Annotated in this window: 29 protein-coding genes and 1 pseudogene (1 of these 30 running past the window's edge); 13 read left to right on the top strand and 17 right to left on the bottom strand. The window is 71.6% G+C overall.

Annotated elements, in window-relative coordinates:
• Positions 1–407 precede the first annotated feature (407 nt).
• Positions 408–806 (bottom strand): hypothetical protein, encoded by a 399-nt coding sequence (locus tag ACWDSL_RS05790; protein ID WP_450482071.1) that lies wholly within the window; start codon positions 804–806, stop codon positions 408–410.
• A 78-nt stretch (positions 807–884) separates the two neighbouring features.
• Positions 885–1,610 carry a GntR family transcriptional regulator gene (locus ACWDSL_RS05785; RefSeq protein WP_450482069.1) on the bottom strand — a complete coding sequence of 242 codons (726 nt, stop codon included), beginning with the start codon at positions 1,608–1,610 and terminating at the stop codon, positions 885–887.
• Positions 1,611–1,694: 84 nt separating this feature from the next.
• On the opposite strand from ACWDSL_RS05785, the gene ACWDSL_RS05780 reads away from it, so the two are divergent.
• Positions 1,695–2,507, top strand: a complete 813-nt coding sequence (locus ACWDSL_RS05780) for a class I SAM-dependent methyltransferase (RefSeq protein WP_450482067.1) — start codon at positions 1,695–1,697, stop codon at positions 2,505–2,507.
• A gap of 172 nt (positions 2,508–2,679) precedes the next feature.
• Here the strand turns inward: ACWDSL_RS05780 and ACWDSL_RS05775 are convergent, their stop codons facing one another.
• The 5 genes from ACWDSL_RS05775 to ACWDSL_RS05755 form a co-directional block, all read right to left on the bottom strand.
• Positions 2,680–4,722, bottom strand: coding sequence for a glycoside hydrolase (locus tag ACWDSL_RS05775; RefSeq protein WP_450482065.1), 2,043 nt, complete (start codon positions 4,720–4,722; stop codon positions 2,680–2,682).
• Between the two features lie 75 nt (positions 4,723–4,797).
• The gene (locus ACWDSL_RS05770; RefSeq protein WP_450482063.1) at positions 4,798–6,870 is read right to left on the bottom strand and encodes a beta-galactosidase; all 2,073 of its coding nucleotides are present in this window, start codon (positions 6,868–6,870) and stop codon (positions 4,798–4,800) included.
• Positions 6,871–6,996: 126 nt separating this feature from the next.
• Complete coding sequence (locus tag ACWDSL_RS05765; RefSeq protein ID WP_450482061.1) at positions 6,997–8,343, bottom strand: ABC transporter substrate-binding protein; 1,347 nt, start codon at positions 8,341–8,343, stop codon at positions 6,997–6,999.
• A gap of 32 nt (positions 8,344–8,375) precedes the next feature.
• Complete coding sequence (locus ACWDSL_RS05760; protein ID WP_450482059.1) at positions 8,376–9,341, bottom strand: carbohydrate ABC transporter permease; 966 nt, start codon at positions 9,339–9,341, stop codon at positions 8,376–8,378.
• Positions 9,342–9,344: 3 nt separating this feature from the next.
• Positions 9,345–10,268, bottom strand: coding sequence for a carbohydrate ABC transporter permease (locus ACWDSL_RS05755; RefSeq protein WP_450482057.1), 924 nt, complete (start codon positions 10,266–10,268; stop codon positions 9,345–9,347).
• 320 nt (positions 10,269–10,588) lie between these two features.
• On the opposite strand from ACWDSL_RS05755, the gene ACWDSL_RS05750 reads away from it, so the two are divergent.
• Positions 10,589–11,602 (top strand): LacI family DNA-binding transcriptional regulator, encoded by a 1,014-nt coding sequence (locus ACWDSL_RS05750; RefSeq protein WP_450482055.1) that lies wholly within the window; start codon positions 10,589–10,591, stop codon positions 11,600–11,602.
• A 16-nt stretch (positions 11,603–11,618) separates the two neighbouring features.
• Here the strand turns inward: ACWDSL_RS05750 and ACWDSL_RS05745 are convergent, their stop codons facing one another.
• The 4 genes from ACWDSL_RS05745 to ACWDSL_RS05730 form a co-directional block, all read right to left on the bottom strand.
• The gene (locus tag ACWDSL_RS05745) at positions 11,619–13,883 is read right to left on the bottom strand and encodes a WD40 repeat domain-containing serine/threonine protein kinase (protein WP_450482053.1); all 2,265 of its coding nucleotides are present in this window, start codon (positions 13,881–13,883) and stop codon (positions 11,619–11,621) included.
• 99 nt (positions 13,884–13,982) lie between these two features.
• On the bottom strand, positions 13,983–18,926 hold the full coding sequence (locus ACWDSL_RS05740; RefSeq protein WP_450482051.1) for a beta-ketoacyl synthase N-terminal-like domain-containing protein: 4,944 nt from the start codon (positions 18,924–18,926) through the stop codon (positions 13,983–13,985).
• The gene (locus ACWDSL_RS05735) at positions 18,919–31,329 is read right to left on the bottom strand and encodes an amino acid adenylation domain-containing protein (RefSeq protein WP_450482049.1); all 12,411 of its coding nucleotides are present in this window, start codon (positions 31,327–31,329) and stop codon (positions 18,919–18,921) included. Before ACWDSL_RS05735 ends, ACWDSL_RS05740 begins: the two co-directional genes overlap by 8 nt.
• Before the next feature lie 89 nt (positions 31,330–31,418).
• On the bottom strand, positions 31,419–33,233 hold the full coding sequence (locus ACWDSL_RS05730) for an acyl-CoA dehydrogenase family protein (protein WP_450482047.1): 1,815 nt from the start codon (positions 33,231–33,233) through the stop codon (positions 31,419–31,421).
• Between the two features lie 375 nt (positions 33,234–33,608).
• Here ACWDSL_RS05730 and prcB point away from each other — a divergent pair, with 375 nt between their 5' ends.
• Positions 33,609–34,454 (top strand): proteasome subunit beta, encoded by an 846-nt coding sequence (gene prcB / locus ACWDSL_RS05725; protein WP_450482045.1) that lies wholly within the window; start codon positions 33,609–33,611, stop codon positions 34,452–34,454.
• A gap of 103 nt (positions 34,455–34,557) precedes the next feature.
• Complete coding sequence (locus tag ACWDSL_RS05720; RefSeq protein WP_450482043.1) at positions 34,558–36,174, top strand: FAD-binding protein; 1,617 nt, start codon at positions 34,558–34,560, stop codon at positions 36,172–36,174.
• A 137-nt stretch (positions 36,175–36,311) separates the two neighbouring features.
• On the opposite strand, the gene ACWDSL_RS05715 is transcribed toward ACWDSL_RS05720, so the two are convergent.
• Together ACWDSL_RS05715 and ACWDSL_RS05710 are read right to left on the bottom strand one after the other, a co-directional pair.
• A complete protein-coding gene (locus ACWDSL_RS05715; RefSeq protein WP_450482041.1) occupies positions 36,312–36,593 on the bottom strand; it encodes a DUF1876 domain-containing protein in 282 nt (93 codons plus the stop codon).
• Positions 36,594–36,706: 113 nt separating this feature from the next.
• Positions 36,707–37,021 (bottom strand): hypothetical protein, encoded by a 315-nt coding sequence (locus tag ACWDSL_RS05710; protein ID WP_450482039.1) that lies wholly within the window; start codon positions 37,019–37,021, stop codon positions 36,707–36,709.
• Between the two features lie 129 nt (positions 37,022–37,150).
• Here ACWDSL_RS05710 and ACWDSL_RS05705 point away from each other — a divergent pair, with 129 nt between their 5' ends.
• The 6 genes from ACWDSL_RS05705 (at position 37,151) to ACWDSL_RS05680 (ending at position 48,105) form a co-directional block, all read left to right on the top strand.
• Positions 37,151–37,687, top strand: coding sequence for a hypothetical protein (locus tag ACWDSL_RS05705; protein ID WP_450482037.1), 537 nt, complete (start codon positions 37,151–37,153; stop codon positions 37,685–37,687).
• A gap of 168 nt (positions 37,688–37,855) precedes the next feature.
• Positions 37,856–40,144 (top strand): MMPL family transporter, encoded by a 2,289-nt coding sequence (locus ACWDSL_RS05700; RefSeq protein WP_450482035.1) that lies wholly within the window; start codon positions 37,856–37,858, stop codon positions 40,142–40,144.
• A gap of 116 nt (positions 40,145–40,260) precedes the next feature.
• Positions 40,261–41,508 (top strand): sensor histidine kinase, encoded by a 1,248-nt coding sequence (locus ACWDSL_RS05695; protein WP_450482033.1) that lies wholly within the window; start codon positions 40,261–40,263, stop codon positions 41,506–41,508.
• Positions 41,509–41,663: 155 nt separating this feature from the next.
• Positions 41,664–45,917 carry an FtsK/SpoIIIE domain-containing protein gene (locus ACWDSL_RS05690; RefSeq protein WP_450482031.1) on the top strand — a complete coding sequence of 1,418 codons (4,254 nt, stop codon included), beginning with the start codon at positions 41,664–41,666 and terminating at the stop codon, positions 45,915–45,917.
• Positions 45,918–46,049: 132 nt separating this feature from the next.
• Positions 46,050–46,337, top strand: a complete 288-nt coding sequence (locus ACWDSL_RS05685) for a hypothetical protein (RefSeq protein WP_385612955.1) — start codon at positions 46,050–46,052, stop codon at positions 46,335–46,337.
• A 43-nt stretch (positions 46,338–46,380) separates the two neighbouring features.
• Positions 46,381–48,105 (top strand): protein kinase domain-containing protein, encoded by a 1,725-nt coding sequence (locus tag ACWDSL_RS05680; protein WP_450482029.1) that lies wholly within the window; start codon positions 46,381–46,383, stop codon positions 48,103–48,105.
• Positions 48,106–48,179: 74 nt separating this feature from the next.
• Here the strand turns inward: ACWDSL_RS05680 and ACWDSL_RS05675 are convergent, their stop codons facing one another.
• Together ACWDSL_RS05675 and ACWDSL_RS05670 are read right to left on the bottom strand one after the other, a co-directional pair.
• On the bottom strand, positions 48,180–49,244 hold the full coding sequence (locus tag ACWDSL_RS05675) for a helix-turn-helix domain-containing protein (RefSeq protein WP_450482027.1): 1,065 nt from the start codon (positions 49,242–49,244) through the stop codon (positions 48,180–48,182).
• A 98-nt stretch (positions 49,245–49,342) separates the two neighbouring features.
• Complete coding sequence (locus tag ACWDSL_RS05670; protein WP_450482025.1) at positions 49,343–50,311, bottom strand: AraC-like ligand-binding domain-containing protein; 969 nt, start codon at positions 50,309–50,311, stop codon at positions 49,343–49,345.
• A gap of 84 nt (positions 50,312–50,395) precedes the next feature.
• Here ACWDSL_RS05670 and ACWDSL_RS05665 point away from each other — a divergent pair.
• From ACWDSL_RS05665 to ACWDSL_RS05655, 3 genes and pseudogenes are all read left to right on the top strand, one after another.
• Positions 50,396–51,001 (top strand): annotated as a pseudogene (locus ACWDSL_RS05665) (putative T7SS-secreted protein); the annotation flags it as partial.
• A 134-nt stretch (positions 51,002–51,135) separates the two neighbouring features.
• Positions 51,136–51,471, top strand: a complete 336-nt coding sequence (locus ACWDSL_RS05660; protein WP_450482023.1) for a putative adhesin — start codon at positions 51,136–51,138, stop codon at positions 51,469–51,471.
• Positions 51,468–51,890, top strand: a complete 423-nt coding sequence (locus ACWDSL_RS05655) for a DUF7919 family protein (protein ID WP_450482021.1) — start codon at positions 51,468–51,470, stop codon at positions 51,888–51,890. The genes ACWDSL_RS05660 and ACWDSL_RS05655 overlap by 4 nt, the downstream gene beginning before the upstream one ends.
• Before the next feature lie 47 nt (positions 51,891–51,937).
• On the opposite strand, the gene dacB is transcribed toward ACWDSL_RS05655, so the two are convergent.
• Both dacB and ACWDSL_RS05645 read right to left on the bottom strand, forming a co-directional pair.
• Positions 51,938–53,524, bottom strand: a complete 1,587-nt coding sequence (gene dacB / locus ACWDSL_RS05650; protein WP_450482019.1) for a D-alanyl-D-alanine carboxypeptidase/D-alanyl-D-alanine endopeptidase — start codon at positions 53,522–53,524, stop codon at positions 51,938–51,940.
• 68 nt (positions 53,525–53,592) lie between these two features.
• Positions 53,593–54,236, bottom strand: partial view of a SagB family peptide dehydrogenase gene (locus ACWDSL_RS05645; protein ID WP_450482017.1) — the 3' portion only. The gene runs 820 nt beyond the window's last position; only the last 644 of its 1,464 coding nucleotides appear in the window; the start codon falls outside the window, past its right edge; it ends in the stop codon at positions 53,593–53,595.

Here is a 54,236-nt window from a genome sequence, read left to right as displayed (position 1 = left end):
TCGGCGTGTCGCCGTCTCAAACTCACCCCAAAATCATTGGCCGTCATTCACAGCGGACGGTCATGATGAGCGCGCCGCGAGTCGCGGGCGGTACCGGCTTCAGCCGGACCTCGTGCGGGCCGCGGCAAAGATCGTGGATCTCGTCGGGCGTGGCGTCGGGCTCGGACGTGTACAGCGCGCAGTACGGGGACATACGCCGGGCACCGACCGGGACACTCATACCCGGCCCCGCTCTCGGGCGCGGCGCAGGGCGGCAAGCTCAGCGAGCGGGTCCGGCTGCTTCGGAAAACTCGGCGCGCAGCCGGGGCACGCGTAGGCAGTGCGGCCGCCACAACTGGCGGAGTGCACGTGCCCCACGATGACCGGCTGTTTGGTCGGCTTGTCGCAGCGGGCGCAGATCTGGGAGGTCACCGGTCGGCCTCCTCAGCGAGGGCGGCCAGGGCGAGCGCCCGGCGCAACAGCGCGGCGTCGGTGAGGTAGCGGCCCGGGCCCACCGGAATGCGCCAATGGATGCCCGGTGGGCCCGTCCAGTGCGCCGGCGGTACGCCGACGTAGCTTGCCCCTGCGGTTGTCGCGCCGAGTACGTGCACCTGTCGGACGTCCCAGTCGCCGGCGGAGCCCGGCTCCACAAGCCAGTACAGAGGGCCGTGCTTGTCCTGGATCACGGCGCCGGACTCGTCCCCAAGCAGTTTCAGCGCATGCTCGCCGACGAGCCCCGAGGCTCTCACGGCGTCCCACCAGGTGCCCGCTGGTAAGACCTTGACGTCGTATCCGCTCGATGGTGTCCATGGCAGGGCTCTGTTCATGGTCGGCTCCAGTGCGTGAGGGAGCGTATGCAACCCTCTACACACTGGACCGGTTGACCGGTCCAGCCAAGCGGGTCGTCAACTCGAAGCCCCCATCGTGTAGCTGTCCGTCAACTCCCACAGATCGCCCGACGTCACACCCTCCTCGCAGACCAGGGCACGACCATCTCGGTCATAGGCTGCGTGCAGGGCAACGGCAACCGCCGCAGGCTGAGACAGCCTCAGCAACTCCGCTTCTTCCTTCGCCGCCAGCCGCACCGTGTGGGTGTCGACTCCCCTCGCCGGAGACCACCCAGTGCAGCGGGCAGCGTAGTTCGTCGTCCCCTCTGCGATCGGTCCCTTCATGCCGAGCCGCGGGCAATTATCCGCGATGTCCTGCGGGAACCACGCGATGACCAGCGTGAACGGATCTCCGTCGTCAAGGAGCACGAGCCGCGCCCGGCGTAGAGCTTGAGCGCCCTCCGGAAGTTGCATCGCGTCGGCGACCCGCTGGGGTGGAACCTCCTTGGTCGGTGTGCCCAACCGCTTGTAGGGGCGTCCTTCTGTCACCCGATCGTTGGAACTCCGGCGTCCGGCCGGACGGGCCACGGGAGTCTTGACGACCGTGAAACCCGCGCCTTGGCGAGCGACGACCACACCGTCGTTCCGCAGGATGTCCATCGCCTTGATCACGGTGGCTCGGGACACGCCGAACTGCCCGGTCAGCTCACGGCCGGAGGGGAGGAGGTCGCCCGGGCCGAACTCCCCTTCGGTGATACGTGCTCGGAGGTGATCGGCGATCTGCTCGTACTTCAGTTTCGGCATGACTGCTCCCACGCAGAGGACCGGTTGACCGGGCACGTTACCCGGACAGCAGCCCCAGGCACCCGGGGCCGTCACAATGCAGTCATGACGGCTCACCGGATATCTCCCGAGGTCATGACCTTCTACGCGTCCACCATCGACGAGGCCGCGCGGCTGTCGTCTTCGGCGGACGGCAGGCTGGAGATGGTGCGGACACAGGAACTCCTGCGCCGCCACCTGCCCTCTGCCCCGGCACGGATCCTCGACGTCGGCGGCGGCCCGGGCACGCACGCCCGCTGGCTGACCGAGGATGGCCACCGCGTCCACCTTGTCGACCCCATCCCCCGACACATTGAGCAGGCGACGCACATCAAGGGGTGCACGGTGGAATTGGGCGATGCCCGGGAACTCACAGCGGAGAACGAGTGCTATGACGTTGTCCTCCTGCTCGGCCCCCTCTACCACCTCCTGGAGCGCGACGAGCGCGCTCGGGCCATCGCTGAGGCGTACCGCGTCCTGCGCCCCGGGGGGCTGCTTGCCGCCGCCGGGATCAACCGCTACGCGAGCCTCTTTGAGCACACCGCCTTCGCCCACCTGTACAAGGAGCGGATGCAGGAGAGCATCGGAAGCATCCTTCGGACTCAGGTGCACGATGGGAAGAAGGGCTTTACGGCGGCCTACTTCCACTCCGGCGAGCAGCTGCTCGAAGAAGTGCAGGACGCGGGGTTCGATGCTCAGGTCTTCGGCATCGAGGGCCCTGCGTGGGCGATGCTGAAGGCGGCAGAGCAGTACACCGGTGAATCCGTGGTCGATACACCGCTGTTCGAGTCGGCCCTGACCGCCGCGCGCATGGCCGAGCCATACCCAGAACTGCTGGCTGCGAGCTCCCATCTCTTGGCAGTAGGGCGCCGCCGCTGACTTTGTGGTGAATCTTGCCCATGTAGCCAATCATCGTGTTGGGCCGTTATCAACGAGGCTTATGAGGCACTGCTGCTGTGGCGGCACTCACCACGGGCGCGTGGGTATGAGACAGGCCCCCTCGCCAGGCGCGCGGGCCAGCGAGGGGGCACAGGGCGGATCGGGCCGCCGGTCAGCTCACGTCGGTCACCTTCCAGCGCTGGTTGGCGCCGGAATTCGGCTGCCAGGCGGAGACGGTGGCCCCGTCCTGCGTGGACTGGCCGGAGACCTCCAGCAGCCTGCCGGTGGCGGCGTTGACGAGGGTCCAGGTGCCATCGCCGGTCGTCGACATGATCCATTGGGTGGCCTGGTCGCGGTCGCCCTGGTCGGGTTCCAGCACGGCCGCGCCGTTACGGACGGCGAGGCGCTTGCCGTCCGTCTGGTTGGTGAACACATACCGCTGCCGGTTGCCCTCGCCGCTGATCTGACGGAGCTGCCAGCGCTGGGTGGTGTCGGCCGCGTCGGCGCTCGCCGTCTTGATGACGAGGCCGGTGCCGCTCTCCGCGACGGTGAGCTGCTTGCCGCTCTGGGCGCCGGTCAGCTGGTAGGTGTGGCCCTCGCGCAGCAGCGCGGCGTCCTTCGCGGTGCCGGAGACCCCCTTGACGAGGAAGGAGGTCACCGATTGGGCCGGGACCGTGAAGGTGGCGCGCCGGTCGGTGACCCGGATCGGGCGGTGCCGCTCCAACTTGCCCTCGGCACTGGTCACGACGGGCGTGACGGTGGCGCCACGGGAGACATCGGCGAACTTGGACAGGTCGACGGTGACCGTGCGCTCGGCGGTGGTGCTGTTGACGTGGACGACGGTGGCACCGTTGCCCCGCTGGGAGACGGCGGCGGCGCTGGAGGTGTCGTCGACCTTCACCAGCCGGTCACCGGGCTTGATGTAGTGAGTGAAGTTCCGGGCGGTGTCGAACTTGGTGTTGGTGCGGATCGGGCAGGTCTTGAGGGTGTCCTTCGAGGTGCAGCTGAACGGGAGCTGGATGCTGCCCCAGTTGCCGCCCTTGGCGGACTCCCCGCCGGGCTTCATGTTGTCGTAGTCCTCGACCGGCTGCCAGAAGACCCAGGCCCGGGGCTCGAGTTCGCGCAGGTCGTCGACGATGTGCTGGGCCAGTCCGAGGCCGGGGCGCATGTCCTGGAAGTCCTGGCCGTCGCCCCAGTCGCCCTCGACCTCGCTCATCCACAGCGGCTTGTCTGCCGCCTTGGCCAGGTCGCGTACGGCGGTGCGGCCGCCGGTGCCGTAGGTGTGCACATTCATCTGGGCGACCAGGTCACGCACCTCCTTCGGGTACGTGTTCCAGTTCTGGGCGAAGATGTTCGGGTTCGTCTCGTCCATCGCCGAGATCTTCGCGCCGGTCCTGGCCTTCTTCAGGGCCTCCGCCAGGGCCGGGATGACCTTCTGCTGGAGCTCGGGGCCGATATGGGCCCCTTCCTGACGGCCTCCGACCGGCTGGCCGTCGGTGCCCAGGCGGGTGCTCCAGTAGCCGGTGTTGGGCTCGTTGAACGGGTCGACGGTGTCGACCTTGATGTCGTGTGCCTTCTCCAGCCGCTTGGTGGCACCGGCCAGATAGGCGGCGAAGTCGTCGACGGAGTCGGTCTTGAGCTGGTCGGCGGTGGCGTTGAAGCCGCCGGAGACATAGCCGCTGGTGGTCATGAACCACGGCGGTGAGTTGCTGAACGTCTCCCAGTGGTCGATGTCGCCCTTGATCCGGTCCACCCACCAGCGCTGCTTCGCGTCGGCGTCGGGGTTCCAGTCGGCGGGGTCATCGGCGCTCCACCAGTCGGTGTCCTCGCGAGTGGTGCCCTCGGGCGCCTTCCACCAGCCCGGGACCGCGCCTCCGGCACGGAGATAGTCCTTGACGTCCGGGGCGTTGCCACCGCCGATGTTGTAGCGGGCGATGTTCAGGGCCAGGCCGTCGTCGCCGAAGAGGAGCGCGGCCAGCTTCTGGCGTATCTCCTCGGGGTAGCCGCCGGTGACATTGGCGAACCACACCAAGCTGGTGCCCCAGCCCTCGAACTTCTGCTGCTGATAGGAGGGGTCGGGCCGGACGGTCACGGCCTCGGCCTGCGTCTGGGCCTCCGCCTGCGGGGACGGTGCGCTGATCAAGGCGGCGCCCGTGGCCAGGGCGGTGACGCCGACGGCCCCCAGGAGGCGTCTTGTGCGGGTACGGCGTTCCATCGTGTGCTCCCAACTCGTCGGTGGTCGCTTCGGTGGGACGGCATGCCCAGCGGACATGCCCGTGTGGGGGGTAGGTCAGGAGGCGGGCTGTCGCACCACGGCGACCTCCCGCGGCCGCAGGGTGAGCGCGCCGTCGGCCGCCGTGGCGCCGCCGGTCAGCGGCTCCCCGGTGAGGCCGGGCAGGCTCACCTGCTCGTCGGTGCGGTTGACGAGGAAGAGGTAACGGGCGTCGGCGGTGCGGCGCACCGTCAGCTCGACGCGCCCGCGCACCTCGGCGGGCAGCTCGCTGTGGACTCCGGCGCCTTCCAGCAGGCCCGGCAGCAGGCGGGTGAGCCCGTCGGGGCCCAGCCGGGTGGAGACATACGCGGCCGAGCCCTGGCCCGCCGCGCGGCGGGTGATGGCCGGGCGGCCGGCGTAGGTGCCGGTGCGGTAGTGGGCGAGGGTCCGTACGCCGTCGGGGTCGGTGACCGTGATCTGGTCGGTCCACAGGGTGCCGGTGGCCGGGGATTCCGTACCGTCCGGGCCGTCCAGTTCGACCGCCTCCTCGGCCAGCAGCGGGCCGAACTCCTCGATCCGGATGCCCAGCAGTTCACGCAGCGCCCCGGGGTAGCCGCCCAGCCAGACGTGGTCGTTCTCGTCGACGACACCGGAGAAGTACGTGGTGACCAGGTGGCCGCCCGTCTCGACGTACCGCGTGAGCTCCTTGGCCAGGGCCTGGGGCACCACATGCAGTACGGGAGCGATCAGCAGCCGGTACTCGTCGAGGTCGGCCCGGGTGGTGATGACATCGGCGCGGATGCCCAGCGCGAGAAGCGCGGAGTACCAGTCAAGGGCCTCCTGCCGGTAGTTGAGCCGGGAGCTGGGGTGGGAGTCCTGCTCGCTGGCCCACCACGAGTCCCAGTCGTATACGATCCCGACCCGCGCCCGCTCGCGCTCGGCCCCGGCGACCGGCGCCAGCGCCTGAAGGGTGGCGCCCAGCTCGGTCACCGCGCGGAAGACATCGCTGTCGGCCCCGGCGTGCGGCACCATCGCCGAGTGGTACTTCTCGGCCCCGGCCGCCGACTGCCGCCACTGGAAGAAGCAGACCGCGTCGGCGCCGTGCGCGACGTGCAGCAGGGAGTCGCGCGCGAGGTCGCCCGGGCGCTTGGCCACGTTGATGGGCTGCCAGTTGACCGCGCTGGTGGAGTGCTCCATGAGGAACCACGGGCGCCCGCCCGCGATACCGCTGGTGAGGTTGGCGGAGAAGGACAGCTCGTCGCGGTCCTGGGGGCCGGGGAGGACGTAGTGGTCGTTGGAGACGAAGTCGATCTCGTCGGCCCAGTCGGGGTAGTTCATCCCCTTGGTCTCGCCCATCACCATGAAGTTGGTGGTCACGGGCACGTCCGGGGTGATCTCGCGCAGGATGTCCCGCTCTGCGCGCAGATACTCCTTCAGCGCGTCGGAGGAGAAGCGCTTGAAGTCGAGCTGCTGGGTGGGGTTGGGGTGAGACGCGGCCAGCCGGGGCGGCAGGATCTGGTTCCAGTCGCTGTAGCGCTGGGACCAGAAGGCGGTGCCCCAGGCGTGGTTGAGCGCGTCCAGGGTTCCGTAGCGCGCGCGCAGCCAGTCGCGGAAGGCGCGGGCGGCGTCGTCGGAGTAGTCGTAGATGTTGTGGCAGCCCAGCTCGTTGGAGACATGCCAGGCCACCAGGGCGGGGTGGTCGGCGTAGCGCCGGGCCATCTCGGTCACCAGGCGCAGCGCGTGCTCACGGAAGACCGGTGAGGTGGGGCGCCAGTGCTGGCGCGCTCCCGGCCACACCGTCTCACCGGAGGCGGTGACCGGCAGGATCTCCGGGTGCGCGGTGGTCAGCCAGGGCGGCGGGGACGCGGTGGCGGTGGCCAGGTCGACCCCGATGCCGCCCGCGTGCAGAAGGTCCATGACCTCGTCGAGCCATCCGAAGTCCCACTGGTCCGGGGCCGGCTGGATGCGGGCCCAGGAGAAGATCGCCACGGAGACGGCATTGACGCCGGCCTGGCGCATCAGCCGTACGTCCTCCTCCCACACCTCGCGCGGCCACTGCTCGGGGTTGTAGTCGGCGCCGAAGACCAGGCGGGGGGAGGCGGGGTCACCGTCCGACCCGTACGGCAGCCGGGAGAGGAGGGTGGAGATCATGGTGGTCCTTCCGGTGTACCGCACGGGGCGGCGCGGCGTTGGTGCTGGTGGTGCCGTGGTGCTGGTGGTGCTCAGGGCGTGCGGCAGCAGGGCCCGCGGCCTCGCGGTCCCTGCTGCCGGACGGGCTTACTCCGAAACCGTGAAGCCCTGCTCCTTGCCGTACTTGACGGAGGCGTCCTGCCAGCCCTTCAGCCCCTTGGTCAGCGGGGTGTTCGAGACATAGGCCTTGCCGACGCTGTCGTTGAAGATCGAGTTGGCGTACACCTGGTAGGGCAGGTACGACCAGCCGCTGCCGACGTTCGCGGCCGACTCGGCGAAGATCTTGTTGGCCTTCTGCCCGCCGAAGTACGGGAACTCGGTGTTCTGGAACGCGTCGGACTGGAGGTCCGCCGTGGTCGCCGGGAAGGCTCCGCCCTTGAGCCGGGTCTGCACGCCCTTGCCGGCGTTCGCGTACTCGGTGAAGGCGTAGGCGAGCTCCTTGTTCTTGCCCGCCGAGGGCAGGGCCAGCGAGCTGCCGCCGTTCTCCGCGGTGGCCTTGTCGCCCTTGGTCCACTGCGGCAGCGGGGCCACGCGCCAGTCACCGGAGGCGTTCTTCACACCGGAGACGAAGTTGGCGGGCATCCAGGCGCCGGTGGTCAGGGTGGCGATGTCGCCGTTGCCCAGCCCCTTGTACCAGTCGTCGGTCCAGCCGTTGACGGGCGCGAGAAGCTTCTCGTCGATGAGCGTCTGCCAGGTCTTGGTGTAGGTGGCGGCGCCCTTGTCGGAGAAGTTGATCTTCACCTTGGTGCCGTTGTCCTCGACCTTGTACGGGCGCGAACCGGCCTGCCACAGCAGGCTGGTGGTCATACCCGCCTCGCCGATGTCGCTGGTGATGTAGACCTTCGGGTCGGCCTTGTGCAGCTTGCGCGCCGCGTCGACGTACTCGTCCCAGGTGGTGGGCACCGCGACCTTGTACTTGTCGAAGACCTTCTTGTTGTAGAACAGCGCCATCGGACCGGAGTCCATGGGGAGGGCGTAGATCTTGTCGCCGGACTTCACCGAGTTCCACGGGCCGGGCGAGTAGGTCTTGGAGAGCTTGTCGGCGCCGAAGCCGGACAGATTGTCCAGCGACTTGGTCAGCGCGAACTGGCCGAGCGCGTAGTACTCGATCTGCGCGACGTCCGGGACGCCCTTCTTCGCCGCTATGGCGTTCTGCAGGGCGGTGTACTGGTCCTTGTTGGTGCCCGCGTTGACGAGGTTGACGTGGACCTTGGGGTGTTCTTTCTCGAAGTCCTTGACGACCTGCTTGAGCGTGGGCTCCCAGGCCCAGACCGTGATGGAGCCACCCTTCTTCAGGGCCGCCTGGATGTCCCCGGCGGACACCTTCTTGTCGCTGGAGCCGCCGTCGTCGGAGCCGCCACAGGCGGTCGTTCCCAGGGCGAGGGCGCAGACGAGGCCGATGCCGCGCAGCAGGCGGCGCGTGTTCTTGGGCATGGTGCTTCCACTTCTTCGTGGTGGGGTGAGGGTTATTCCTTGACGCTTCCGGCGGCGAGTCCGGACTGCCAGTACTTCTGCAGCAGCAGGAAGGCGACGATCAGGGGGAGGATGGTGATCAGCGAGCCGGTGATCACCAGGTTGAAAACGACATCGCCACCGGCCGTCTGGGCCTGGGCGTTCCAGCTGTTCAGCCCCACGGTCAGCGGATACCAGTCCGGGTCCTTGAGCATGATCAGCGGCAGGAAGTAGTTGTTCCAGGTCGCGACCATCGTGAACAGCAGCACGGTCACGATGCCCGGTGCCAGCAGCGGCAGGCTGACCCGGAAGAAGGTCCGTAGCTCGCTCGCGCCGTCGATGCGGGCGGCCTCCAGCAGCTCGGTGGGAATGGCCTCGGTGGCGAAGACCCACATCAGATACAGACCGAAGGGCGAGACGAGCGAGGGGATGATCACCGCCCAGGGGGTGTCGGTCAGCCCCATCTTGCTGAACATCAGGAAGGTGGGGACCGCCAGCGCGGTGGTCGGTACGGCGACGGCCCCGATGACGACGGCGAACACGGCGCGTTTGCCGGGGAAGGTGAACTTCGCCAGGGCATAGCCGCCCAGGACCGCGAGGAAGGTGGCGCCACCGGCGCCGAGCCCCACATACAGCAGGGTGTTCAGCAGCCAGCGGACGAAGACCCCGTCGTTGTAGGTGAAGGTCTCACGGACGTTGTCCCACAGGGCGAAGTGGTCGGCGAACCACAGCCCGGAGGAGTCGGCCAGCCCTTCCTGGGTCTTGGTGGAGCTGATGACCAGCCATATCAGCGGCACCAGGGAGTACAGCAGCACCAGACCGGTCAGCACGGTCAGCAGCACACTGCGGCGGGGGCGGCGGCTGTCGGCGGTCCGCGCGTTACGGGCGTTACGGCGCGGGGTGCGCAGCCGGGGCGCGTGGCCGGAGGATCCGGTCCGGGCGGACGTGGCCTTGGAAGCGGTGGTGGCGGGGCTGCTCATGGTTCAGGCTCCCTTGCGCATGCCGCGCAGCTGGACGACATAGGCGACGACCATGGTGATCAGCCCCATGACGATGGCGACCGTCGCGGAGTAGTTGTACTGCTGGCCCCTGAAGGACAGCGTGTACGTGTAGTAGTTCGGGGTGTAGTCCGTGGTGACCGCGTTCAGTGCCAGGGGCCTGAGGACGCTCGGCTCGTTGAACAGCTGGAAGCTGCCGATGATCGAGAAGATCGTCGCGATGACGAGGGCGCCGCGGATCGCGGGGAGCTTGATGGCGGTGATGACGCGGAGCTGTCCGGCGCCGTCGATCTCCGCGGCCTCGTACAGGGACTGCGGGATCACCCGTAGCGCCGCGTAGAAGATCAGCATGTTGTAGCCGACGAACTCCCAGGTGACGATGTTGCCGATCGACGCCAGGATCAGGTCGGGCGAGAGCGGATCGGGCAGCGAGACGCCGAAGGCGTCGTTGATGTCCCCCACCAGCCCGAAGCGGGTGCCGTACATGAAGGCCCACATCAGCGTGGCCACCACGGCGGGCACCGCATAGGGCAGGAAGATCGAGATCCGGAAGAAGTTCTTGCCGTACAGCCGTCCGCTGTCCAGCGCGAGCGCGACGAGCAGGGCGATGCCCAGCATGATCGGCACCTGGACGGCCAGGAACAGCCCCACCCGGGTCACTCCGGACCAGAACTGATCGTCCTGGAGCGCCTGCTTGTAGTTGTCGAGCCCCACAAAGGTGTTGCCACCGATCAGCCTGTCCTGGAAGAGACTGAGGTAGATCGAATACACGATGGGAGCCAGGAAGACCAGGGCGAAGACCGCTACGAAGGGGCCGATGAACCCCCACCCCGTCCAGGACCGTCGGTCCCGTATCAGCGAAGGCCGTGCCGTGCGGTCCACGGCCGCCGGCTGTTGCAGCGTCGTCATGTCGATCCTCGTTCATCCCTCTCGGAGCCCGGAGGCCCGGCGCCCACGCAATGTTTACGCAAACACCACACCCTGGAAAAGCCCTTGACGGATGTTATGTTTACGTAAACATCTGGTGGCGGCATGTCTACACTGCCCGAATGTCGACGGTCAAGGGTCGTCGTACGACGATTCCGCAACACTGCGGATGAAAGGGGGCAAGAGTGGACACAACGGACAGTGAATCAGCCTCGGCGAGTACACCGCAGATCCGGGCTGGAGCTGGGGCGGGGGCCGGGGCCGGGACCACGCGCGCCGACCGGCGGGTCCAGCGCGCTTCCATGGCGGACGTCGCCCGCCTGGCCGGAGTCTCCTCGCAGACGGTCTCCCGGGTCTCCAACGGCTACTCGGGGGTGACCGAAGAGACCCGGCAGCAGGTGCTCGCGGCGATGAAGGAGCTGGGCTACCGGCCCAACAGCGCCGCCCGCGCGCTCAAACGCGGCGAGTTCCGCACCATCGGCGTCATCACCTTCTCCCTCGCCACCACCGGCAACGTACGCACCCTCGAGGCCATCGCCACCTCCGCGGCCCACGAGGGTTACGCCGTGACACTCCTGCCCGTCGCGGTCCCCACCCAGGACGAGGTGCGGGGCGCCTTCTCCCGGCTCGGGGAGCTCGCCGTCGACGCCGTCATCGTCATCATGGAAGTGCATCTCCTCGACACCGCCACCGTCTCGCTGCCCCCCAACGTCCAGGTCGTCGTGGCCGATTCGGACGCGGGCGACCGCTACAGCGTCGTCGACACCGACCAGGCCGGCGGCACCCGCGCCGCCGTACGCCACCTCCTCGACCTCGGCCACCGCACGGTGTGGCACCTGTCCGGTCCCCAGGAGTCCTTCGCCGCGCAGCGCCGCACCGACGCATGGCGTGTCACCCTCACCGACGCGGGGTGTGCGCCACCGCCGCTGGTACGGGGCGACTGGTCCGCGGAGTCCGGCTACCAGGCCGGACTCCGCCTCGCCGACGAGGCCGACTGCACGGCGGTGTTCGCCGCCAACGACCAGATGGCGCTCGGCCTGCTGCGGGCCCTGCACGAACGCGGCCGGAGAGTGCCCGAGGACGTCAGCGTCATCGGCTTCGACGACATCCCCGAGGCCGGCTCCTTCCTGCCGCCCCTGACCACCGTCCACCAGGACTTCGCGGAGGTGGGGCGGCGCTGTGTCGAGGGGGTGCTGCGGCAGATGAGGGAGGACGGGGAGGACATGGCGGAACCCGGCACCACGCTGGTCCCGACCCGGCTCGTGGTGCGCGGCAGCACGGCGTCACCGCCGTCGCACCACTTCCGTCGCCAGTAGGGTCGGATGGGCGGGGTTAGGTGAGCTTCCAGAGGGCCAGGTAGTAGTCCAGGGATTCGACCAGGAGCTTGTTGTCGGGGCTGAAGGCGAGGGCGTCCGCGAGGACATCACCCGACCCGGTCGACGACAGGGCCTCCGCCACCGACTCGGTGCTGTCGTCCAATGTGCGGATGGGGTTCCAGGTGGCGGTGGACCAGATCTGGACCGCCCCGCCCCGCGCGCTGGCGGCCAGGGACTTGCCGTCCGGGCTGAACGCCACGGAGCCGATCATCTGCGAGGTGAAGGCCAGGGTCTCGATCTCCTTGCGGCTGCCGGTGTCCCAGAGCCTGACTCCTTCGGTCCCGGCGTCGGCCGCGACGACCTTGCCGTCCGGGCTGAGCGCGAGGTCGTACAGGCCGTCCTTACCCGCCTGGACGGTGGCGGTGATGCTCCGCCGCCTGATGTCCCAGAAGTGCAGCTTGTTTTCCGTGGTGGAGGCGATGAGGCTGCGGCCGTCCCGGGTGAACACGGCGGACGCCACCCATCCCGTGTTCACATCCGTCGTGGGGCCCATGGGGTCGACGAGGGTGGCGATCTTGTCGCGGGACCTGACATCCCACACCGTGATGGTGGTGTTCGAGCTGTACGCCAGGGTCTTCCCGTCCCGGCTGAACGCCACCGAGTCGTACTCGGAGTCCTTCTGGTTCTTGTCGCCGTGGAGCGTGGCCACCTTCCTACCGGGCACGACGTCCCACAGCGTGATCGTCGCGTAGTCGTCGATGGAGGCGAGGAGCGACCCGTCGGGGCTGAACGCCACGTCCCCGGTGGCGTTGTCGCTCCCTCCCTCGCCGGGCGGGCTGAGGATCGCCGCCAGCTTCATGGAGGGGCTGTGCCGCAGCTCCACGCCCCCGTCCAGGTTCCCGACGGCGATGAACCTGCCGTCCGGGCTGAACTCCACGGCCGTCAGCATGGAGTCCAACTTTTTGGACAGGGTGACCAAGGGCGTCCGCCCGGCGGCGGTCGACCCGGACCGCGACACGTTCGGGCTCGGGCTCGCCGTCTGCGACGGCGATGTGCTCGACGACGAGGACGCCCCGGAACCCCCCTTGGCCGAGGACCCGGAGAACCGGTCCACGGCGAGCGGGACGGCGACGGCTGCAGTGACACCGGCGCCCAGCGCGCCGAGCAGGAAAACGCGCCGACTCGCGCGCCGAACCCCGGCGGGATCGTCCGCCGGGCGGTCGGGGTGCTGTGGAGCCGCGGTCGGGGCCGCGGTCGGGGCTACGTGCAGGTCCACGGGCGGGTCCGTGGGCGGGTTCACGGGCAGGCGCGCGGTGCCGTCCGCTCCTGGCTCGGCGCGCAGGACGACCGTCCCGGCCCCGGATTCCACAAGCGCGCCACCGTCCTCGGGCAGACCGAGGACCCGGGCGATCTCGGCCTGCTGCGCGTCGATCAGGTCGTGTACGGCGGCGGGCCAGGGCCGCGCGGACGGGGCGAGCTGCCCGACGAGCTCCAGGATCCCGGCCGGAGTGGGCCGCTGGGACGGATCCTTGTCCAGACACCGTTCGACGAGCCCGCGCAACTCGTCCGGGATCGGGGCGAGATCGGGTTCGCTGTGCACGACGTTGTAGAGCATCTGCAGCGTGGAAGAACCAGCGAACGGGACCCGCCCGGTGCACGCCTGGAACAGCACCGCGCCCAGCGAGAACACATCGCTGGCCGGGGTGAGTTCACGGCTCTCCGCCTGTTCCGGCGACATGAAGGCGGGTGAGCCGACCAGCCAGCCCGTATGGGTGATCTTGGTGATGTTCTCGCTGTCGATCGCCCGTGCGATGCCGAAGTCGATGACCCGCGGCCCGTCGGCGGCGAGCAGCACATTGGACGGCTTGAGGTCGCGGTGGATCAGCCCGGCCCGGTGGATCTCGGCCAGGGCCGCGGCGAGCCCCGCGGCCAGGCGCACCGTCGACTCGGGCGGCAACGGAGCGACGTTTTCGACGACTTGTCCCAGTGCCGGGCCCGGAACGAACACCGAGGCCAGCCACGGAAGCGGCGCGTCCGCGTCCGCGTCGACCACGGCGGCCGTATACGCACCGGACACCTTTCTGGACGCCTCCACCTCGCGGCGGAAGCGCGTACGGAACCCGTCGTCCTCCACGAACTGCGAGCGCACCACCTTGACCGCGACCAGGCGCCCGTCCGGCGCGACACCGAGCAGCACCCGCCCCATGCCGCCCCGGCCCAGCTCGGCCACCAGCCGGTACGGACCGGCCACCGGCCGGTCCGCCTCCCCCATCAGCTCCATCGGCCCTCTCCGACTCGTCGTTGCCTGCGGACAGTGGATCCTGTCACGCCCCGTGTGTGCAAGGGATGTTGTCGCAGGCAGGGCGCAGGCAGAGGCCGCTCAGCTCCCCGGACTCTCCGGGCCATCGAGGGCTCGGCGCACCTGGTGGGCGAGGGCCGAGGCATGGGGCTCGGTCAGCATGGTCCAGTGCTTGCCCGAGCACGGAAGTACGGTCAGCCCGCCGGGGTGCAGCGCGCTCAGCCAGGTGCGTAGTCGCGCCTCGGTCCGGTGGGTGAGCCCGGCCTTGAACAGCACCGTACGACACGCCACCGGCCTCGGCCGATAGCGCAGCATGGCCCGCAGATAGGCCCGGAAGACCCGGCTCGCCCCGGGCACCGACCGCACCGTACGGCCCGCGGGCCCGATCTGGAGGGCGACCAGCGCCTGATGCCACAGGCCCGCGGCGAGGTGCTGGGGAGCCGAGCCCAGGGGTCGGCCGCCGCTGTCCGGCGCGAAGCCGTCAAGGAACAGCAGCAGTTCCACCCGCTCACCGGCCCGCTCCAGTTGCGCCGCCATCTCATGGGCCACCAGACCGCCCACGGACCAGCCGCCCACCGCGTACGGACCGTGCGGCCGCGCCGCGCGCAACACGCGGATGTGGTGGGCTGCCAGCGCCTCGACGCGGTCCGGGGTGGGCGCGCCGCCCAGCAGCCCCGGGGCGTCGATCCCGTATACGGGCCGGTCCCCGCCAATGGCCCGGGCGAACTCCCGGTAGCACAGCGCGCTCCCGGCGGCGGGGGCGGCGAGGAAGAGCGGCGTGCCGTGGCCGCCCTCCTGGAAGCGGACCAGTTCGCGGGGGCCTGATGGGGTCCGCTGCGGCCGGGTGTCCCCGGTCTCCCCCACCGCCCTGGAGTCCTGGCCGTCCCGCGCGTCCCGGGCCAGCGCGGCCAGTCGGCCGAAGGTCGGCTGTTCCAGGAACTCCGCCAGAGGGATGGCGATCCCCAGGTCTTCATGGACCCGGCCGCGCAGCCGTACGGCCATGAGCGAATCGCCGCCCAGGGCGAAGAAGTCGTCCTCGTCACGGGCCGAGGCCGTGCCCAGGAGCCGGTTCCAGATCGGCGCCAATCCCACCTCTGTGACCGGAATTTGGGCGTCCGACGCCACTCGCGGATCCTGCCCAACGACCACCGCTTCGTCGGCCACCGCTTCGTCGACCGATGCCAGCAGGACCGCGTGGTCCGCCGAGGGCCGCTGCGCCACCGCGACATCCGAGAACCCGGCGTCGTCGAGCGCCCGCCGCCAGCCGTCGGCGGGCAGATGGACGGAGTCGGTGCGCAGGTCGTCCGCGAAGTCCCACCAGCCGGGCGCCAGGCCCCACATGAAGTGGGTCCACAGCGCCACCCGGGTGACCTCGACCGCCCCCAGCCAGCCGCCCGCGGCCAGCAGCCCCCTGAGCCTGTGCAGTGTCGCCGGCACATCGGGCACCACATGAAGGGCGTTATAGGCGAGCACGATGTCGAAGCCGCCACTGGGGAACCCCTGGGCGCCCAAGTCCTTGCCCAAATCGAGCCGGGCGCACCGGAACTGTGGCTGCCCCAGCTCGGCCGCACGTTCCCGGGCCCGGCGCACGGCCAGGCCACTGATGTCGGTGAAGGTGTAGAGGTCCTGGGGGTGGGCCGGCCAGGACTCCAGCACCCGCCAGGTGAGTTCCCCGCTTCCGGCGCCTACCTCGAGGACACGCAGCGGCCGGTCCGCCTCGCTCGCCCCCCGGCTCGTGGCCACGGCCGCCGCCAAGTGGTCGAGGCAGGGCCCCGCGTCGGCGACGTCGATCGTGTTGTCCATCAGACAGGCGCGCAGAAATGTGTCGTCGCCGTCCGGATAGAGCACGGAGACCGGCTCGCGGTCACCGGCCAGCACCTGGGGGTACGCGTCCGCGCAGTGGTCGAGCATCCGGCGCAGCCCCCGCATCTCGTCGAGACCGGCCGGGTCGAGCGCGGAGCGCAGCCGCTCCTCGATGTCGTCGGGGACCAGGAGGTGGCGTGCGCCCGGGGCCGTGTTCGCCGCGTCCGTCGGCTCCGCCGTAAGGAAGCCGTGTTCGGTCATGGCCCGGACCATCAGCCGGGCCGGGCCGGTCAGCTTCCCGTCCCCGGCGAGGCGATCCGTCAGCTCAGCCTCACCCACGGCGTCGCCGGGCGCGAGGCGGCCGATCCGCAGCCCGAGCTGAGTGGCCAGGGCCGCGGTGTACGTGTCGAGTCGGTGCACCAGGTCGGGCCGCTCGGACAGCGTGGGCCGGTCCGCCGCCGACGGGTCCCGCAGGCCCTCGGCGAGCCGCCGCGCTGTCGCCACGTGCGCCTTCGCCACGTACGGCAGGCGCGGGGCCGGGTCCGATACGGCAGGAGTCCGTACGACCTCGCCCGCGGGCTCGCCGACGCCGGTACCGGTGCCACAGGGCCTGGAGTCCAGGGGGTGGGGCGGCAGGGAGCAGCGCTGCCGGGATCCGCCCGCGAACTGCCCGGCCTCCACGCTCAGCCCGGCCTCCCAGAGCCTGCCGACCGCCTCCAGGACCCGCGCCTCGGCGTCGTCCGTCGCGCCGTCGAGCAGCGGGACCGTGAGGTGGCGCGCGGTGTGGCGGGGGTGGTCGCGCACCGCCCGGCTCATGGAGGCGCCAGGACCCAGTTCGACGAACACCTCGGCGCCGCCCGACAGCAGCGTGTCCAGGCCCTGTCGCAGCCGTACGGTGTCCGTCAGCTGGGCGGCCCAGTAGTCGGCCGACGCCATCTCCTCGGGGGTGGCCCAGCCGCCGGTCACGTTGGACACCAGGGGTGTCCGCGGTGCCTTCGTGGTCAGCCGCGCCACGCGGGCGCGCAGCGCGGCGGCGGCCGGGGCCATTTGCGGGGAGTGGAACGCCCTGCGGGTCTCCAGCAGCCGGGTGGGCCAGCCGTCCAGCAGTTCGGCGAGCCGCTGGACCGCCTCCGGCGGGCCGGAGAGGATGAGGCGGTCGTGGCCGTCCACGGCCACCGTCGGCCGGGGCTCGGGCAGTTGGGCCAGCGACTGGGTCACGGCCTCGCGGGCGCCATCCCGTACGAGCTCGACGGCGAGCATCCGGCCGGGGGCGATGTCCCGGGTGGCCTGCGCGCGGGTGTGCACCAGGCGCAGCGCGTCGGGGAGTTCCCACACCCCGGCCGCGAGGGCGGCGGCGTACTCGCCGATGCTGTTGCCCATCACGGCGCCCGGCCTGATGTCCCAGCCGTCCAGGGTGCGGGTGAGGGCGTGTCCGAGGGCGAAGAGACCGAGCTGCTGGTGGACGGGGTCGTGGTACCACTCCGCCGGTGTCCGTGGGCTCAGCAGGGGCGACAGGTCCGTATCGGCCTCCTGCCGGGCCCAGTCGCGTACCTCGTCGAAGGCCTCGGCGAACGCGGGCAGTACGGCGTATGCCCCGGCGGCGGCTCCGCCCGGGCGCAGGGTGCCCTGCCCCGGGTAGAGGAAGGCGACCCCGGTCGGCTCGGGTGTCGCCGGACCGTCCGGCAGGTCCGGCAGGTCCGGCAGGTCCGGCAGGTCCGGCAGGGGCTCCCCGAGCGCTTCGGCGGCCCGCGCCACATCGCGGGCGACGACGGTGGCGCGGTGTACGTACCGGCGCCGGCCGTCGGCGAGGGTGCGCGCCACCTCGTCCAGCCGCGGCGCCGGGTCGTCCCGCAGCCGCTGGGCCAGCTCGGTCCGGGCGGTGCGCAACGCCTCGGGGGACGCGGCGGACACCGTCAGCAGGCGTGGCCCGCGTGCTCCCGCGCGGGTGGCGGGCGGTGTCGGGGCGGCCTCCAGGACGGCGTGCGCGTTGGTCCCGCCGACGCCGAAGGAGCTGACGCCGGCGAGCGCCGGCCGGCCCTCGGGCCACGGGCCGTGGCGGTCGGCGACGGTGAACGGTGTGGTTTCGAGCTTCATCAGCGGGTTGGGCCGCCGGAAGTGCGCGGTCGGCACCAGCTCACGGTGCCGGAGCAGCAGCGCCGTCTTGATCAGGCCGCTGACGCCGGAGGCCGAGCCGGTGTGTCCGATGTTGCCCTTGACCGCGCCCAGGACACAGGACCCCACCGCGTCCGTGGTGGTGCGGAACGCGGCGGTGAGCGCGGCCACTTCCACCGGGTCGCCCAGCCGGGTGGCGGTGCCGTGTGCCTCGATGTGGCCGATGTCCGCCGGGTCGACATCGGCCCGGCCCAGGGCAGCCAGAATGACATCGCGCTGCCCGCCCGGCGAGGGCGCCGTGAACCCGGGCTTGTCTCCCCCGTCGTTGTTGATGGCCGTGCCCCGGATGACGGCCACCACCTGGTCGCCGTCGCGCAGCGCGTCCTCCAGCCGGCGCAGCACCACGACGCCCGCGCCCGAACTGGACACGGTGCCCGCGGCGGCGGCGTCGAACGGGCGGCAGTGTCCGTCGGGCGACAGGATGCCGCCCTCCTCGTACACATAGCCCGTCACCTGCGGGAAGAAGAGCCCAACGCCCCCGGCCAGGGCGGCGTCGCACTCGTATCCGAGCAGGCTCTGCACCGCCTGGTGCACCGCGACCAGCGAGGTGGAGCAGGCGGTCTGCACCGTCAGCGCGGGGCCGGTGAGCCGGAGTTTGTACGCGGCCCGGGTCGCCAGGAAGTCCTTGTCGCGGCCGAGGGTCTGGCTGACGAGCTCTTCCTGCGAGGCGCCCAGGGGCACGGCGTCGCATCCGGCGAACACCCCGATCGGGCCTTGGAAGCGGTGCGGGTCGATGGCCGCGTCGTCCAGGGCGGTACTGGCACACTCCAGGAACACCCGCTGCTGTGGGTCGATGCCACGGGCCTCGCCGAGGCTGTAGCCGAAGTACGACCAGTCGAAGCGGTCGGCTCCGGCCACCACTCCGCGCGCGGCCACGAAGTCCGGCCGCTCCGCGAGCCGTCGGTCGACGCCCGCGGCGGTGAGCTGGTCCGGGGTGAACCGGGAGACGGTGTCCCGGCCGGCCACCAGGTTGTCCCAGAACGCGCGGACGTCCCCGGCGCCCGGCAGTCGGCAGGCCATGCCGACGATGGCCACGGCGTCCTCATGCATCGGTCTCGTTTCCCTTCCGGCCGGTCGTCGGGCGTCGGTCGCGCTGCCTGGCCCGGCGCCCCTTCCGCGCCCGCTCCCGGAAGTCCTCCGCCGCGGACGCCGCGTGTTCGCGCTCGCGCTCGTCGGGCCGGTCGATCGCCCGGGCCATGGCGTGGACCGTGGCGTGTTCGAAGAGCCGCTGGACGGGCAGCTCGATGCCGAAGGCGCCCTCCAGCCGGCGTTGCAGGGTGGCCAGGCGCAGCGAGTCGCCGCCGAGGTCGAAGAAGTTGTCGTGGACTCCGACGGTGTCCACGCCCAGCACCTCGCGCCACAGGGCCGCGATACGCCGCTCCCGGTCGTCCTGGGGCGCGACGGCCGGGGCCGCGCCCACCAGATCCGCGCGCCCGGGCCGGGGCAGGGCCGCGTGGTCGACCTTGCCGTGCGGGGTGAGCGGTAGCTCGTCGAGCCAGACCAGGGCGTCCGGGACCAGTGGCGGCGGCAGCGTCTCGCGCAGCGCCGCGAGCACGGCCTGGGTCGCGGCCGCGGTTGCGGTTGTGTTCGCGGTTGCGGCTGCGGTTGCGCTCGCGGGCGCGGTTGCGGTTCTGCTCGCAGGGGCGGGCGCGCTCGCGGGCACGGGGGCCGCGGCGGGGTCGGCGCTGGGCACCGCGTACGCCACCAGGCGCGCGGACGAGGCCTCGAAGGCGCGTACGGCGGCCTGGGCGACCAGCGGATGCGCCGCCAGCCGGGCCTCGATCTCCTCCGGTTCGATGCGGTGTCCGCGCACCTTGAGCTGACGGTCCGCCCTCCCGATGAACTCCAGTGTTCCGTCGGGCAGCCAGCGCCCCAGGTCCCCGGTGCGGTAGACGGGCCCGGGCCCGCCCTCGGGACCGTCGGGGAGAAACCGCTCGGCGGTCAGCTCGGGACGCCGCCAGTAGCCGAGCGCCACTCCGCCGCCGCCGATGAGGATTTCGCCCTTGACGCCGACGGGGCAGCGGTGGCCCGACTCGTCGACCACGTAAACGCGTACCCCGGCCGCCGGACGGCCCACCCGCCCCGGGCGGAAGTCCGCCTCACCGGGGGTGACGGTGTGGCCGGTCGCGGTCACGGTCGCCTCGGTCGGCCCGTAGCAGTTGACCAGCCCGTACGGCAGGCCGGGCGGCGGCGCGGAGCCGAGCGCCGCGCCACCGTAGACCAGTTGGCGCAGCGCGCGGGGCGGCTCGCCGTGCGCCCAAATGGTCTCGGCGAGCGCCGCGGGCACGACGGCGACGGTCACCTGATGGGTGTCCAGCCACCCGGACACCTCGCCGGGAAACACCGTGCCGCGGTGCGGTACGAGTGCCGCGCCCGCGGTCAGGGTCGGCCAGATCTCGGAGACGGCGGCGTCGAAGCCGACGTTGATGAGCTGGCTCACCCGGTCGGCCGGCCCCAGGGCGAGCAGACCGGCGAACCACAGGGCGTGCTGGGCGAGCCCTCCGTGGCGGACGACAACGCCCTTGGGCAGGCCGGTGGAGCCCGAGGTGTAGACGACATACGCCGGGTCGTCGGCCCCGGGCGGCTCGGGCGCGGCGCCAGCGGTGTCCCGGGTCGCCTCGGTCACGTCGAACGCCGTTACCTTGTCCGGCAGTTGGGGGCGTGGTGCGCCGTCGGTGAGGACCACTCGCGCGCCCAGGTCGTCGAGGATGTACGCGATGCGCTCCGGCGGGTAGCCGGGGTCCACCGGACAGTACGCACAACCGGCATACCACGCCGCCAGCATCGCCACGACCAGGTCGGGCCCCCGGCCGAGCAGCACGGCCACGACCGGTTCGCCTTGGCGCGCCGGTCGCTTGATGCGCGCCGCGAGCCGGCGGGCGCGGGTGTCCAGCTCGGCGTAGCTGAGCGGGCCCTCGGGGGTGTCGACGGCCGTGGCGTCCGGCGTGGCCCTGACGCGCGCGGCGATCAGCTGCGGCACGGTCGTGGGCGGCGCGGCGGCGGGCCCCTCCTCGAGCGCGGCGAGCGCGGCGCGCTCATCGGTGCCGAGGCGGGGCAGCGAGGCCAGCGGGCGGTCGGGCCGGTCCACGAGGTCGGCGAGCACCGCGGCGGTCAGGGCCGCCAGGCGTTCGGCCTCCACACGGGCGATGCGATCGCCGCGGTAGGCCAGCAACCCGCGCAGGGTGCCGTTCTGCTCCTGGAAGGACACCGTCACGGCGCCCTTGGCGGCCCAGTCGGCACCCTCGCCACTCAGCGCGAACCGCCGCAGGCGGTGGCCGCCGAGCGACGGGGCCCGGGTCTCGGGGACGACGGGGGTCAGGGCGAGATCGGCGTAAGGGGTGATGCCGTAGCGGCGTTCGGGATTGAGCGCGCCTACGACCTGGTCGAACGGCACATGCTGGTCCTCCAGCGCCTCCAGCACCCGCTCCCGCATCCCCCGCAACAGCGAACCCACCGTGGTGTCCCCGTCCACCACGGACCGGATCACCACCGTGTTCGTACACGGCCCCACCACCGAACCGAAACGCTCACCGGCGCGGTTGGCCACCGGACACCCGAACGTCACGTCCCGCTCACCACTCCACCGGTGCAACGCCCCCGCAAACCCCGCCGCCACCGCCATGAACCACGACACACCCTCCCGCTCCGACACCCCACGCAACCGCCCTAATACGCCCCTGGCCAGCGGGACTTCAACCACCCCTGCGCTCTCCGCCACTCCGGGCTCCGGCCACGGCACATACGCCGGCGCTCCCGCAAGTCGCCCATGCCACCGCTCCACCCCCGCACGACCCGCCACCGAACCCACCAGCTCCCCCTGCACCCGCACAAACTCCCGATACTGCACCACCTCGGCGGCAGCCCCCTGCCGGAGTACGGGAGTGTGCGCGGTGTCGGCCAGGGCGGTCAGCAGGTCGCGGAGCAACCCGGCGAGCTCGCCGGCGTCCCGTCGGCTCAGCTGGTCGCCCCGGTACGACAGGGCCACGCGGTCCCGCCCGTCCTCGCGGAAGACGGTGACGGTGACCGGGAACTTCTGCTCGGCGGCGAGCTGACTGCCCATCACCGGGGTCAGGACGGCGCCGCCCAGGGGGTAGCCGTCGTCCACCGGTGCCAGGTTGAGAACCGCGCCCGCGTAGGGGGTGATGCCGTAGCGGCGCTCGGGGTTGAGCGCCGCTACGACCTGGTCGAACGGCACATGCTCGTCCTCCAGCGCCTCCAGCACCCGCTCCCGCATCCCCCGCAACAGCGAACCCACCGTCGTGCCCTCGTCCACCACGGACCGGATCACCACCGTGTTCGTACACGGCCCCACCACCGAACCGAAACGCTCACCCGCACGATTCGCCACCGGGCAGCCGAACGTCACATCCCGCTCACCACTCCACCGGTGCAACGCCCCCGCAAACCCCGCCGCCACCGCCATGAACCACGACACACCCTCCCGCTCCGACACCCCACGCAACCGCCCCAACACCCCCTCAGTCAGCGGAACCTCAACCACCCCTGCGCTCTCCGCCACCCCAAGCCCCGGCCACGACACATACGCCGGCGCCCCCGCAAGCCGCCCATACCAACGCTCCACTCCCGCACGGCCCACCGCCGAACCCACCAACTCCCCCTGCACCCGCACAAACTCCCGATACTGCACCACGTCATCGCCCGGCCCGCCCGCGCCCACGCCCTCGTACGCCGCGTTCATGTCCTGGACGAGGGGCACCAGGGACGGGCCGTCGCATACGAGGTGGTGCAGGCACAGCACGAGCAGCTGGCCGTGTTCGCCGAGGTCGATCAGGGCGGGCCGCAGCAGTCGGCCGGACGCGAGGTCGAAGGGCTCGCCGGCGATCTCGCGGACCCGTTCCCGCCACCGCGCGTCCTGCTCCGCCGGGTCCATACCCGACAGGTCGATCTCTTCCAGAGCCGGCGACCAGGGTTCCCCGATCCGCTGCCACAGCCTGCCGCCGCGCTCCACAAAGCCGGTGCGCAGCGCCTCATGGCGGGCCACGACGGCGTCCAGGGACCGGCGCAGCCGCCCGGGGTCCAGGCGTCCGCCGCGCACCCGCCACACCAGGGGCATCGCGTAGCGGTCGGGGCCGGAGGACAGCTGCTCGTCCAGCGCGATACGGCGCTGGAAGTCCGACGCGGGCACGAGCTCCCCGTCCGCCGAGTCAGCCGTGTCAGCCGCGCCTGCCGTGGGCCCGGTCTGGCCCAAGTGACGGTGTCCGTTCGCCGCGTTAGCCTCGTCGATCCGGTCCGCCAGGTCCCCCAGCCGCGGGTTCTCGAACACCGTGCGCACCGGCAGGTCGACGCCGAAGCGCTCCGCCACCTGGGACAGCAGGGTGGCGGCCAGCAGGGAGTGTCCGCCCGCCTCGAAGAAGGAGGTGTCGGCGAAGATCTCCGGTACGGGCAGCAGCTCGGCCCACAGCGGGGCGAGGGCCTTCGCCGTCTCGGTGCGCGGGGCGCTGCCCGCCCCGTCCGTGAGCAGGGTGCTTCGGGCGGTCAGCTCGGCGAGGTCCGCCTTCCCATTGGCCGACAGGGGGATACGGTCCGCCACCTTGAACACCGAGGGCACCATGTACTCGGGCAGCCGCTCGGCGATCCGGGCGCGCAGCTCTCCCGCGCTCGGCACATTCGTAGGGCACCAGACATGGGCCACCAGACGGTCGGTGTCCGCCCCGTCCGCGGTGACCACGGCCTGCGCGACATCGGGGTGCCCGGTCAGGCAGGTCTCGACCTCGCCGGGCTCGATGCGGTAGCCGCGCACCTGTAGTTGGTCGTCCATCCGGCCCAGGTACTCCAGTGTGCCGTCGGGCAGACAGCGGCCCAGGTCACCGCTGCGGTAGAGGCGGCCGGAACCGTACGGATCGGGTACGAACCGCTCGCGCTCCAGCTCCGGCCGCCCCACATACCCGGCCGCCACCCCTTCGCCGCCGACGCAGATCTCCCCCACCGCGCCGACCGGCAGCAGCCGGTGCCGGCCCGCGGTGGGGTGCGGGTCGAGGAGGCGGACGGTGGTGGTGGGGATGGGTGTGCCGATCGGGCTGCGGTCGGCCGTGATGTCCTCGGCGGTGATGGTCCGGGCGGTGACATGCACGGTGGTCTCGGTGATCCCGTACATGTTGACCACCTCGGTGCCGGGGTGTCCGGCGGGCCAGTCGCCGAGGGTGGCCGGGGCGAATCGGGCCCCGCCGAGGATGACGTACCGCAGGCTCGCCATCCGCCGCGCTTCGGTGTCCGTGACCCGGACCAGCTGCGCGAACATGCCCGGGGTCTGGTTGAGGACCGTTACCTGGTGGCGGCGTACCAGCTCCGCCATGCGCCGTGGGTCGCGCAGTTCGTCGCCGTCCGGCACCACGAGCCGGCCCCCGTGTACGAGACAGCCGAAGATCTCCCAGACGGAGAAGTCGAAGGCGTACGAGTGGGCGAGGACCCATACGTCGTCGGGCCCGAAGCGGAACGGCATCCGGTCGGCCGCCACCAGCCGCACCACATTGCGGTGGGTGACCCGCACCCCCTTCGGGCGGCCGGTGGTGCCCGAGGTGTAGATGACGTAGGCGAGGTCGTCCGGGGCGGGCTCGGGCAGGGGCTCCTGCTCCGCAGATGCGGCGAAGTGGCCTGAGTGGTCGATTTCGTCGAGGCGTACGGTCGGGCCGGCGAAGCCGGGATCAGTGGTGTGTGCGGCGTCCGTGAGCAGCAGTGCCGTCGCGCTGTCGGTGAGGATGAAGGCCGCGCGGTCCGCCGGGGCGGCCGGGTCGACCGGTACGTACGCCGCCCCGGCCAGCAGCACGGCCAGGACGGCCTCGACCTGCCCGAGGCCCCGCTGGACGCGCAGTCCGACGGTGTCGCCGGGGCGTACGCCGTGGTCGGCGAGGACCCGGGCGATCCGCTCGGCGCGCTCGACGAGCTGCCGGTAGGTGAGTGTGCTCTCGCCGTCGGCCAGGGCCACCCGGTCCGGGTGGTCCGCGGCCCGCTCGCGCACCAGATGGGCGAGCGTGGTGTGCGGGTAGTCGGCGCCCGTGTCGTTCCACTCCTCGATCTGGCGGTGGCGCTCGGCCTCCGTGAGTGGTTCGAAGGCGCCGAGGGGGGTGTCGGGCCGGGTGGCGGCGTCGCGCAGCAGGCGCTGCCAGTGTTCCGCGAAGAGACTCATCCGGGCCGGGTCGTAGTACAGGCCGTTGAACACCAGCCGCCCGCCGACCCCGTCCCCGACTCGGGCTGTGTGTCGCAGTGTCAGGAGCAGATCGCATTTGCCCAGGCCCGCGACGGGGGTGGGAGGTTGGCCTTCGGGCGCGTCGTGCTCGAAGTCGAACACCACGTCGAAGAGGGCCGTTCTGCTCATGTCCTTGGGCGGGGCGACACGCCGCGCCACCTCGTCGAACGGTGCGAGCCCGCAGTCGCGCACCTCCCTCAGCCCCGCCTCGCACTCCCGCGCCCAGGAAGCGAAGGACCGCTCGTGACCGCCGCGCAGCCGCAGCGGCAGGAAGTCGTCCACCGGACCCACCACATGGGCCGTGGCGGTGTTACGGCGCTGGTTCGCCACACCCACGGTGAGATCGGTCTGCCCCGAGTACCACATGAGCAGGGTGGTGTACGCGGCGAGCAGCGCCGCCTCGGTGGTGACGCCCTCGCGCCGCGCGAACTCGGCGACGGCCGTGCTGTCCAGGAGGTCGACCGGGAGGGAGTGTTCCTCGTAGATGTGGACGGCGGCCCTGGCCCGGTCCTCGGGCAGCCGCAGGGCTCCGCTCCCGCCGTCGAGCAGTTCGGCGAGGCGGGCCGTATGACGCTCTTCGGCCTCGGTGTCCCGCGCCTGCCACCACTGGACGAACGAGGGCGGCGCGGGGGGCAGTTGGCCGCCGCTCAGCAGGGTCTCGATCTCCTGGCCCACGGTACGCAGCGAGGCGCGGTCGGCCACGGCGAGATGCGCGACGAGCACAAGGACACACCCCTCGCCCTCGTCTGGGCCCTGCTGCGCGACCGCGACCCGGAACAGCGGACCCTCGGTGAGGCGGAAGGGGCGGCGCAGCCAGCCGGCGACTCCGCCGGGGGCCGTCTCCGTCAGGGTGGCGCATTCGACGGGCACCCGCTCATGGACGCGCTGGGTGCAGGTCCCGTCGGAGAGGTGCACCGTGGTGCGCAGCGCCGGATGGCGTTCCAGGACCGCCGCGACCGCCCGGCGCAGCTCGGCCTCGCCGGGGGTGGTGTCCAGGGCGAACAGCTGGGACACGTTGTGGTAGACGGGGGCGTCCTCGTACACCGTGCCGCGCTCGAAGTGTTCGACGAAGGCCATGCGCTGCTGATGCGGGGTGGCCGGGTGCTCCTCGTACGGGGCCGCCTGGCCGGCCTGCCCCGCGCATTCGTCGTACGCCCGCTCCAGGTCCCGCAGGAAGACCGGTTCGGAGCCGATGTCCCACACCAGGTGGTGCAGACAGCACATCAGCAGCTGGTCCCGGCCGTCCTCCGCCAGGTCCACCAGCATGACGCGCAGCAGCCGCCCCGAGGCGATGTCGAAGGGCTGCTGGGCGAGGGCGTCCAGTGCCGCGCGGGCGTCGGCGAGGCGGGCTTCGTCGGTGGCGCCCTCGGCGACGCGGTGCACCACCTCGGGGACCCATGGCTCGTCGACGACCTGCTGTGGTTTGCCGTCCGGCTGCTGCTCGACGAAGCGCGTACGCAACGCCTCATGGCGGGCCACGACCCGGCCGAGCGCGGTGCGCAGGGCGGCCGGGTCGAGGCCGCCCCGGACCCGCCAGGCCAGCGGCACGTTGTAGAACGAGCCGGTGCCGCGCAGCCGTACGTCCAGCCAGATGCGCTCCTGGAAGCCGGACACGGGGAAGCGGTCCCCCGATTCGCCGGACGCTCCCTCCTCCGCCGGCTCCTCCGGTACGCCTTCGGACACTTCAGCGGGGGCGCGGCGCGCGTCGAGCTCCTGGGCCAGAGCCGTCAGACGCGAGTGCTCGAAGACGGTGCGCAGCGAGATGTCGACACCCAGCTGCGCGGCGACCCGCGAGACGAGGCGGGTGGCGAGGAGGGAGTGGCCGCCCAGCGCGAAGAAGTCGGGGCGGGCGGCCGGATCGACCTCGCTGCGCAGCAGATCCGACCAGATGGCGGCGAGTTCCCGCTCGGTGGGAGTAACCTCGACGTCTGTCTCCTCGCCCGCCCGCGCCGTGTCCGTCCGGTCGCCGGGCTCCGGCGGGGCCCCGGCCGGGTCCGCCACCGGCGGGAGCTCGGCGCGGTTGACCTTGCCGTTGACGGACAGCGGCAGGTGGTCGAGCACGACATACGTGGACGGCGTCATGTAGTCGGGCAGTTGCTGCTGTGCGTACGCCTCGACGGCCGCGGCCAGTTCCGGGTGCGGCTCCGGGCGGATCGGCTGGTTGGTGAACGCCTCCGCCGGGGCGTCAGCGGCGGTCGTACGGCGCCTGGGGTAGGTGTCGGAGACGAAGTCCGGCGCCTTCGGCCCGGCGCTCCCGGGCAGTGCCGCGGGGTCAAGGAACAGCACGTCGAGACTGCCGTCCGCCGCCGCCTCCGCCCAGGTGACCACCGTACGCAGGCCGAGGCCCCGGCCGAGCGCGGCGAAGTCCTCGGGATCGGGGCAACTGTCATCCGGGACGCCGCCGTCTCGAACGCCATCGTCGCGAACGCCGTCGCCGAAGACACCGCCGTCGAGGGCGTCGCGGGCCGCGGCGACGCCGGTGCCCGCGCACACCTCGTGCTCGGCCCGCAGCAGCGGGAGCACCCTGGCGTTGGGCACCCCCGTGAGCCGTAGCGCGGACGGCTGCTTGTCGCGCAGACAGCGGCCCACATCGGCCAGGTCGGCGACGTCGTGGCCCCAGCGCGCCACCGTGGCGTCGGCGCATGAGCAGGGCTCGGCGTCGGCGGACGCCTTGCGCACCACGGCCTCGTAGCGGAACTGGGTGAGTTCGTTGTGCGCACGGCCGCGTTTGATCCGCACATCGACACCGGCGACCTCGGGCAGCGCGCCCAGGTGTTCGGTGAAGAACTCCGGCTCCACGAGGAGTTCCTTCTCGTGCAGCACCGCCCGCTCCACCGCGCGCTTCAGCCCGGAGAGGTCTTCGGAGCCGTGCTCGGCCGCCCCGCGCCGCAGTTCCACCCCGGTGCGGAACTCCCGTAGCAGCCGCTTGGGCCGTACGTCTCCGACGACGAGGTGTCCGCCGGGTGTCAGGGCGTCCAGCGCGCCGCGCAGCGCCGCGGACAGATATGCGGCGCTCGGCAGATACTGCACCACCGAGTTGATGACGACGCAGTCGAAGTGTTCCAGCGGGATGCCCGACAGATCGCGGGCCTCGCGCCGCAGCAGCCGTACCCGGTCCGCGATCCGCTCGTCCTCGCGCACCTTCGCCGCCAGCCGGGCCACGGCGCGCTCGGAGAAGTCGGTGGCCCAGTACTCGGCGCAGTGCGGGGCCAGGCGGGCGAGGAGCAGCCCGCTGCCGGCCCCGATCTCCAGGATGCGGCGCGGGCGCAGCGCGAGAACGCGGTCGACGGTGCGGTCGCGCCACTCCCGCATCTCGTGGCGTGGGATGGGAGTGCCGCGGTAGCTGTCCATCCAGCCGCCGAAGTCCTCGCCGAGCGTGGCCTGGTCGCCCTCGCGGTACATGTCCTCGTACACGTCCTGCCACTCGCGGACGCGTTCCAGCTCATGGGCGACCCCGCCGTCGCTCCCCGGCGCGGCCGTGTCCTGCTCGGCGGTGTCCTGTTCGGCGGTGGGCACCAGATAGGCAACCAGGCGCTTTCCGCCACCTGGGGCGGCCTGGGGCACGACGACGGCCCGCGCCACGTCCGGGTGGCGTTCCAGGCTCAGTTCGATGTCGTGGGGCTCGACCCGGAAGCCGCGGATCTTCACCTGGTCGTCGGCGCGGCCGAGGAAGCGGAGGGTGCCGTCGGGGGCCAGACGCACCAGGTCACCGGTGCGGTACATACGGCCGGGGTGGAAGGGGTTGGCGCGGAAGCGCTCGCGGGTGGCTTCGGGCCGGTTGACGTAGCCGGCCGAGACGTGTGCACCGCCCACCCACAGCTCGCCCGGGGCGCCCTGGGGTACGGGGCGCCCGTCGGCGTCGAGCACGTACAGGGTGGCGTTGTCCATCGCCCGGCCGATGGGAACCGGACCCTCCGGCGCCCGGGTCATACGGTGGCGGGTGGCGAACGTCGTGGTCTCGGTGGGGCCGTAGCCGTTGACGACGACGATGCCCGGGCAGGTGTCGAACACCCGGGCCACGGCCGCCTGGGACACCACATCGCCGCCGGTCCACACCTCGCGCAGACCGCGCAGAGCGTCGGGCTCCTCCTCGGCCAGGGCGGCGAAGAGCCCGGCGGTCAGCCACGCCGCGGTCACTCCGTGGCGGGCGATCGCCGCGCGCAGCGTGGCCGGGAGCAGCGCGCCTGGCGGCGCCACACAGATCCGCCCGCCGGACAGCAGGGGCGCCCACAGCTCGTACAGCACGGCGTCGAAGGCGTGCGGCGAGTGCCACAGGACCCGCTGGTGCGCACCGCCCGACCAGCAGCGGTCGTGGGCGAGGGCGGCGATGTTGCGGTGGGTGAGCTGGACGCCGGAGGGCACCCCGGTGGAGCCGGAGGTGTACATCACACAGGCCGGCGCGTCCGGGGACACCGGCTCGTACGGCGCGGGCGGCAGGGGCGGCGCGGCCCGTTCGAGCTCGGCCACGGCGGCGACGGGCAGTCCCGCGTCGGACTGCTCGCGCACCACGGGCAGCTCGCACGTGGCGCCGTCGACCAGCAGCAGGTCGCCGTCGGCCTCGGAGATCAGGGTGCGCAGTCGGGTGGCGGGCTGCCGCTCGTCCAACGGCACGTAGGCCGCGCCCGTCTTGACGATGGCCAGCAGGGCGACCAGCAGCTCGACGGACCGCTCCATGAACACCAGGGCGGTGGCGCCGGAGCGCACACCCCGCTCGCGCAGCAGCCCGGCGAGCCGGTCGGACCGCGCGTCGAGCTCCCGGTAGCTCAGCTCCGTATCGCCGTCGGCCACGGCCACCGCGTCCGGGGTACGGGCGGCCTGCCGTCGGAACAGCTCGCCCAGGGGCGCCTCGGGCAGCGGCCGAGGGGCCTCGTTCCATACGTCGAGGAGCCGGCCGCGCTCACGGGGGCCGGTGTACTCGAAGCTCGCCACGGGGCGGTGGACGGTGTCGGGGCCGAGCCCGTCCAGCAGGGTGGCCAGCCGCTCGTGGTGGTCGGCGAGGGCGGCGTCGTCGCACCGGTCGGGGTGCGCGTCCAGGGTGAGCCGCAGCTCCCCGGCACCGGTGCTGCCGGTGTGCTGGAAGCAGCACAGGGTGAGGTCTTCGGTCGGCATGATGGAGAGGTTGTGCAGCGTGCCCGACGCACCGCCGAGGTCGATCGTGCCCAGCGGCGGTATCAGGTTGACCAGCGGTCCGGCGACCCGTCTGCGCTCGGGCCAGCCGAGCTCCCGGCGCAGGTCCTCGCCGCGGTAGCGCTGGTGCGCCACCGCCTGTGCCACGGCCTCGTGGGTGTCGGCGAGCAGCCCGGCCCAGGTCGTGGCGGGGGTGATGCGCAGCCGCAGCGGAAGGACATCGGACATCATCCCGGGGAACCGCTCGGCGCCGGGCGTGGCGCGGCTGCGGCTGGCCAGGCCCACCACGATGTCCTCACGGCCGGTCATCCGGGCGGTGTACGCGGCGACGGTGGCGATGAGCGCCCGGGGGAAGTTGGTGCCCGCCTCCCGCGCCGCCGCGCGCAGGGCCCGGTGCCTGTCGGCGGGCAGTGTGAAGGCCACCCGCCGCACCTCGTGCGCGGCCGGGGCGGTGCCGCTCCCCTCGGCCAGGCCCGTACGGCTCCCGTCCGTCAGCTCGAGGGGCGCCGGGCGGTCGGCGAAGCGGTCGAGCCAGTAGGCCCTGCCGGCCGCGTACTCCGCCGAGGTGCGGTAGTGGGCCGCCTCGTCCAGAGTTTCGCCGAGGGTCTGGAACCGCGTAGGGGGGACCGGACCGCCCGCCCGCAGCGCGCGGTAGACCTCGGCGACACGCTGGGCGATGAGGTTGAAGGCGTATCCGTCGGCGACCACGTGGTGGTAGCGCTGTGCCCATAAGGTGCGCCCGGGGGCGACTTCGAGGATCGCGAAGTCGCTGACGTGGCCCGCCCCCAGATCGAAGGGGATGTGCAGGAACCGCTGCAGCCATGTGTGCGCCGCGGCCATCGGGTCCGGCTCGGCGGTGAAGTCGTGCACGGCGATATGCGGGGCGGTGGGTTCCAGCAGGATCTGCCCCGGCGGGTCCGACCGGCCGTCGAAGCGGACATGCAGTCCGTCGACCTCCATGACCACGCGTTTGATCGCGTCGATGAGCAGGGCGGTGTCCACCGCTCCCTGGATGTCGAGGTATTGGAGGCAGTTGTAGACGGGGCTGGCCGGATCCAGGTTCTGTGCGTACCAAATGCCGGACTGGGCCGGGGACAAGGGGTGGGTCGGACGGGAAACCATGGCTGTTCCTGCTTCCTCTTCCTGCGCGCCGGGGTGCGGGTGCCGGGTGCGGAGTGCTGGGGTGCGGGTGCCTGGGCCTGCCGGTCCGGTTACGACACGTCGGGGCCGGACGCGTCAGAGCCAGACGTGTCGGGGTCCGTCCCATCGGGGTCCGTCACATCGGGGACGATGTCGTCGAGCAGCCCGCCGTGACCGTCCCCGGTGATCCACCGCTGGGCCACCCGGCCGGTGTCGGGCCGCTCCTCCTCCAGCGCCTCGCGCGCGTATTCGGCGATCCGGCGCAAGGCCCCGGTGCAGTAGATGTCGGCCAGGTCCTGTGCCTCGGTGTCGTCTTCCGCGGTACGCCGGGCCGCCCGGGCGAGGACGAGGCTCGCGGCCATGATCTCGGTGGCCCAGCGGGCGACTGCGATCAGCGTGTGTTCCTGTGCGAACAGCGTCTCGTCGTCCGGGTAGGCCTTCGCCAGCGCGGCGCAGCGGGCGCGGAACTCCTCGACGGAGTCGTGCAGTTCGGCCAGATGACGCTGGTTGCGCGGGGTGAGCGCGGCGGCCAGCAGCTCCCTCGCCTCGGCGGCCTGCTCGGCGCCCTGGCCGTCGTCGAGGACGCCCGCGCGGTGGTAGGAGAAGATCGCCAGCTTGGAGAGCCAGTAGTCCAGCTGGAAGTCCACCCCGCCCGAGATCCGCAGGTTCCTGGCGTCGCGGAAGGAGCGCTCCAGGGGTACGGGCGGCGCGCCGCGCGCCGCCTTGCTGGCCGCGGTCTCGTAGCCCTCCGCCGCGAACAGCGACATGGTGCGGTCCACGACGCCCCAGCACAGCAGCGAGCACAGGTTCTTGGCCACGACCTGCTCGAACAGCGGGTTGAGGCCCGCGTCCTCGCACAGCAGGCTCCACTCGGCGACCGCTTCGAGGGCGAAGGTGTCGGCGAGGGACTGGCCGATGAGGTGCTGGATCTCCTCGTACTCCGCCAGCAGGACACCGTCCACGCGGCGGCGGCGCACAAAGCCGCGCGACCACTCCAGGCACAGCTTGGCGATCGCCAGGGACGGCGCCGCGATGAGATACATCCGGCCCAGGATCGCCAGCCCGCCGGCCTGGGCGGTGATCCGTACGTCGTGGGCGCTGGGCTTCTCCACGAAGACGTGGTCACGGGGCACGCGGACCCGGTCCAAGGTGAACCCTCCGTTGGGGAAACCCTTGATGCCCATGAACTCGTGCTCGGCCGACCGCCGCACTCCGGGCGCGTCCGGGTCGACGACCACCAGTCTGCGCATCTCCCGGCCGTCCTCCTGGACGGTGGCCACCACCCCGAGCAGCTCCGCGAAGGGGGCGTTGCCGCTGAACACCTTTTCGCCGCTGACCAGGTAGGCATGACCGTCCTCGGTGGGGACGGCGACGGTCTCCCGCCGGAGATTGGCCGCGCCGGAGGGTTCGGTGTCGGCGAAGGCGGATATCAGCCCGCGCGCGACGCGCTCGCTGAGCATGTCGCGCAGCGGGCCCTCGGGAAGAATCTGGACCAGGGGGGCGAAGCCGATCGAGTTCTGTACGGCGACCACGAGACCGAGCGGAAGCGACCAGCTGGAAATGGCTTGAATGACGCGGAACGCATTGAGGTCGGACAGGGCGAGTCCGCCGAGCTTCCTGGGGCTCTGCAGTTTCAGGTAACTGCTCTCCCGTAGCCGTTTGATGGCCTCCCGGGGCAGTTCTCCGGTCTTCTCCACAAGGCCGGGATCCACTAACCCGCGGGCGAACTCCTTGGCCTCGGCCACCAGTGCGTCGCCCTGTTTACGGTCGCTCTCCGGCTGCGCCGGAAACGGATGAACGAGATCCAGTCGCAGTGCGCCACGGAAGATCTCCTCCAGGAAGCTGGTCCTTCCCGGCACGTTGATGGCATTGAGCGGACGAGACATGATGCATCCCTCCTGCGAAAAGACAAAATCAAGCCAGCGCTGGGCCAGTTCGGCGCGCGCTCGGTGATGTGATCAGGAGTAAGAAGAATTGGGAAAGGGATCGCAGAACCGGACAGGGGCACGCGCATCGGGAACCGGCGCGGTGGGCGACCTCGTGCCGGACTTCGGAAATCTTCCACACCCTGGTACGGCCGGGCGTCCGAGGTCAACACCTCGGGTATGGCAGCGAAATGACAACTTCCCCCGACAGCCCCGCCACACGGCCGTATTTATCGGGGCGCAACTACCGTGATTCTCTTCACGGATTGCCCGGGGCGGGGGTGGGGTAATGTGCGGCCAGCAGGAGCCGCCGATGCCTCTCGGGAAGGAACGTGCATGACCTTCGACGCGCGAATGACCGGCGGCCTGCCGGCCGCTTTCCTGGCCACCGAGACCTCCTCCTTCCTGGATTTCCTGAAGGCACAGGCTCCCGAGCTCCTGCCCGCCGAGCGTCGGCTGCCGCCCGCCCGGGACGGCTTCGAGGCCCCTCATGGCACGACCGTCATCGCCACGACCTATGCGGACGGTGTGCTGGTGGCCGGCGACCGGCGCGTCACGATGGGCAACCTCATCGCGCACCGCGAATACGAGAAGGTCTTCCCGGCCGATGAACACTCGGCGATCGCCATCGCCGGCACCGCGGGCCCGGCGGTGGAACTCGTCAAGCTCTTGCAGCTGGAACTCGAACACTACGAGAAAATCGAAGGCACGGCCCTCTCCCTGGACGGCAAGGCCAACCGGCTGACCAGCATGGTCCGGGACAATCTCAGCATGGCCATGCAGGGCATGGCGGTGGTTCCGCTCTTCGCGGGCTATGACGTGCACAAGGGCGCCGGGCGTGTCTTCTCCTACGACGTCACCGGCAACCGCACCGAGGAGCGGGGCTTCGCCACCACCGGTTCCGGTTCGGTCCACGCCCGGGGTTCGCTGAAGAAGCTCTACCGGGAGGGCATGCCGGAGCGCGATATCGTCACCGCCGTCGTGCAGGCGCTCTACGACGCCGCGGACGAGGACTCCGCCACGGGCGGCCCCGACCTCACGCGGCGGCTGTTCCCCCTCATCGCCCTCATCACCGAGGACGGGTACCGGCGGCTCGATCAGGACGAGGTCGCGGCGGTCGCGCAGGCCGTCGTCGAGGGGCGCCACTCGGCGCCCGACGGACCTCAGTCACCGGTCCTGTAGTCCGCACACATCCGCGCACAGATCCGCGCACACATCCGCGCCACACCAAATAGTTCCTGTCGTTTCACACCGCCTTGGCGCCACACCGCGAGGAGATACGAGCATGTCCGGGGTCAACCGCCGTCAGCTGCTGCGAACCGCCACGGCCGCCGCGTCCGGGGTCGTCGCAGGGGTGGGCCTGGACACCCCGGCCAGTGCGGCCGAGGGCGCCACGGAGGCCGGCTGCACACCCCCGCTCGGCCCGGTCAAGGCCGGCCCCGACGACGCGCGTTACGCGTATCTGGTGCGGCGCGGCCAGAAGCGCTGGGTGGGCACACCGGACCACGTATGGGTGGTCGGCTCGACCGAACAGGTCGTGGCGGCGGTCCAGGCGGCCGTGGACTCCGGCAAGAAGGTCGCCGTGCGCAGTGGCGGACACTGCGCGGAGGGGTGGGTGGACGACCCGGCCGTGCGGGTGCTCATCGACATGTCCGGGATGACGCAGGTCTCATACGACCCGGCGCGCCGCGCCTTCGCCGTGGAGCCCGGTGCCACCCTGGGCGAGGTGTACCGGCGGCTGGTGCTGGGCTGGGGGGTGACGATTCCGGCCGGGTGGTGTCCGGGTGTCGGGGCGGGCGGCCATATCTGCGGGGGTGGCTACGGTGTGCTGTCCCGCGCCATGGGGCTGGTCGTGGACCATCTGTACGCCGTCGAGGTCGTGGTGGTCGACAAGTACGGCAAGGCGTCGGCCGTGGTCGCCACGCGTGAGGCGAGTGACCCGAACCGCGAGCTGTGGTGGGGCCACACCGGGGGCGGTGGCGGAAACTTCGGCGTGGTGACCCGGTACTGGCTGCGCACCCCGGGCGCGGAGGGCTCCGACCCGGGGCAGCTGCTGCCACGGGCGCCCAAGAGCGCGATCGCCTTCTCCAGCCAGTGGCCGTGGCAGGCCCTGAAGCTGGACGAGCCGAAGTTCACCCGGCTGATCCGCAATCACATGGACTGGTGCGAGCGCAACAGCGCGGTCGGCGCACCGGCCACCCGGCTGTACGCCGACCTGACGGTGGGCCGTAAGGCCAACGACCTCAACCTCGCCGGCGGCCAGGTGTTCGGCCCCGACGCGGCCGAGTTGCTGGACGACTATCTCGCCGCCCTCGGCGCGGGCGTGGGCACCCCGGTCAATGTGACCAGGACCGAACAGCCATGGCTGGCCGCGGCGCTGGACGGCCCGAACTCGGACATCTACCGGCTCAAGATCAAGTCGGGCTATCTGCGCAGGGGTTTCTCCGCCGCCCAGCTGGCCGCCATCTACGAGAATCTGACGCGTGAGCAGGACCCGAAGCTGCTCTTCGGCTCGGTGGGCATCGCCAGTTACGGCGGGCAGATCAGCGCGGTGGCCCCGGACGCCACGGCGTTTCCGCACCGCGACGCGGTGATGCGGGTCCAGTACACGGCGGCGTGGGACGACCCCGGCCAGGATGCCGCGTACGTCGAGTGGCTGCGGAGGCTGTACCGCGAGATCTACGCCGATACGCACGGGGTGCCGGATCCGAAGGACGGCGCCTACATCAACTACCCGGACGACGACCTGGCGGACCCCGCCGTGAACACCTCGGGCGTCCCCTGGTCCACGCTGTATTTCAAGGACAACTACCCGAGGCTGCAGAAGGTCAAGGCCACCTGGGACCCGAAGAACATCTTCAGCCACACGCTGGGCATCGAGCCCCCGAAGGCCACCCGCTGACCGCCACCGGGTGACTGCCCCCTGACGGCCGCCCGCGGCGAATGACGCCGGCGCCCACGAGGTGCGCGCCGGCGCCCGCCCGGCACCGCTCAGCGGTTCAGCGGTGTGCAGTGGTGTTCAGTGGTCGTCAGTGGTGGTCAGTGGTCCAGATGCAGCGGATGTGACACACGGCCGGACACCGCGTCGATCTCTCCATGCGCCTTCTCCAGCAACTTCGCCGCCAGCTCGTTGAGCGCCCTGGCGCCCGCGATCTCCTCGCCGACCCGCGGCTGGTTGGCGTCGGCGGGGGCCCGGCTGGCGGCCCCGTGGCCCCTCACCTCGCTCCCGTCCGCGAGCCGGACCAGGGCGGCGGCGCGGGTGTGGCGGCTGTCCTCGGTAAATTCCAGTTCGACATGCCAGCCCACGGTGGTCTGTGGCATGACGATCACCTCCGGAATCGCTCCTGCCAGCAAGTATCCACTCCCAGCGTGCATCCACTGCCCCACGCCCGCACCACCTGGCCCACACCCGCGCCACCCGGCGCGCTCCGCGATCAGGTGGCGAAGATCAGCCAGAGGTCCCAGCCATCGTCCTTGGCCCGGCACTCATAGGCGTCGGCCCCGCCGGGGTTGTGGGGCCACAAGTACTCCTCGCCGACGGCCACGCACTCCTCCTGGGTCGTGTAGTGCCCGAAGTACTGGTAGTAGTCCATGACAGTGGAGCTCGTGGCCTCGGCGTGGTGACCGGCCGGCGCAGACGTCGTGGACGTCGCGGCCGTCGCGGCCACTGCCACCGGGCCGCCGCCGAAGAGCGCCAGACCGACCGCCACGGCCGCGCCAACTCCTAAGGCGCGCAAGCGAATTCTCATGGTTGTCCCTCCCAGGAAATGGTCAGTGCCCCCTCGTTCGCCCCTCATTGAAGGAGAGAATCACCCACTCGACAAGACCCGCGTAAGTTAGGTGAGGCAAACCTAACTTTCCCTCTATGCTGTTGCCTCATGGACTTCTGGGAACTGACAGGCGTGAGCCTCGGCTACGCGCTCTTACTGGTCACGCTGTTCACCACCGTCGTCGTCGGATCCCTCCACATCGCCCGGGACGCCCTGCTCTCGGACTACCCGCCCGCGATCCAGGAGCGGTACGGGGAGCAGAGCGCACGAGGACGGCGCACCGCCGCCGCAGCCGGGCTGCTGAACCTCCTGGTGTTCCTCGCGGTGCCCCTGCTCGGCGTCCTGGACCTGCACGACCGGGCGGACGGCTCGCTCGGCTTCTGGCCGCCGTTCGCCCTCGGCACGGTCTGCTTCCTCGCCCTCACCCTCTTCGACCTGGTGGTCCTGGACTGGTGGCTGTTCTGCCGCGTCCAGCCGCGCTTCATGGTGCTGCCCGGCACGGAGGGCATGCCCGAGTACCGCGACTACGCCTTCCACGTCCGTGTACTCACGCCCCGGCCCGTGCCGTGGCCGCTGGTGGCCATCCCCGGATACGGCGTGGCTGTCGGCGCTGTCGCCTCGCTCGTCGAGGTGCTGACCGGCTGAGGCAGATACCGGTGGCGACGGGGGTCAGTCCCGGGAACGAACTGGTAGGCGCCCGGTACTGCATTCTCAGTACCCACGATTGTCGGCAGCCGCACGACGACGGACGGGCCGCGCCCCGGGAGCCTGGAGGGGTATCCCGAGATCAGATGATGCGGAGACCTCCGTCCCATGGCTGCTTTTCTCTTTTCGCTGGGCCGACTGGCCTTCCGACGACGTTGGTGGGTCACCCTGCTGTGGGTCGCCGTGCTGGGCGCCGTCGGCTTCGGCGCCGTCAAGGCACCCGCCGCCCCCGACACCGGGAACTCCATGCCCGGCATCGAGTCCCAGAAGGCGTTCGACCTGATGGACCAGCGCTTCCCCGGCGCCAAGGCCGACGGGGCGAGCGCCCGGATCGTCTTCGTCGCCCCGCACGGGGAGAAGGTCACCGCGGCCGACAACCGGGCGGCCGTCGAGAAGGTCGTCCACGGAGTGGCCGACGGCCGGCAGGTCGCCGGCGCGGTGGACCCCTTCCAGGCGCGGGCCGTGAGCAAGGACGCCGGGACCGCGTACGCGACCGTGACGTACAAGGTCAAGGCCGACGACCTCACCGACGCGTCCAAGAAGACCCTGGAGGACGCGGTCCAGCAGGCGCGCGACGCGGGGCTGACCGTCGAGGTCGGCGGCAACGCGCTGGCGACCCAGCCCGCGGCGGGCGGGGCGGCCGAGGGCATCGGCATCGCCATCGCCGCGGTCGTGCTGCTGATCACCTTCGGCTCACTGGCCGCCGCCGGGCTTCCGCTGCTGACCGCGGTCGTCGGCGTCGGCATCAGCATCGCTTCGATCATGGCCCTGGCCAGCACCTTCGGTCTGTCCGGCACGACCGGCACGCTCGCCTCGATGCTGGGCCTCGCGGTCGGCATCGACTACGCCATGTTCGTGGTCTCCCGCTACCGCGAGGAGCGGGCCCGGGGACATGAGCCCGAGGAGGCGGTCGGGCTGGCCGCGGGCACGGCGGGGTCGGCGGTGGTCTTCGCCGGGCTGACCGTCGTGATCGCGCTGGCCGGTCTTTCGGTGGTCGGCATCCCCCTGCTGACCAAGATGGGCCTGGCCGCCGCGGGCGCGGTCGCCATCGGTGTCCTCATCGCGCTGACCCTGATCCCGGCCCTGCTCGGCTTCCTCCCGCGCGCCGTACTGTCGCGCTCCGCCCGGCGGGGCGGGAAGGCCAAGAAGGCCAAGGAAGGCAGTGAGCACAACGGGGGCAGCCGCTGGGCCCGGTTCGTGCTGCGCCGCCCGCTGCCCGTACTGCTGGCCTGTGTGGCGGGGCTCGGGGCGATCGCCATACCGGTGACGGGCCTGCAGCTGGGCATGCCCGGGGACGAGGCCAAGCCCACCTCGACCACGGAGCGCCGCGCCTACGACGCGCTGGCCGAGGGCTTCGGCCCCGGCTTCAACGGACCGCTGACCATCGTCGTCGACGCCAAGGGCACGGCAGACGCCAAGGGCACGGGAGACGCCAACAGCACGGGAGACGCCAACAGCACGGCGGACACGAAGGCCGCCGCGCGCACGATCGCCGACAGGATCGCCGCCACCAAGGGCGTCGTATCCGTCTCGCCGCCCCGCCTCAACGCCGCGGGTGACACGGCGGTCTTCTCCGCCACCCCGGCCACCGCCCCCACCGACGAGAAGACCAAGGACCTGGTCCGCACCATCCGCGCCGAACGGCCCGCGCTCGAGTCCGCCACGCATGCGAGCTTCGAGGTCACCGGCTCCACCGCGGTGAACATCGACGTGGCCCAGAAGGTGCAGGACGCGCTGATCCCGTATCTCGCGGTCGTGGTGGGCCTCGCCTTCCTGCTTCTGCTGGTGGTCTTCCGGTCCCTCCTCGTGCCCCTCAAGGCGGCCGCCGGCTTCCTGCTGTCGGTGCTCGCGGCCTTCGGCGCGGTGGTCGCGGTGTTCCAGTGGGGCTGGGGCGCGAGCCTCCTCGGCGTCGAGCAGACCGGCCCGATCATGAGCCTGATGCCGATCTTCCTCGTGGGCATCGTCTTCGGTCTCGCCATGGACTACGAGGTCTTCCTGGTCACCCGCATGCGTGAGGCGTACGTCCACGGGGACCGGGCCGGCCAGGCGATCGTCACCGGGTTCCGGCACAGCGCCCGGGTGGTGGTGGCAGCCGCGCTGATCATGATGGCCGTGTTCTCCGGCTTCGTGGGCTCTGCCGAGTCGATGATCAAGATGATGGGGTTCGGGCTGGCCACGGCCGTCCTGCTCGACGCGTTCGTGGTCCGTATGGCGCTCGTACCCGCCGTCCTCGCGCTGCTCGGCGACCGCGCCTGGTGGCTGCCGCGCTGGCTGGACAGGGTGCTGCCGAACATCGACGTGGAGGGCGAAGCGCTCAGCCGCCGCTCCCCCGTCGCCGCGGTCCCGGGCGTCGGCGCCCCCGACACCGCATCGGACCGGGAATCGGCACGCGTCTGACCCGACACCGCCCCGCGAACGGCAGGGCCGCCCGTGGCCATGTCCCGGGCGGCCCTGTCGGCCGTTCGCCCGCCACGTCGTCCACCATGGACCCAGGCCCCGACCGGAGAACCCCGATGACCAGCAGCTTGGAGCGCTATACGGAGCGCCATCACCTCGCCTTCGACCTGATCGTGGCCGGGGTGCTGTTCGGTCTCGTCATCCTGGGCGCCGCTCTCGGCTGGCCGGGTACCACCCAGCCGCCGCTGGGTCCTGCCCTGCTCCTCGCGGGCATCGCCTGCGCCGCCCTGGTGGGATGCCGCAGCCACCCGCGCACCGCCGTCGCCGTGACGGCGGTCTGTGTCTCGGCCGCGAGCGCGGTCGGCTATCTGCTCACCCCGCTGCTGCTGGCCCCGGCCATGGCGGCGCTCTATTGGCTGGCCGCGCTCACCGAGCGGAAGATCACCTACGCCTACTGCCTCGCCACCATCGCCACGCTGGTGACCACCGCGATGATCGCCGACCCCGGCCACCACGCGCTGGTGCTCAAGACCATCGGCCCTGCCGTATGGCTGCTGCTGCCCGTCACCGCCGGCCGCGCGGTCCGGATCCGGCGTGCCTATACGGAAGCCGTCATGGAAGCCGCGCAGGCCCGCGCCGAACACGCCGAGCGGACCCGCGAGGAGGAGGCGCGACACCGGGTCGCCGAAGAGCGCATGCGCATCGCCCGCGAGCTGCACGACGTGGTCGCCCACCATCTGGCCCTGGCCAACGCCCAGGCGAGCACGGCCGCGCATCTCGCCCGTAACCACCCCGACCAGGCCCACGAGATCCTCACCGGCCTGGCCGCCACCACCTCATCCGCACTGCGTGAACTCAAGGCCACCGTCGGCCTGCTGCGCCGTACGGACGACCCGGACGCGCCCCTGGAACCCAGCCCCGGCCTCGACCGGCTCCCCGAGCTGACCGACGCCTTCGCCTCCGCCGGGCTCCAGGTCACGGTCACCACGCGCGGCGAGCCGCGGCAGCTGTCCCCGGGAGTGGATCTGACCGCGTTCCGGATCGTGCAGGAGGCCCTGACCAACGTCACCAAGCACGCCGCCGCGCACACCGCGCACGTACGGCTCGACTACGCTCGCGACCGGCTGACCATCACCGTCACCGACGACGGAACCACCACGGCCACCACGACCGCCGCGGCCACCGAGGCGCCGACGCCCGGACACGGCTTCGGCCTCATCGGCATGCGCGAGCGCGCCCATTCGGTGGGCGGCGCCCTCACCGCGGGCAGCCGCCCGGAGGGCGGCTTCGAGGTCACCGCCGAACTGCCGCTGCACCCCGACGGCCCGCCGCCCTCCCCGGAACCAGAGGTACGGCAGACCTGACCCGCCCTCGGCCGCCGGCTCACCGGCATTGCGTCCTGGGTCAACGACTGTGCGCTCGCCGTCAATGCCTTCCGGCCGGGCCTGCGCGAGACTCGACCCGCCCCTGCCTCACGTGAATCTCACCTGAACCTGACCCACCCTGGAGTGACTGCGCGGTGCGGATCGTCTATGCCGACGGCAAGACCGAACGGGAAATGGAACTGCGTGTCGGCCGGCCGAACGCCACGCTGGCCGACCTCGCCGCGACTTTGGACATACCGGCCAGCGGGCTGAGTATCGACGGCCGGACCGCGCCACCGGAGACGGGGCTCGGCGAATCCGGCCTCGCCCATGGATCGCGGGTGGCCCGCGCGGGCTGGGGCTCGGCCGGCGGGCCGCGGGTGGCGGCCGCCGTACTGCGGGTGGTCGGCGGCCTTGAGGCCGGGCGCAGCGTTCCGCTGCGGGTGGGCAGGACGGTCATCGGCCGGGGCGCCGAGGCGGATGTGCGCGTCGTGGCCACGGGGGTGTCCCGACTGCATGCCGCCCTGGAGATCTCGGCCGACGGGCAGGTGCACATCACCGACCTGGACACGGTCAACGGCACCGACGTATGCGGCGGGCGGATCTCCAAGGCCGTCCGGCTCCAGCCCGAGGACCTGGTCTCGCTGGGCGGCGAGGTGATGGTGCGCGTCCTGCCGCGGGACCGGCTCGGCCCCGTACAGCGGGTCAACCCGGTCCGGGAGGTGGGGCCAGGTGGCACCCTGCCGTTCAACCGTCCGCCGCGCGGCGGCAGACCGGGCGACCCGCCGCGGATCGCCACGCCGTCGTCGCCGCCGAGCGCGAACAAGGCTCCGTTCTCCATCGCCAGCATGCTCGGTCCGCTGGTCATGGCCGGTGCGATCGTCGGTATGACCGGCGACGTGCGCTACGCGGCCATCGCGGCGCTCACCCCGCTGATGTTCGTGGGGAACTTCCTGGAGGAGCGGCTGCGGGGCCGCTTCACCTTCCGGCGCGGGATGCGGGATCACACCGCCAGGGTCAAGGAGTTCGAGCAGGCGGTGGCCGCGCGCCACGCGGCCGAGATCCGTACCCGCCGGGCGGCCCACCCCGACCCCGCGGAGGTGGTCCACCGGGCGACCGCGCCGGGGGTCGCCCTGTGGGAACGGCGCCCGGGCGCCCCGGACTTCCTCAAAACGGTGGTCGGCACCGCCGACCTGCCCTGGAACCCACCGCTGGACAACGACTCCTCGGAGCCCGCTCCGGAGGTGGCGGACATCCTGGGCGCGCGCTGCGTACTGCCACAGGTGCCGGTCGTGGTCGGGGTGTCGGCCGGTGAGGCGGTGGGGTTCGAGGGGGACCGCCGCGCGGCCCTCGGCGTCGCCCGGTCCCTGCTGTGCCAGGCGTTGGTGGGAAGCGGGCCGGCCGATGTGACGCTGGCGGTGTTCGCCGACCCGGAGCGGCTGGCCGACTGGGACTGGACGAAGTGGCTGCCGCACGGCGCGGATCCGCAGTCGGGGACGTCACGGCTGGTGGCGGTCGGGCCCGAGCAGTCCGACACGCTGGCCCGCGGTCTGCTGTCCGCCGCGCCACGGCGTACGGAGGGCGGCGCCGGGCCGGTGCTGCTGGTGGTCGTGGACGGCGCCACACTGCTGGAGGGCCGGCCCTGTCCGCTGCGGGACCTGCTCGCCGACCGCACCCTGCGCTGCGGTGCCCTGGTGCTCACCACCCGGCTGCCCGCCCTGTGCACCTCGGTGGTCACCGCCGCGCCCGAGGGCCGGGGGCGGGTGCGTGACGTGGCCTCCGACGAGGTGGTGCCGGACGTACTGCTGGGCGGTATGCCGGTCGACGAGGCGCGCGCCACCGCCAGGGCGCTGGCCCGCTTCGAGGACCCGGAGTTGCGGGTCGAGGGCGCGGGGCTGCCGGACCGTATCTCCCTGCTGCCGCTGCTGGACCTGACCGCCGTCTCCGGGGCCGAGGTCGGTGCGCGGTGGAAGACGCGGGCCCCGGCCCTGCGGGTGCAGGCCGTGCTCGGGGTCAGCGAACGGGACCTGTTCACCGTGGACCTCGACGACGACGGGCCGCACGCGCTGATCGCCGGGACCACCGGCTCCGGCAAGAGCGAACTGCTGCGCACCCTCATCGCGAGCATGGCCACCGACGCCGACCCCGAGCATCTGACCTTCGCGCTGGTGGACTACAAGGGCGGTGGCGCCCTGGACGAATGCGCCGAACTCCCGCACACCGTCGGCCTGGTCACCGATCTCGACGAGCAGCTCAGCGAACGCGCCCTGCGCTGTCTGGACGCCGAGCTGCGCCACCGCGAACGGCTGCTGCGCGAGGTGGGCCTGAGCCATATCCGCGACTATCAGCGGCTGCGCGACACCGAGGACGCCAAGGACGCCGGCATGGAGCCGATGCCCCGGCTCGCCGTGGTGATCGACGAGTTCGCCACTCTGGTCAAGGCCCTGCCGGACTTCGTCGACTCGCTGGTGAGCATCGCACAGCGCGGACGCACCCTCGGCGTCCACCTGATCATGGCCACCCAGCGGCCCGCCGGCTCGGTCAACGACGCCATCAAGAACAACGTCAAACTCCGTATCGCGCTGCGGCTCGAGTCCACCGGGGACTCGGAGGACGTCATCGACAGTCCGGCCTCGGCCGGGATCGGCACCCGCCAATGGGGCCGCGCCTACTACCGGCTCAGCGCACGCGAGGTGCTGCCGGTGCAGACCGCGCTGTCCACCGGAGTCACCCCGCAGGCCGCGGTGACCGCCCCGGTGACGATCGCACCGTTCGTCCTGGGCATGCCGGTGCTGACGGCGGCCACCGACGGCACGGAGGGCGAAACCGATCTACGGCGGCTGGTCACGGCCACACGACAGGCCGCCGACCTGTCCGGATTCGCCCCGCCACGGCGACCCTGGCCCGATCCGCTGCCCAAGGTGCTGCACCGCGCGGACCTCCCCGCGGTCGCCGAACAGGGCCTGCACACCGAGGCCACCGGCCTGCCCGCCTGGGCGCTCGCCGACGACCCCGACCGGCAGCGGCAGTACGCGGTCGGCTGGGACCCGGCCGCCGGAAACATCGTGGTCTACGGGGGCGGCGGCTCGGGCACCTCCACCGCCCTGGCCGCGCTCGCCCTGGCCGTCGCCGGCTCCTGCCCGCCCGACCGGCACCACATCTTCGCCCTCGACCTAGGCGCCGGCGACCTGGCCCCGCTGGCCGCGCTCCCGCACACCGGCGCCCACATCGGGTCCGCCGAACGCGAGCGCCAGATCCGGCTGATCAAGCTGCTGCGCCGGGAGCTCGACGAGCGCAAGGCCCGCGGCCCGGCCGACTCCCCGGACTGGCTGGTGCTGCTGGACAATCTCGGCGCCCTGATCTCGGACTTCGACAAGGACGTGGCGGGGATGAACCTGATCGAAGAGCTCGCCCGCGTCTACGCCGACGGCCCCGCGGTCGGCATCCGGTTCGCGGTCAGCGCCGACCGCTCCGGCGCCGTACCGACGGCCTGGTCCGCCCTGACCCAGACCAAACTGCTGCTGCGGCTGGCCGACCCCGCCGAGTACGGATACTTCGACATACCCCGCAACGCGGTGCCCAGCTATGTGCCGGGCCGGGCGCTCGTGGCCGCCAACCGGCAGGTGATCCAGATCGGCTGGCCCGGCGAGGACCTGGCGACGGCCGTCGCGGAAACCGCCGCCCGGTGGACCGGAGCCCAGCGCAGCGCCCCCGAGGTCGGCCTGCTGCCCACCGACGTCCCCGCCACCGCCCTCACCACAGCGGCCCAGACCGCCACCGACCCCTGGTGGCTCCCCGTCGGCCTGGACTCCGACACCCTCGGCAGTGCCGGACTGCGGCTGTACGAGCGCGAACACGCCCTGATAGCCGGGCCGCAGCGATCCGGCCGCAGCACGGCCCTGTGCACCCTCGCCCGCCTCGTGATGTCCTCGGCGACGTCTGCCGACACCCCGCCCACGGTCGTCGGCTTCGCCCCGCGCCGCTCCCCGCTGCGCGACCTGCCCGGTCTGGCCGCCCTGGTCACCACGTACGACGACCTCGAACAGGCCCTCACGGCACTCCCCCTCGACCGGCCCGTCCTCCTTCTGGCCGACGACGCCGACACGGTGGAGGACGAACGCGGCTTCCTGGAACAGTGGCTCTCCTTCCCGGCCACCGGCCACCACATGATCGCCGCCGGCCGGGCCGACACCCTGCGCCGCTCCTACGGCCACTGGACCGGGCGCACCCGCGACAGCCGCTGCGGCGTCCTCCTGTGCCCCGACCACGACCTCGACGGCGATCTGCTGGGCACGCAGCTGCCCCGCCACGACCGCATGGCGCCGCTGCCGGGGCGTGGCTACCTCGTGGTGGACGGCGTGGCGGCGGGGGTGCAGGTGGCGAACCAACCCATCGACGTGGGCATATGACGTCTTGCGCCGAGCGCACATGGACTGTGCGCTCCAGATCAATGACACGGCGAGGCCCGGGACCGGAGAATTTTCGCGATAAGTCACCCCTCCGGGGTCGACCTAAAAACAGGTAAAAACAGGAGAAGAACCATGGCAGATGACAAGGTTTCAGTCGACCCCACCGCACACCTGGCAAGCAAGAAGTTCCTGACCATCATCGACGGCAGCTTCCAGGATTCCATCAAACAGCTCTCCGACGCCGGGACCACCCTGAGCGACCCGAACCACTGGAGCGGCCCGTACGCCGCCCAGTTCCGTTCCTCCTGGGCCAGCGCCCAGACCGACCTGAACAAGATCAGGCACTCCCTGGACGAGTTCCAGCGGAAGTTCGACACGATCCTGAGGAACATCTCCCAGGCCGGCGGCCAGAACCACTGACCACCCCGGAGCGTCACAGCGGAAACTCTCTAAGGAAACTCCCATGTCTGAGAGGGACCCGGTCCACCCCTGGACCGGAGAGCTGAGCAGCGCCGACCTCGAACGCCTCGGCGCGGAACCGCTGCGGCGGTCGGACCCGGTGGCGATCGGGCCCTACCGGGTGCTCGCGCGCCTGGGGAGCGGGGGGATGGGCCGGCTCTACCTCGGGCGGGAAGCGGGTGTGGAGGGGGAGGCGGCAGCCCCGTACGGAGCCGGCGCGCTGGTGGCCGTCAAGGTCATCCGGCCGGAGCACGCCGAGGACCCGCGGTTCCGGCGCCGGTTCGAGCGCGAGGTCGAGGTCGTACGACGGGTCCACGGGAAGTACACCGCGGGGCTGGTCGCTTCGGGCTTCGACGAGGAGGAGCGGCTGTGGATGGCCACCGCGTACGTCCCGGGGCCGAGCCTCGACGACACGGTGCGCCGCTTCGGCCCGTTCCCCGCTCCGGTGGTGTGGCGGCTGGCGGGCGAGATCGGGGAAGCGCTCGCCACGCTCGCCGCCGCCGGGATCGTCCACCGCGATCTCAAGCCGTCCAATGTCCTGCTGGGCGCCGACGGCGCGCGGGTCATCGACTTCGGGGTCGCCCACACCACTGACGCCAGTGTGCTCACCATGACGGGGCAGCATGTGGGCACCCCGGCGTTCATGTCCCCCGAGCAGGCCGACGGCCGGGAGGCGGGCACCGCCTCGGACGTCTTCTCGCTCGGCTCGGTGCTCGCACACGCGGCGACCGGCAGAACGCCGTTCGGCGAGGGTTCGACGGCCGATGTCATCCACCGCGTGGTCTACTCGCCGCCCAGCGCGGATGTGCTCGCCAAGGTGACGGAGTCCGATCCGGCCCTGGCGGAGCTGATCGGCCGGTGTCTGGACAAGAGCGCGGAGGGACGGCTGAGCCCGCAGGAAGTCGTCGATACGGCGCGGCAGCACGCACCGGCCCAGGAGTGGCCGGCGTCGCTCGCCGAGCTGATCGGGGCCCGCTCCACATGGAGCGGGTTCGCCGCCGCGGTGTCGCCGATGGAACAGCTGACGATCCTCCGCCGCGGCGCCCCGGTGCGTACGCTCAAGCCGGCGCCGCCCAAGAGCCGCCGTGGCCTGGTCCTGGCCGTGGCCGGGGCCGTCGCCGCCGTGGCCATCGGGGTGGTGGCCTTCGTCGTACCGGGGATGGGCTCGTCGGACGACGGCAAGAAGAACGTCGCATCGACGGCCACGAAGTCCGCACACCACCCGCGGGCATCAAAGTCATCCGCGGCGAAGCACTCACCGAAGCCGTCGTCGAAGCCGTCCCCGAGCTCGACGTCCGACGCCGCGAACCCTCCGGGCGGTGGCGGCGGTGATGGTGGCGGCGGTGACGGTAATGGTGGGGGCGGCGGTGGCGGCGGTTCCGAAGAGAACCAGCCCCCTGCCAACCAGCAGCCGCCGACCAAGAACACCACCACCCCGGCCCCGCCCAAGCAGACGCAGTCCCCGTCCAAGACCCCGGCGCCGAAGCCGTGGAAGTCCTGCCGCTACTACTCCGGCACCGCGCTCACCATGCAGGGCAGCAACAACGGAGCTGCCGTCCGCCAGGTGCAGTGCATCCTCGATGCCCGCGGGTACGACATCGGACCCCACGGCATCGACGGGCAGTTCGGCCCCGATACGAAGGCAGCGGTCGTCCGCTTCCAGAAGCGTCACCACCTCAATCCCGACGGCAAAGTGGGAGAGGACACCTGGCCGGCGCTCCGCGCCTGAGCGCAACCGCCATCGAACACCACAGCTGAGCCGGCGGTCCCCCGCCGGCTCAGCCACAGCACCACTGGCGACCGCTACCGAACGGCCACGGGCACACCCTCGCGCCTGCGGTACTCGCCCGGCGTGATCCCGTACTCCTTCTTGAAGGCCCGGTTGAACACCGCCGCGTCCTGGAAGCCCCACCGCACCCGGATCACCGCCATGCTCTGCCCCGCGAGGCACGGGTTCGTCAGATCGGCCCGGCAGCGCTCCAGCCGCCGCTCCCGGACGAAGCCGCCCACCGTCTGCTCGTCCTGCCGGAACAAGTGGTGCAGATAGCGGACCGAGATGTGGTGCGCCGCCGCGATCGTCGTCGGCGACAGGCCGGGATCGCTGAGGTTGCGGTCGATGTACCCCTTGATCTCCCCCAGGAGCGCCACCTGCCGCGGCAGTCGCGTCGCGTCGTCCAGTACGTCGGTCACGCTGCTGAGAAACGCCACCGCCAGGTCGACCGCGGCGCGCCCCACCCAGGTCGCCTGTGGGATGTCCACCGCCGCGGCGGGTCCGGCCAGCCCCTCCAGGAACCGCGCGAGAAGGGCCGCCGGGCCCGCGTCCGAGGGCACCGGCCGCGCCACCAGGCCGCGCAGCGCGTGGTGCGGCAGCGACAGCGCGCTGCCCGGCAGATGCAGGACCATCGCCCGGGGCGGTCTCGCCCGGTCGGCAGCCGCCGCGTCGAACGGCTCCCATGGGTCCCACAGCACGAGTTGGCCGGGCTCCAGACGGATGGCGCCGGACCTCCGGCCCAGCGTCAGCGGCCCGTCGGACACCAGGACCAGCCGCCACGCCCGCGGATCGCCGCTCCGGGCGAGCAGCGGAGACGGTGCGGGAAGGCGCAGTACGGACAGCCGCACCGGCCCCAGCTCCAGCTCGGCCCGGTGCCCGGGCCGGCCAGGATCGCTTGTCGAGGTCGAGAAGGCAGTCGCCGCCGGCTGCCGTGAGCGCAAAAGCGATTGCGATGTAATGGTGTTACCTTTCCCCTGTTTTGTCCCGCCCGCTGCGGCTCGCCCGACAGCCCGCCGAAGCACTCGGTCGAGGGGGTCATGGAACCGGGCCCGGTGTGCGCCGGGCGACGTGCCGCAGGGGCGCGGCAGGCATGGCATGACCACGGCGCACCTGAGGGGCGCGCCGACACCATTGCCTGCTCAACGAGTCTGCCGAGGTGGTGCGGGACGTGTCCTTAGCGCCCAGCGCCAGCCGCTTAGCGCTGGACGCCAGTCAGGTGCCGGAAGTCCTTGGGCGGCATGCCGTAGGCGGCACGGAACGCGCGGGTGAAGTCGGCCGGCCGGCGAAACCCCCACCGGGCGGCGATGGCGTGGATGGGCCGCATACCCAGCGCCGGCTCGGCCAGCTCGCGACGGGCCTGCTCCAGCCGCTGGTGGCGGATGTACGCGGAGACCGTCGTCTTCTGGTGGCGGAAGAGCCGGTGCAAGGAACGGACCGAGATGTGCTGAGCCGCCGCGATCTGCTCGGGGCTCAGCTCGGGGTCGGCCAAGTGCTGATGGATATAGCCGCGGACGCGCATGGCCAGGGCGTGGTGAAAACTCTCCGGCGCACCTTGCGGGCCCCGCTGCTGGGCGAGCAGGGCGGTGGCCAGGTCGAGCGCGACAGCGCCCAACCGCGCGGAGTCCGACGCTCCGTAGGGCGTGGTGTCGGTGACCAGGCCGGTGACGAACTGGGCGAGCAGGGCGCCCATCCCGGTCCGCCCCGGTAACCTCATCGCGAACTGCCGCTCGGCGAGGCCGCCCGGCAGCGGCAGCACCGCCCGCGGGATCAGCATCTCCGCGGCCGAGACCGTACCGTCCGTCGCGTCCAGCTGCCCCCGATACGGGTGCGAACTGCTCACCAGCACCAGGTCGCCCCGCCCGGCCAGCACCTCCTGGCCGCCCTGGGCGACCCGCATGCGCCCGACCAGGGGCACCGAGAGGTGGTAGATCTCCGGATCGGACTGCCTGATCAGCGCCGGGGTCCGGAAGGACTCCAGCGGCGGGCACGAGAACACGGAAACCCGGACGACGCCGAGGTCCAGCACCCGCAGCGTGCCGCGGAAGTCGGCCGCGTGCTCCGTACGGATGACATGCGGCGAGTGACTTGCGAACGCCAGATCGCGCCAACTCTCGAACCGCTCCGCCACGGGTAGTTCATCACCCCGAAATAACGTCTCGATCATTCTCCGTGCCTCCCCCGTAGGTCCTGATGCCCCTGGCCGTCACGTCCTGACGGCTGACGGCCCGGGCCCCGACTCGTAGCGAGTCTGGACGGCGAGCGAGTTGTTGCGCAGCCCCGAATCGTCGCGCGCAACAATCCTGACCTCGGCCGATCGCACCGAGGCAGTTCGTCCAAGCTGCGCTCGACCGCGGGTCATCTGAGTGATTTCAAAGCGGCGTTCAACAATGTGGGCAAGGGGTTGCGGGGGCTTGGTTCGCGGTCGGTGCAGGGGAAGGCGGCGGATGCCTTCCGGGAGAGCGTGTCGGTCCAGCCGAAGAAGTGGTTCACGGCTGCGGATGCGTGTGAGAAGGCGTCGGGGGCGCTGGAGCGGTTCGCGGGGACGGTGGAGTGGGCGCAGGGTCAGGCTGAGGAGGCGATCCGGCGCTATAAGAAGGGCAAGAAGGCGTCGGAGGATGCGCGGTCGGCGCATGACGACGAGGTGAGCGCGTACAACAAGGCGGCGGACGCGTACAACGCGCTGCCCGCCGACAAGCGGGATCCGTCCTCGCTGCCGGACAAGCCGGGCGCGTTCCATGATCCGGGGACGGCCGAGATGAAGGCCGCGCGGGAGTTGTTGGCGGAGGCGCGGCGGCAGCGGGATGAGGCGCATGGGGTGGCGAAGGCGGCGGTGGAGACGGCGCGGGACGCCGCGCCGAAGAAGCCGTCGTACGCCCAGCGGGTGGGGGACGGCCTGGAGGGGCTTCAGCTGAACGCGAGCCACGTCCTGGATGGTGTGGTGAAGGGGACGGCGGGGCTGGTCAGTTTTGCGGTCGTCCGGACCACGAAATGGTGTTCACCGGTCACGGCGGCATACGAGCAGGTGATGGGACCCCGGTCACCGTCCCCGAAGGCACGAGCGTTGCCATGTACGGCGAGCACGGCAAGGACATCTCCCACTACAAAGGCACCCTCATCGAAACGGGCGACCCCAAGCCCTTGGAGCTCTACAAGCCTGGAGAGCAGCTGCCGGACTATTCGCTGTTCCCGCCCGGTGGTCTGGACGTCAGCGGCAGGACGGTGCGCCACGAAGTCCGCCTTTCCCAACTGCTGCTGCCGAACATGGGCCGCGTACACTGGTCCGCCTGCCGCTCGATCATGAAAGCCGACACTCCACTGCTATGACCCACTACGCGGACCTGTCCCCCTACGCATACACAACAGGATCAGTCCCTGAGGGAGTCGAGGCGGTCAGCGTCGGCTGGCTGGAGCCGGGCGAGGCATTCCCCCGGGGCGCGGTGCCTGAGGAATTCGTCCAGGCCCTCGCCCTGCTGTGCCGGGACGACCGTCATATGGTGATGCGCGGGTGGCACCACTGCGGGCTCCCCCACCCGCCGGGAGAAGACGAGTACCCGGCGGTCATCCACGTCGGGCAGGACCGGGTGTCCCTCGGCAGTGCCGAGGTGCGGGTGGTGGGCCGTGACGGCAGATGGCTGATCGCGCCCAATCTCGTACACCACTACATCACCGCGCACTCCTACCTCCCGCCGGAGGAGTTCATCGAGGCGGTCATGGCACGGAGGACGGCCGCGCCGCGGGCATGACCCGGCGGCGCGACCGCTCCCGGAACGGCTCAGCAACCTCAGCAGGCTCAGCAGCGCCCGGGCTTGGTCCAGGAGCACTCCAACTCGGCAGCCCCGGCCCGCTTGGGTACGGCACTCGGCCGGACAGTGGTCGTCCGGTCCGCCCCGGACTTCGCGAGCGTCACCACGATCGCGTCCTCCAGACTCTTCACGGACGGGGCGAGGAAGTTGTTGAGGACGACGCTGTAGGCCAGTTCCCTGCCGTCCGCATCGGTGACATACCCCGAGAGCGCGGAGGCGCCGGTCAGCGAGCCCGTCTTGCCGCGCGCGTTGCGCGCCGCCGGGGTGCCGCACATCCGTGAGCGCAGGGTGCCGCCCACGAACCGGTCCGGGTCGCAGGCCACCGGCAGCGAGGCGTACCAGTCCGCGTACCAGGGCTCATCGCGGACCGACAGCAGCAGTTCGGTCAGCCGCCCGGCCGCGATGTTGTCCATCCGGGACAGCCCGGAGCCGTCTACCTGGCGCACCGAGCCGGTGTCCACGCCCTGCTTCTTCAGCCAGTCGGAAACAGCCGAGAGGCCCGCGCTCCAGGTGCCGCGGCCGGCCGTCTCGTAGCCGATGGTCTTGGTGAGCACTTCGGCGTGGATGTTGTTGGACAGCTTCATGAACGGGATCAGGAGCTTTTTGAGGGGCATCGACTCATGCGAGGCGAGCGTCCGTGCGTCCGGCGGGGTGGCCCGGCCGAGGCGGGTGGCCCCGGTGACGTGGACGCCGTGGCGGGCCAGCGCGTCGGCGAACACCGAGGTGGCGTAGCCGGTGGGCTCCCAGACGCTGACCCACTCCTTGGCCGGGCTGCTTCCCGCGGGGAGGGCGCCGCTGACGGTGATGGTGTTGGAGCCGTGCTGCCGCTCGACGGAGAGGGTGGAGCCGCCGCCGGTGGCGGCGGTGGTGGCGCGGTTGTCGATGCGGATGTAGTCCGTCCTGGGGGTGAGCGTGACCTTCGGCTTCTCCCCCGGCGCCGCGCCGGGGGCGGTCTCGACGATGATGCTGCCCGCGTCGTAGTCGGTGTCGGGGGCGAGGGTCAGCGGGGAGATCTGGGCCGCGTAGTAGGAGGACTCGTCGTCGGCGGCCCAGGAGCGGCCGACGCGCTGGGTGTCGAACCGGGTGTCGTCGGCGATCAGCCGTCCGGTGACCCGGGTGATCCCCGACTCGGCGAGCTGCGCGGCGAGCCGTTCGTAGTCCGCGGCGAGCATCGTCGGGTCGCCGGTGCCGCGCAGGTACAGATCGCCCCGCAGCACCCGCCCCTTGCGGCTGCCGTCGGTCAGCACGTCGGTGCGGTAGGTGTAGTCGGGGCCGAGCAGCCCCATGGTGGCGGCCGAGGTGAACAGTTTGGTGTTGGAGGCGGGCATCAGCCGGTCGTCGGGGTGGTGTTCGTAGAGGACGGCACCGGAGTCGGCGTCGGCGACCACCACCCCCGCCGCGCCGCCCTTCAGCAGCGGGTCGGCGAGGAGGGTGTCGAGGGCGGTGCCGAGGCCGGTGCGGGAGGTGTCCGCACCGGCCGGTGAACTCCAGCTGAGGGTGGCGACGAGGCCGATGACGAGGGGCCACATCCAGGCGCGCGTACGGCGGTTCACGCGATCCGCAGGTCTACTCATGCCACCGGAGGATCCCGTACGGCGGCCCGCCGCGACAGTGCGCGGCGCGCGGAACTCCCGGGCCCGTGTCAGGGCGTGTCCCTCGGGTCGCCGGGGACCGGGCCGTCGCCCGCCCCGCTGCCCAGCAGAAAGGCGCCCACCGGGATCTCGGTGTGCGCGGCGAGGCCGAGGGCGCGTACCGGGGTCTCGCTGTCCCCGCCGCCCACCGCACAGCCCGACAGGCCCATCGCGGTGGCGACGAGGGAGAGGGTCTGGAGCAGGACTCCGGTGTTCTTGAGGGTCAGCGCGTACGAATGCGCCGCGTACTTCCACGACAGCCGCTTGATCCGGGACACCAGCGTGAGGTGCACATCGGGCGGGGGCGCGGCGCCGGTGGCGGCCGATGCCTCGCGCAGCAGGTCGTCGACGGCTCCGGGGGCGCCGGGCAGGGCGGTCAGGGCGTGGCCCAGGGGGTCGTAGTGGTACAGGCCCCGGTCAAGACCGTGGCAGCGGTGGACGGCGGCGTACAGCTCCAGTTCGTAGGCGGAGCCGGCGCTCGGGTAGGGGCGGCTGGTGACCGCGTACGGCCGGTCGTCCTCGGGGCGCGCGTCCAGCACGGTGCGCACCCGGGCGGCTCGATACAGCAGCTCCCCCAACTGGTCGCGGTTCAGGGGCTGTTCGCCGTACGTACGCCGGGAGGCCCGCGATTCGAGTACGTCGGTGAAGGTGCGGT

Source organism: Streptomyces sp. NPDC000941, from assembly GCF_053599555.1.
The sequence above is the reverse complement of the archived record's forward strand: the minus strand, read 5'-3'. Positions and strand labels throughout refer to the sequence as shown.

Bases quoted from the DNA above. Each gene is read 5' to 3' on its own strand.
- ACWDSL_RS05790 (WP_450482071.1), bottom strand. From the start codon at position 806: ATGAACAGAGCCCTGCCATGGACACCATCGAGCGGATACGACGTCAAG.
- ACWDSL_RS05785 (WP_450482069.1), bottom strand. From the start codon at position 1,610: ATGCCGAAACTGAAGTACGAGCAGATCGCCGATCACCTCCGAGCACGT.
- ACWDSL_RS05780 (WP_450482067.1), top strand. From the start codon at position 1,695: ATGACGGCTCACCGGATATCTCCCGAGGTCATGACCTTCTACGCGTCC.
- ACWDSL_RS05775 (WP_450482065.1), bottom strand. From the start codon at position 4,722: ATGGAACGCCGTACCCGCACAAGACGCCTCCTGGGGGCCGTCGGCGTC.
- ACWDSL_RS05770 (WP_450482063.1), bottom strand. From the start codon at position 6,870: ATGATCTCCACCCTCCTCTCCCGGCTGCCGTACGGGTCGGACGGTGAC.
- ACWDSL_RS05765 (WP_450482061.1), bottom strand. From the start codon at position 8,343: ATGCCCAAGAACACGCGCCGCCTGCTGCGCGGCATCGGCCTCGTCTGC.
- ACWDSL_RS05760 (WP_450482059.1), bottom strand. From the start codon at position 9,341: ATGAGCAGCCCCGCCACCACCGCTTCCAAGGCCACGTCCGCCCGGACC.
- ACWDSL_RS05755 (WP_450482057.1), bottom strand. From the start codon at position 10,268: ATGACGACGCTGCAACAGCCGGCGGCCGTGGACCGCACGGCACGGCCT.
- ACWDSL_RS05750 (WP_450482055.1), top strand. From the start codon at position 10,589: ATGGCGGACGTCGCCCGCCTGGCCGGAGTCTCCTCGCAGACGGTCTCC.
- ACWDSL_RS05745 (WP_450482053.1), bottom strand. From the start codon at position 13,883: ATGGAGCTGATGGGGGAGGCGGACCGGCCGGTGGCCGGTCCGTACCGG.
- ACWDSL_RS05740 (WP_450482051.1), bottom strand. From the start codon at position 18,926: ATGCATGAGGACGCCGTGGCCATCGTCGGCATGGCCTGCCGACTGCCG.
- ACWDSL_RS05735 (WP_450482049.1), bottom strand. From the start codon at position 31,329: ATGGTTTCCCGTCCGACCCACCCCTTGTCCCCGGCCCAGTCCGGCATT.
- ACWDSL_RS05730 (WP_450482047.1), bottom strand. From the start codon at position 33,233: ATGTCTCGTCCGCTCAATGCCATCAACGTGCCGGGAAGGACCAGCTTC.
- prcB (WP_450482045.1), top strand. From the start codon at position 33,609: ATGACCTTCGACGCGCGAATGACCGGCGGCCTGCCGGCCGCTTTCCTG.
- ACWDSL_RS05720 (WP_450482043.1), top strand. From the start codon at position 34,558: ATGTCCGGGGTCAACCGCCGTCAGCTGCTGCGAACCGCCACGGCCGCC.
- ACWDSL_RS05715 (WP_450482041.1), bottom strand. From the start codon at position 36,593: ATGCCACAGACCACCGTGGGCTGGCATGTCGAACTGGAATTTACCGAG.
- ACWDSL_RS05710 (WP_450482039.1), bottom strand. From the start codon at position 37,021: ATGAGAATTCGCTTGCGCGCCTTAGGAGTTGGCGCGGCCGTGGCGGTC.
- ACWDSL_RS05705 (WP_450482037.1), top strand. From the start codon at position 37,151: ATGGACTTCTGGGAACTGACAGGCGTGAGCCTCGGCTACGCGCTCTTA.
- ACWDSL_RS05700 (WP_450482035.1), top strand. From the start codon at position 37,856: ATGGCTGCTTTTCTCTTTTCGCTGGGCCGACTGGCCTTCCGACGACGT.
- ACWDSL_RS05695 (WP_450482033.1), top strand. From the start codon at position 40,261: ATGACCAGCAGCTTGGAGCGCTATACGGAGCGCCATCACCTCGCCTTC.
- ACWDSL_RS05685 (WP_385612955.1), top strand. From the start codon at position 46,050: ATGGCAGATGACAAGGTTTCAGTCGACCCCACCGCACACCTGGCAAGC.
- ACWDSL_RS05680 (WP_450482029.1), top strand. From the start codon at position 46,381: ATGTCTGAGAGGGACCCGGTCCACCCCTGGACCGGAGAGCTGAGCAGC.
- ACWDSL_RS05675 (WP_450482027.1), bottom strand. From the start codon at position 49,244: ATGCCATGCCTGCCGCGCCCCTGCGGCACGTCGCCCGGCGCACACCGG.
- ACWDSL_RS05670 (WP_450482025.1), bottom strand. From the start codon at position 50,311: ATGATCGAGACGTTATTTCGGGGTGATGAACTACCCGTGGCGGAGCGG.
- ACWDSL_RS05660 (WP_450482023.1), top strand. From the start codon at position 51,136: ATGGTGTTCACCGGTCACGGCGGCATACGAGCAGGTGATGGGACCCCG.
- ACWDSL_RS05655 (WP_450482021.1), top strand. From the start codon at position 51,468: ATGACCCACTACGCGGACCTGTCCCCCTACGCATACACAACAGGATCA.
- dacB (WP_450482019.1), bottom strand. From the start codon at position 53,524: ATGAGTAGACCTGCGGATCGCGTGAACCGCCGTACGCGCGCCTGGATG.